This is a genomic window from Caballeronia sp. AZ7_KS35 (assembly GCF_023631045.1).
GTDB lineage: Bacteria > Pseudomonadota > Gammaproteobacteria > Burkholderiales > Burkholderiaceae > Caballeronia > Caballeronia zhejiangensis.
Genome location: NZ_JALQDV010000033.1, coordinates 1 through 56,827, shown reverse-complemented (window position 1 = coordinate 56,827; position 56,827 = coordinate 1). Strand labels below are relative to the sequence as shown.

Annotated in this window: 54 protein-coding genes (1 of these 54 cut by a window edge); 42 read left to right on the top strand and 12 right to left on the bottom strand. The window is 63.9% G+C overall.

Going from position 1 to position 56,827, the window contains the following annotated elements:
* The 8 genes from NCT05_RS21710 to NCT05_RS21670 form a co-directional block, all read left to right on the top strand.
* Positions 1-266, top strand: the 3' end of a protein-coding gene (locus NCT05_RS21710) for a carbon-phosphorus lyase complex subunit (RefSeq protein ID WP_250503142.1). The gene continues 835 nt to the left of window position 1, outside the view; only the last 266 of its 1,101 coding nucleotides appear in the window; its start codon lies beyond the left edge, outside the window; the stop codon is at positions 264-266.
* Positions 263-1,117, top strand: a complete 855-nt coding sequence (locus NCT05_RS21705; RefSeq protein WP_250503141.1) for an alpha-D-ribose 1-methylphosphonate 5-phosphate C-P-lyase PhnJ — start codon at positions 263-265, stop codon at positions 1,115-1,117. Before NCT05_RS21710 ends, NCT05_RS21705 begins: the two co-directional genes overlap by 4 nt.
* Positions 1,114-1,884, top strand: a complete 771-nt coding sequence (gene phnK, locus NCT05_RS21700; protein WP_008354386.1) for a phosphonate C-P lyase system protein PhnK — start codon at positions 1,114-1,116, stop codon at positions 1,882-1,884. Before NCT05_RS21705 ends, phnK begins: the two co-directional genes overlap by 4 nt.
* 10 nt (positions 1,885-1,894) lie before the next feature.
* A complete protein-coding gene (gene phnL, locus NCT05_RS21695; protein WP_008354388.1) occupies positions 1,895-2,662 on the top strand; it encodes a phosphonate C-P lyase system protein PhnL in 768 nt (255 codons plus the stop codon).
* On the top strand, positions 2,656-3,789 hold the full coding sequence (locus tag NCT05_RS21690; RefSeq protein WP_008354389.1) for an alpha-D-ribose 1-methylphosphonate 5-triphosphate diphosphatase: 1,134 nt from the start codon (positions 2,656-2,658) through the stop codon (positions 3,787-3,789). The genes phnL and NCT05_RS21690 overlap by 7 nt, the downstream gene beginning before the upstream one ends.
* Positions 3,790-4,064: 275 nt before the next feature.
* Complete coding sequence (locus NCT05_RS21685; protein ID WP_250436130.1) at positions 4,065-5,429, top strand: MFS transporter; 1,365 nt, start codon at positions 4,065-4,067, stop codon at positions 5,427-5,429.
* 226 nt (positions 5,430-5,655) lie between these two features.
* On the top strand, positions 5,656-7,194 hold the full coding sequence (locus NCT05_RS36820) for a methyl-accepting chemotaxis protein (protein WP_175982858.1): 1,539 nt from the start codon (positions 5,656-5,658) through the stop codon (positions 7,192-7,194).
* A gap of 155 nt (positions 7,195-7,349) precedes the next feature.
* Complete coding sequence (locus NCT05_RS21670; protein ID WP_008354392.1) at positions 7,350-7,634, top strand: hypothetical protein; 285 nt, start codon at positions 7,350-7,352, stop codon at positions 7,632-7,634.
* A 45-nt stretch (positions 7,635-7,679) separates the two neighbouring features.
* Here the strand turns inward: NCT05_RS21670 and NCT05_RS21665 are convergent, their stop codons facing one another.
* Positions 7,680-8,114 (bottom strand): VOC family protein, encoded by a 435-nt coding sequence (locus NCT05_RS21665; protein WP_250503140.1) that lies wholly within the window; start codon positions 8,112-8,114, stop codon positions 7,680-7,682.
* Positions 8,115-8,230: 116 nt separating this feature from the next.
* Between NCT05_RS21665 and NCT05_RS21660 the strand changes: the two genes are divergently transcribed.
* Together NCT05_RS21660 and NCT05_RS21655 are read left to right on the top strand one after the other, a co-directional pair.
* Complete coding sequence (locus tag NCT05_RS21660; RefSeq protein ID WP_250503139.1) at positions 8,231-9,157, top strand: LysR family transcriptional regulator; 927 nt, start codon at positions 8,231-8,233, stop codon at positions 9,155-9,157.
* A gap of 35 nt (positions 9,158-9,192) precedes the next feature.
* A complete protein-coding gene (locus tag NCT05_RS21655; protein WP_250436129.1) occupies positions 9,193-10,323 on the top strand; it encodes an FUSC family protein in 1,131 nt (376 codons plus the stop codon).
* Positions 10,324-10,329: 6 nt separating this feature from the next.
* Here NCT05_RS21655 and NCT05_RS21650 read toward each other — a convergent pair whose 3' ends face one another.
* On the bottom strand, positions 10,330-12,213 hold the full coding sequence (locus NCT05_RS21650; RefSeq protein WP_175982860.1) for a PAS domain-containing hybrid sensor histidine kinase/response regulator: 1,884 nt from the start codon (positions 12,211-12,213) through the stop codon (positions 10,330-10,332).
* A gap of 357 nt (positions 12,214-12,570) precedes the next feature.
* Between NCT05_RS21650 and NCT05_RS21645 the strand changes: the two genes are divergently transcribed.
* Positions 12,571-12,798, top strand: coding sequence for a hypothetical protein (locus tag NCT05_RS21645; RefSeq protein ID WP_008354398.1), 228 nt, complete (start codon positions 12,571-12,573; stop codon positions 12,796-12,798).
* 55 nt (positions 12,799-12,853) lie between these two features.
* Here NCT05_RS21645 and NCT05_RS21640 read toward each other — a convergent pair whose 3' ends face one another.
* Complete coding sequence (locus NCT05_RS21640; protein ID WP_175982861.1) at positions 12,854-14,371, bottom strand: MDR family MFS transporter; 1,518 nt, start codon at positions 14,369-14,371, stop codon at positions 12,854-12,856.
* Positions 14,372-14,826: 455 nt separating this feature from the next.
* On the opposite strand from NCT05_RS21640, the gene NCT05_RS21635 reads away from it, so the two are divergent.
* Together NCT05_RS21635 and NCT05_RS21630 are read left to right on the top strand one after the other, a co-directional pair.
* Positions 14,827-16,176 (top strand): sensor histidine kinase, encoded by a 1,350-nt coding sequence (locus NCT05_RS21635; RefSeq protein WP_250440770.1) that lies wholly within the window; start codon positions 14,827-14,829, stop codon positions 16,174-16,176.
* A 177-nt stretch (positions 16,177-16,353) separates the two neighbouring features.
* Complete coding sequence (locus NCT05_RS21630) at positions 16,354-17,037, top strand: response regulator transcription factor (RefSeq protein WP_033536934.1); 684 nt, start codon at positions 16,354-16,356, stop codon at positions 17,035-17,037.
* A gap of 24 nt (positions 17,038-17,061) precedes the next feature.
* On the opposite strand, the gene NCT05_RS21625 is transcribed toward NCT05_RS21630, so the two are convergent.
* Entirely contained in the window at positions 17,062-17,256 is a 195-nt protein-coding gene (locus NCT05_RS21625) for a DUF3563 family protein (protein ID WP_008354402.1), read from the bottom strand.
* Between the two features lie 279 nt (positions 17,257-17,535).
* Here NCT05_RS21625 and NCT05_RS21620 point away from each other — a divergent pair, with 279 nt between their 5' ends.
* The 6 genes from NCT05_RS21620 to NCT05_RS21595 all read left to right on the top strand — a co-directional run bounded on the left by NCT05_RS21620 (position 17,536) and on the right by NCT05_RS21595 (position 23,023).
* Positions 17,536-17,901 carry a hypothetical protein gene (locus NCT05_RS21620; RefSeq protein ID WP_008354403.1) on the top strand — a complete coding sequence of 122 codons (366 nt, stop codon included), beginning with the start codon at positions 17,536-17,538 and terminating at the stop codon, positions 17,899-17,901.
* 82 nt (positions 17,902-17,983) lie between these two features.
* Entirely contained in the window at positions 17,984-19,162 is a 1,179-nt protein-coding gene (gene dinB / locus NCT05_RS21615; protein ID WP_250503138.1) for a DNA polymerase IV, read from the top strand.
* Between the two features lie 113 nt (positions 19,163-19,275).
* On the top strand, positions 19,276-20,172 hold the full coding sequence (locus NCT05_RS21610) for a TauD/TfdA dioxygenase family protein (RefSeq protein WP_250436125.1): 897 nt from the start codon (positions 19,276-19,278) through the stop codon (positions 20,170-20,172).
* A gap of 29 nt (positions 20,173-20,201) precedes the next feature.
* Positions 20,202-21,224: an ABC transporter substrate-binding protein gene (locus NCT05_RS21605; protein WP_250503137.1), complete on the top strand. Its 1,023-nt coding sequence runs from the start codon at positions 20,202-20,204 to the stop codon at positions 21,222-21,224.
* A 99-nt stretch (positions 21,225-21,323) separates the two neighbouring features.
* Positions 21,324-22,148 carry an ABC transporter ATP-binding protein gene (locus NCT05_RS21600; RefSeq protein WP_008354408.1) on the top strand — a complete coding sequence of 275 codons (825 nt, stop codon included), beginning with the start codon at positions 21,324-21,326 and terminating at the stop codon, positions 22,146-22,148.
* Complete coding sequence (locus NCT05_RS21595) at positions 22,145-23,023, top strand: ABC transporter permease (RefSeq protein WP_250459724.1); 879 nt, start codon at positions 22,145-22,147, stop codon at positions 23,021-23,023. Before NCT05_RS21600 ends, NCT05_RS21595 begins: the two co-directional genes overlap by 4 nt.
* Before the next feature lie 6 nt (positions 23,024-23,029).
* Here NCT05_RS21595 and NCT05_RS21590 read toward each other — a convergent pair whose 3' ends face one another.
* A complete protein-coding gene (locus NCT05_RS21590) occupies positions 23,030-23,923 on the bottom strand; it encodes a LysR family transcriptional regulator (protein WP_250503136.1) in 894 nt (297 codons plus the stop codon).
* A gap of 108 nt (positions 23,924-24,031) precedes the next feature.
* Here NCT05_RS21590 and NCT05_RS21585 point away from each other — a divergent pair, with 108 nt between their 5' ends.
* On the top strand, positions 24,032-25,036 hold the full coding sequence (locus NCT05_RS21585) for an aldo/keto reductase (RefSeq protein WP_250503135.1): 1,005 nt from the start codon (positions 24,032-24,034) through the stop codon (positions 25,034-25,036).
* Positions 25,037-25,104: 68 nt separating this feature from the next.
* Complete coding sequence (locus NCT05_RS21580) at positions 25,105-25,917, top strand: exodeoxyribonuclease III (RefSeq protein WP_250503134.1); 813 nt, start codon at positions 25,105-25,107, stop codon at positions 25,915-25,917.
* Here the strand turns inward: NCT05_RS21580 and NCT05_RS21575 are convergent.
* Together NCT05_RS21575 and NCT05_RS21570 are read right to left on the bottom strand one after the other, a co-directional pair.
* The gene (locus NCT05_RS21575) at positions 25,914-26,738 is read right to left on the bottom strand and encodes an alpha/beta hydrolase (RefSeq protein WP_250436122.1); all 825 of its coding nucleotides are present in this window, start codon (positions 26,736-26,738) and stop codon (positions 25,914-25,916) included. The genes NCT05_RS21580 and NCT05_RS21575 overlap by 4 nt on opposite strands.
* Positions 26,739-27,277: 539 nt before the next feature.
* Complete coding sequence (locus NCT05_RS21570) at positions 27,278-28,648, bottom strand: nucleobase:cation symporter-2 family protein (protein WP_250503133.1); 1,371 nt, start codon at positions 28,646-28,648, stop codon at positions 27,278-27,280.
* 131 nt (positions 28,649-28,779) lie between these two features.
* On the opposite strand from NCT05_RS21570, the gene NCT05_RS21565 reads away from it, so the two are divergent.
* The 18 genes from NCT05_RS21565 (at position 28,780) to NCT05_RS21480 (ending at position 48,332) form a co-directional block, all read left to right on the top strand.
* Complete coding sequence (locus tag NCT05_RS21565) at positions 28,780-29,007, top strand: hypothetical protein (RefSeq protein ID WP_250503132.1); 228 nt, start codon at positions 28,780-28,782, stop codon at positions 29,005-29,007.
* A 24-nt stretch (positions 29,008-29,031) separates the two neighbouring features.
* Complete coding sequence (locus tag NCT05_RS21560; protein WP_008354416.1) at positions 29,032-29,949, top strand: STAS domain-containing protein; 918 nt, start codon at positions 29,032-29,034, stop codon at positions 29,947-29,949.
* Between the two features lie 62 nt (positions 29,950-30,011).
* On the top strand, positions 30,012-30,371 hold the full coding sequence (locus tag NCT05_RS21555) for an STAS domain-containing protein (RefSeq protein WP_008354417.1): 360 nt from the start codon (positions 30,012-30,014) through the stop codon (positions 30,369-30,371).
* 21 nt (positions 30,372-30,392) lie between these two features.
* The gene (locus NCT05_RS21550; protein ID WP_008354418.1) at positions 30,393-30,833 is read left to right on the top strand and encodes an anti-sigma regulatory factor; all 441 of its coding nucleotides are present in this window, start codon (positions 30,393-30,395) and stop codon (positions 30,831-30,833) included.
* Complete coding sequence (locus tag NCT05_RS21545) at positions 30,818-31,885, top strand: ATP-binding SpoIIE family protein phosphatase (RefSeq protein ID WP_008354419.1); 1,068 nt, start codon at positions 30,818-30,820, stop codon at positions 31,883-31,885. The genes NCT05_RS21550 and NCT05_RS21545 overlap by 16 nt, the downstream gene beginning before the upstream one ends.
* Positions 31,882-33,606 (top strand): ATP-binding response regulator, encoded by a 1,725-nt coding sequence (locus NCT05_RS21540; RefSeq protein ID WP_250459732.1) that lies wholly within the window; start codon positions 31,882-31,884, stop codon positions 33,604-33,606. The genes NCT05_RS21545 and NCT05_RS21540 overlap by 4 nt, the downstream gene beginning before the upstream one ends.
* Positions 33,603-35,522: a hybrid sensor histidine kinase/response regulator gene (locus NCT05_RS21535; RefSeq protein ID WP_250503131.1), complete on the top strand. Its 1,920-nt coding sequence runs from the start codon at positions 33,603-33,605 to the stop codon at positions 35,520-35,522. Before NCT05_RS21540 ends, NCT05_RS21535 begins: the two co-directional genes overlap by 4 nt.
* Positions 35,523-35,623: 101 nt before the next feature.
* Positions 35,624-36,640: a glycosyltransferase family 2 protein gene (locus NCT05_RS21530; protein ID WP_175982871.1), complete on the top strand. Its 1,017-nt coding sequence runs from the start codon at positions 35,624-35,626 to the stop codon at positions 36,638-36,640.
* A 198-nt stretch (positions 36,641-36,838) separates the two neighbouring features.
* Positions 36,839-37,492, top strand: coding sequence for a GntR family transcriptional regulator (locus tag NCT05_RS21525; protein ID WP_175982872.1), 654 nt, complete (start codon positions 36,839-36,841; stop codon positions 37,490-37,492).
* Positions 37,493-37,518: 26 nt separating this feature from the next.
* Positions 37,519-38,325 carry an SDR family oxidoreductase gene (locus NCT05_RS21520; RefSeq protein ID WP_250440763.1) on the top strand — a complete coding sequence of 269 codons (807 nt, stop codon included), beginning with the start codon at positions 37,519-37,521 and terminating at the stop codon, positions 38,323-38,325.
* A gap of 15 nt (positions 38,326-38,340) precedes the next feature.
* Positions 38,341-39,273, top strand: coding sequence for a 3,5-dioxohexanoate:acetyl-CoA acetone transferase (gene kce / locus NCT05_RS21515; protein ID WP_008354425.1), 933 nt, complete (start codon positions 38,341-38,343; stop codon positions 39,271-39,273).
* Between the two features lie 14 nt (positions 39,274-39,287).
* Positions 39,288-40,061 carry an N-acyl homoserine lactonase family protein gene (locus NCT05_RS21510; protein WP_008354426.1) on the top strand — a complete coding sequence of 258 codons (774 nt, stop codon included), beginning with the start codon at positions 39,288-39,290 and terminating at the stop codon, positions 40,059-40,061.
* A 40-nt stretch (positions 40,062-40,101) separates the two neighbouring features.
* Complete coding sequence (locus NCT05_RS21505; protein WP_008354427.1) at positions 40,102-41,229, top strand: sugar ABC transporter substrate-binding protein; 1,128 nt, start codon at positions 40,102-40,104, stop codon at positions 41,227-41,229.
* A 9-nt stretch (positions 41,230-41,238) separates the two neighbouring features.
* On the top strand, positions 41,239-42,750 hold the full coding sequence (locus NCT05_RS21500) for a sugar ABC transporter ATP-binding protein (protein ID WP_250440762.1): 1,512 nt from the start codon (positions 41,239-41,241) through the stop codon (positions 42,748-42,750).
* 10 nt (positions 42,751-42,760) lie between these two features.
* Positions 42,761-44,860 carry an ABC transporter permease subunit gene (locus NCT05_RS21495; RefSeq protein ID WP_008354431.1) on the top strand — a complete coding sequence of 700 codons (2,100 nt, stop codon included), beginning with the start codon at positions 42,761-42,763 and terminating at the stop codon, positions 44,858-44,860.
* 27 nt (positions 44,861-44,887) lie between these two features.
* Positions 44,888-45,832, top strand: coding sequence for a 3-hydroxyacyl-CoA dehydrogenase (locus tag NCT05_RS21490; protein ID WP_250503156.1), 945 nt, complete (start codon positions 44,888-44,890; stop codon positions 45,830-45,832).
* Positions 45,833-45,847: 15 nt separating this feature from the next.
* Positions 45,848-46,750 (top strand): SMP-30/gluconolactonase/LRE family protein, encoded by a 903-nt coding sequence (locus NCT05_RS21485; RefSeq protein ID WP_250503130.1) that lies wholly within the window; start codon positions 45,848-45,850, stop codon positions 46,748-46,750.
* A gap of 52 nt (positions 46,751-46,802) precedes the next feature.
* The gene (locus tag NCT05_RS21480; protein WP_250503129.1) at positions 46,803-48,332 is read left to right on the top strand and encodes a class I adenylate-forming enzyme family protein; all 1,530 of its coding nucleotides are present in this window, start codon (positions 46,803-46,805) and stop codon (positions 48,330-48,332) included.
* On the opposite strand, the gene NCT05_RS21475 is transcribed toward NCT05_RS21480, so the two are convergent.
* Genes NCT05_RS21475 through NCT05_RS21460 form a run of 4 tightly spaced genes read right to left on the bottom strand, consistent with a single transcriptional unit; the run spans position 48,325 to position 52,838 of the window.
* Entirely contained in the window at positions 48,325-49,764 is a 1,440-nt protein-coding gene (locus tag NCT05_RS21475; protein ID WP_250503128.1) for an efflux transporter outer membrane subunit, read from the bottom strand. The genes NCT05_RS21480 and NCT05_RS21475 overlap by 8 nt on opposite strands.
* 10 nt (positions 49,765-49,774) lie before the next feature.
* The gene (locus NCT05_RS21470; protein ID WP_250436103.1) at positions 49,775-50,935 is read right to left on the bottom strand and encodes an ABC transporter permease; all 1,161 of its coding nucleotides are present in this window, start codon (positions 50,933-50,935) and stop codon (positions 49,775-49,777) included.
* On the bottom strand, positions 50,932-51,885 hold the full coding sequence (locus NCT05_RS21465) for an ABC transporter ATP-binding protein (protein ID WP_404989950.1): 954 nt from the start codon (positions 51,883-51,885) through the stop codon (positions 50,932-50,934). The genes NCT05_RS21470 and NCT05_RS21465 overlap by 4 nt, the downstream gene beginning before the upstream one ends.
* On the bottom strand, positions 51,882-52,838 hold the full coding sequence (locus NCT05_RS21460) for an HlyD family secretion protein (protein WP_250503127.1): 957 nt from the start codon (positions 52,836-52,838) through the stop codon (positions 51,882-51,884). The genes NCT05_RS21465 and NCT05_RS21460 overlap by 4 nt, the downstream gene beginning before the upstream one ends.
* A 247-nt stretch (positions 52,839-53,085) precedes the next feature.
* On the opposite strand from NCT05_RS21460, the gene NCT05_RS21455 reads away from it, so the two are divergent.
* The 3 genes from NCT05_RS21455 (at position 53,086) to NCT05_RS21445 (ending at position 56,538) form a co-directional block, all read left to right on the top strand.
* A complete protein-coding gene (locus tag NCT05_RS21455) occupies positions 53,086-53,256 on the top strand; it encodes a hypothetical protein (protein ID WP_008354446.1) in 171 nt (56 codons plus the stop codon).
* Positions 53,257-53,425: 169 nt separating this feature from the next.
* Positions 53,426-55,849 (top strand): penicillin acylase family protein, encoded by a 2,424-nt coding sequence (locus NCT05_RS21450; protein WP_250503126.1) that lies wholly within the window; start codon positions 53,426-53,428, stop codon positions 55,847-55,849.
* A gap of 308 nt (positions 55,850-56,157) precedes the next feature.
* On the top strand, positions 56,158-56,538 hold the full coding sequence (locus NCT05_RS21445) for a DUF4148 domain-containing protein (protein ID WP_250440757.1): 381 nt from the start codon (positions 56,158-56,160) through the stop codon (positions 56,536-56,538).
* A gap of 61 nt (positions 56,539-56,599) precedes the next feature.
* On the opposite strand, the gene NCT05_RS21440 is transcribed toward NCT05_RS21445, so the two are convergent.
* A partial coding sequence (locus tag NCT05_RS21440; protein WP_250503125.1) for a hypothetical protein occupies positions 56,600-56,827 on the bottom strand: 228 nt, incomplete at its 5' end.

Genomic DNA, 56,827 nt, shown 5'->3' with positions numbered 1-56,827 from the left:
GTCTCGCGTTTGGCCACTCCGAGCGCAAGGCGATGGCGATGGCGCTCGTGGATCGCGCGTTGCGTGCCGAAGAACTCGGCGAATCCGTCGGTTCACCGACGCAGGATCCCGAGTTCGTGCTGTATCACAGCGATAACGTGGAAGCAGCCGGTTTCGTGCAGCATCTGAAGTTGCCGCACTACGTCGATTTTCAATCCGAGCTGGAACTGCTGCGCCGTTTGCGCGCCGCGCACGGTTCGGACGACAACAAGGAGAATGCGGCATGAACGCACTCACCGAAGGGCATAACTTCGCGTACCTCGACGAGCAGACCAAGCGCATGATTCGCCGCGCGTTGCTCAAGGCGGTCGCGGTGCCGGGTTATCAGGTGCCGTTCGCATCGCGCGAAATGCCGCTGCCGTATGGATGGGGCACGGGCGGCCTGCAGGTCACGTCCGCGATCATCGGTGCAAGCGATACGCTGAAGGTCATCGATCAAGGCTCCGACGAAACGACGAACGCGGTGAACATTCGCCGCTTCTTCGCGCGCACGGCGGGCGTCGCGACCACCACGCGCACCGCCGATGCGAGCATCGTGCAGACGCGTCACCGCATTCCCGAGACGCCGCTCACGGACAAGCAGATCATCGTGTATCAGGTGCCGATGCCCGAGCCGCTGTTCCGCCTCGAACCGCGCGTGACCGAGTGCAAGAAGCTGCACGCGCTCGCGGACTATGGCCTCATCAACGTCAAATACTATGAGGATATCGTGCAGCACGGCAGCATCGCGACGACCTACGATTACCCGGTGCTCGTGAACGGCCGCTATCTGACGTCGCCTTCGCCGATCCCGAAGTTCGACAATCCGAAGATGCACATGAATCCCGCATTGCAGCTTTTCGGCGCGGGCCGCGAGCGGCGCATCTATGCCATTCCGCCATATACGAAAGTGAAGAGCCTCGATTTCGAGGATCATCCCTTCAGCGTGCAGAAGTGGGAGCACGCGTGCGCGCTGTGCGGCTCGCACGATAGCTTTCTCGACGAGATGATCGTCGACGATCAGGGCACGCGCATGTTCGTCTGCTCCGACAGCGATTACTGCCATAGCCGTCGCGACGACGAAGAGGTGACGCGATGAACGCACTCCTGAAAGCGACGCGCCTCACGAAGCGTTATGAAGGACGCGGCGGGTGCGTCGATGTCGATCTCGATGTTCATCCGGGCGAAGTGCTGTGCATCGTCGGCGAATCGGGATCGGGCAAATCGACGTTGCTGAATGCGCTCGCGTTGCGCAGCGACATCGACGGCGGTGCGCTCACCTACACGACGCGCGAAGGCGAAGCGCTCGACCTGCTGACGCTCGCCGAGCCGCGCAAGCGTCTTTTGTCGCGCACCGAATGGGGCTTCGTGCATCAGAACGCGCGCGACGGATTGCGTCGCAACGTATCGGCGGGCGCGAACATCGGCGAGCCGCTGATGGCGATCGGCGCGCGTCACTATGGCCGTCTGCGCGAGACGGCCGCCGACTGGATGAGCCGCGTCGAACTCGATGCCGCGCGCATCGACGAATTGCCTTCGGCATTTTCGGGCGGCATGCAACAACGTCTGCAGATCGCGCGTAATCTGGTGACGGGACCGCGCCTCGTGTTCATGGACGAACCCACCGCCGGCCTCGACGTATCGGTGCAGGCGCGTCTGCTCGACTTGCTGCGCACGCTCACGAGCAAGCTGCATCTCGCGGCCGTGATCGTCACGCACGATATCGGCGTTGCGCGTCTGCTCGCGCATCGGCTGATGGTGATGAAGGACGGGCGCGTCGTCGAAAGCGGGCTGACGGACCAGGTGCTCGACGATCCGCAACATCCTTATACGCAGACGCTCGTCGCGTCCGTGCTGCCTGTTTGAGGTTCGACCGATGACACACGATTCCTTCATCACCAACGACAAGCTGATGCTGCGCGCAATCGGCATCGAAAAGACTTTCACACTGCATCAGCAGGGCGGCGCGCGTATCGCCGCGCTGTCGGGCGTATCGCTCGATGTGGAACGCGGCGAATGCGTCGTGCTCGCGGGCGCGTCGGGCGCGGGCAAGAGCACGTTCCTGCGCTGCATGTACGGCAACTATCTCGCGACGCGCGGCACGATCGCGATTCGCGACGACAGCAAGCCCTCGCGTCATACGATGCTGACCGACGCCGCGCCGCACGAGATCATCCGGCTGCGCAACACGACGATGGGTTACGTGAGCCAGTTCCTGCGCGCGATTCCGCGTGTGTCGTCGCTCGATCTCGTCGCGGAGCCGCTCGTGTCGCGCGGCGTCGATGAAGACGAAGCACGTAAGCGTGCGAGCGCGTTGCTCGAACGCCTCAACGTGCCGCGCCGTTTGTGGACGCTCGCGCCCGCGACGTTCTCGGGCGGCGAGCAGCAGCGCGTGAACATCGCGCGCGGACTGATCGCGGCGCATCCGCTGCTGTTGCTCGATGAACCCACTGCGTCGCTCGATGCCGAAAACCGCGACGTGGTCGCCAATCTGATCGTCGAGGCGCGCGAGCAGGGCGCGGCGATCGTCGGCATCTTTCACGACGAAGACACGCGCGAGCGCGTCGCGACCCGCATCGTGCGGCTCGCGTCGAGCGCGGCCATCGCTCATCAAACCGATTCCGGAGTGTTGCAGACATGCTGATAACAAATGCGCGCATCGTGACGCGCGACGAGGATTTCGTGGGCACCTTGCGCGTCGAGGACGGATGCATCGCCGACATTGCGCCGGGCAATACGGCGGCGCGCGAGGCGCACGACTGGGACGGGGATTATCTGTTGCCCGGCTTCGTCGAGCTGCATACGGACAACATCGAGAAGCATCTCGCGCCGCGCCCCGGCGTGCTGTGGAATCACGAAGCGGCGATCATCGTGCATGACGCGCAAGTGGCGTCGGCGGGCATCACGACCGTGTTCGATGCGCTCGGCGTCGGTTCGCGTCCCGAAGACGGCGTGCGCGGCCGCGAGCTTCAGGTGCAATGCGCGAAGTCGATCGGCAAGTTCGTCGCGCGCGATCTCTTGCGCGCCGATCACTTCCTGCATCTGCGATGCGAAGTCGGCACGACGGATGTCGTCGAAGTGTTCGACCTGCTTTCGTCCGATCCGCTTTTCCGGCTTGCATCCGTGATGGATCACACGCCCGGCCAGCGTCAGTGGCAGGATCACGAGAAGTGGCGCAAGTATCAGGAACGTCATGGCAAATGGAGCGACGAGCACGCGAAGAAAATCCTCGCCGAACTCGCGGATCATCAGGCGCGTTACGCGGCGAAGCATCGCGCGGAAATCGTCGCGCGCTGCAAGAGCCTGAACATCTCGCTTGCGAGCCACGACGACACGCTCGTCGAGCATGTCGAGGAAGCGGCGCGCGACGGCATCGCGCTCGCCGAATTCCCGACGACGCTCGAAGCCGCGCGCGCCGCGCGCGAACACGGCATCGCGACGATCATGGGCGCGCCGAACGTCGTGCGCGGCGGCTCGCATTCGGGCAACGTGTCGGCGCTTGAACTGGCGCACGAAGGGCTGCTCGATATCCTGTCGTCGGATTACGTGCCGTCGAGTCTGCTGATCGCGGTGTTCGATCTCGTCGCCAAGGCGGGCTGGTCGCTGCCGCGCGCCGTCGCGACCGTTTCGTGGGCGCCCGCGCACGCGGCGGGTCTCGCGGACCGCGGCGCGATCGCGACGGGCCTGCGCGCGGACTTCGTGCGCGTCGCCTCGGTGGACGGCCTGCAGGTGCCGCGCGAAACGTATCGCGCGGGGCGGCGCGTCTCCTGACTGTCCGCAGATTCGCTGCCTTTTGACAGCCACACGTCAGCGCTTCGTCATACGCGGGAAAGCCCGCGTTGACGAAGCGCAAACTTCTTCAGTACCCTCACTCGCGAGTTCGCTATGTGAATCGGTGTTCGTCTAACGAACTTTTCTCCGATTTCCATGCGGTTTGACCGGGGTTCGCTGCTCGCACGACAACAACAAGAACGGCGGCGGGAAGCGGTTTCAGTTCCGGGACGCGGCCTTGCGAGGCGCGCGCCCATCACCGAAAAGGGAATGAAGTGAGTAGAAGTCCTGCCGTGAACGTACAGACGTTCATCAACGAGCATCCGTTCTCGCCGTTTCAGTGGCTCATCTTCGTGATGTGCTTCGTGATCGTGCTGCTGGACGGTTTCGATACCGCCGCGATCGGCTTTATCGCGCCGTCGCTCGTCGCCGAATGGCATATCAGCCGTCCGGCGCTCGCGCCCGTCTTGAGCGCCGCGCTGTTCGGCCTCGCCGCGGGCGCGCTGTTGTCCGGGCCGCTGTCCGACAAGCTCGGCCGCCGCGCGATGTTGCTTTCGTCGGTGCTGATCTTCGGCGTCGCGTGTCTCGCGTCGGCGTTCTCGGCCGACCTCACGCAATTGACGACGCTGCGCTTCATCACCGGCCTGGGGCTGGGCGCCGCGATGCCGAACGCCGTCACGATGATGAGCGAGTTCTGTCCGGACAGCCGCCGCGCGACGCTCATCAATCTGATGTTCTGCGGCTTTCCGCTCGGCGCGGCGTTCGGCGGCTTTCTCGCCGCGTGGATGATTCCGCAGTTCGGCTGGCGCAGCGTGCTGATGCTCGGCGGCATCGCGCCGCTCGTGCTGTCGGTGCTGTTGATCGTCACGTTGCCGGAATCGGTGCGCTACATGGTGGCGAAGTCGAAGCCCGTCGAGAAGATTCGCGCGACGCTCGCCCGCATTTCGTCCGACGCGATGAACGCCGGCTCGTTCTTCATGACCGAGGCCGCGCCCGCCGCGACGGGACAGAGCGGCATCAGCGTGGTGCTGTCGCGCTCGTATCTCGTCGGCTCGATCATGCTGTGGCTCACGTATTTCATGGGCCTCGTGATCTTCTACGCGTCGATCAACTGGATGCCGATTCTGCTGAAGGAATCGGGCCTGCCGCCGCAAAAGGCGACGCTCATTTCCGCATTGTTCCCGCTCGGCGGCGTCGGCGCGGTGCTGTGCGGCGTGCTGATGGACAAGTTCAACGCTAACCGCATCATCGCGGCGTGCTACGCGCTGACCGCCGTGAGCGTGTATCTGATCGGCCAGGCGGCGGGCAATGTCGGCATGCTCGTGCTCGTCGTGTTTGTCGCGGGCGTGCTGATGAACACCGCGCAATCGTCGATGCCCGCGCTCGCCGCGGCGTTCTATCCGACGCAAGGGCGCGGAACGGGCGTCGCGTGGATGCTCGGCATCGGGCGCTTCGGCGGCATCGCGGGATCGTTCCTCGTCGCCGAGCTGACGCGTCTGCATTTCACGTTCGGCGGCATCTTCGCGACGATCGCGGTGGCGGGCATCGTTTCGGCGGTCGCGCTGCTCATCAAGCAGGCCGCGCATCCGCAAACGGCGATGGCGAGCGACCTGAAATCGACAGAGCCGGTCGGGCACTGAAGCAGCATGGACCGACGCCCCGCATGACTTCGGTCATGCGGGGCGTTTTGCTTTGTGCGCCGCGTTCCGCGCCTCAAGATTCGACGCGCCTTGCCGTTAAATTGCACGCAGCTTTCGATAACGACGCGGCGTCGCACCCGCTCACGCAAACGTAAAATCGCCCGCGATCGGAAGCCGCAAAGCGAGCGCCTGCCCCGGCGCGTCCATCGGCTATTACAACCAGATCGTGAAAAAACTTTCTTTCAAGACCAAGCTCATGAGCATCGTGGGCTTCGTATGGCTCAGTCTGATTCTTCTGTGCGCGCTCAACGCGATCTCCACGAAACATTCGCTGATGAACAACCGCGAAGGCGCGCTCGCCGAACAGGTTCAGTCGGCGGCGAGCGTCGTCAGGTTCTATGTGAAGCAGGCGCAAAGCGGCGCGCTGCCCGAAGACGAAGCGAAGAAACGCGCGATCGCGAGCGTGCGCGCGATCCGCTACGGCACGAGCGGCTATGTCGGCATCATCGATTCGAAGATGTGGCAGGTGCTCGATCCGCCGCGTCCGCACTCCGAGGGCAAGATCAACGATTTCGTCGATAGCACGGGCAAGCACTTCACCGCTGAGATCGTCAAGCACGGTCTCGACGGCTCGCATATCACGACGTATTCGTATCCCAAACCGGGCGAGCAGGAACCGCTGCCCAAGGTCACGTACGGTGATTACGTGCGCGAATGGGACTGGCACGTCTACACGGGCGCGTGGATCGACGACATCGATCGCGCCTTCCATGCCATCGTGCTCAAGTCGCTCCTGCTGATCGGCGTGATCGGCGCGGCGCTGACGGTCGCGATGACGCTCATCATCCGCGGCGTGCTGAAGAGCATCGGCGGCGACCCGCGCGATGCGGCCGTCGTCTGCCAGCGCATCGCGGCCGGCGATCTCGCGCAGACCGTGCAAGTGCAGCGCGGCGACGATTCGAGCCTCATGCATTCGATGCACACGATGCAATCGCGCCTCACGCAGACGATCGCGCAGATCAAGCTCGTCGCTGACGGCATCACGGCGGCGTCGCGCGAAATCGCGGACGGCCATCACGATCTTTCGTCGCGCACGGAAGAGCAGGCCGCGTCGCTCGCGCAAACGGCGTCGAGCATGGAAGAGCTCACGTCGACCGTGCGTCTGAACTCCGATAACGCCGGCGAAGCGTGCCAGCTCGCGGCGAGCGCATCGTCGACGGTGGAAAGCGGCAGCGGCGTCGTGCTCGGCGTCGTCGCGACGATGGACAAGATCGCGGGCAGCTCGGAGAAGATCGTCGACATCATCGGCGTGATCGAAGGCATCGCGTTTCAGACCAACATCCTCGCGTTGAACGCGGCCGTCGAAGCGGCGCGTGCGGGCGAGCACGGGCGCGGCTTCGCGGTGGTCGCATCGGAAGTGCGGGCGCTCGCGCAGCGCTGCGCGGCGGCCGCGAAGGATGTGAAGACGCTCATCGACGAATCGGTGACGAACGTCACGGCGGGGCAAGACCTCGCGCAGCAATCCGGCGACACGATGAAGCAGATTCTCACGTCCGTTTCGCGCGTGACCGACATCATGAACGAGATCTCGTCGGCGTCCACGCAGCAGACGCAGGGCATCGAGCAGGTCGGCGTCGCGATCGTGCAGATGGACGCGGTCACGCAGCAGAACGCCGCGCTCGTCGAACAGGCGACGGCCGCCGCCGCCGCGCTCGCGACGCAGGCCGAAGAGCTGAAGCGCGCCATCGCGGTCTTCAAAACCTGACACGAAGACGCGAAGACGTTGGCGAATCGTCAGACCGTGGCATGTCGCGTGCTGACTCCTGACGTGCGAACGGCCGCTCGCGTGAAGCGCGGCGGCCAGCAGGCAGAACAAGCCGTGAGCATCGCATTTCGCAACCGCCAACAGGAGTCTTCGATATGAAACGTTTCGCCCTTTCCGCCGCTGCCGGCGCTTTCGCGCTGGTGTGCGCGTCCGCTTTCGCGCAGGACAATCCGCCGAGCTCGAACACGGGCCTGCAGGCCGGCGACAACGCGCAGACCACGACGCAGCCCGCGCAGCCGAACGCGCACGCGCACAAATCGACGCATTCGAAGAAGACGCACAAGAGCACGATGAACTCGGGTCCGTCCACGCAACCGGGCGGCACCGCGACGCCGAGCGGTCCGGGCGCGCCGGTCAGCGCGAGCGGCTCCGGCCAGTAAAGCGCGCTGCAATGACGAACGGGACGCCGCGCGGCGTCCCGTTTTTTATTTCGCGAAGAGCGACGACATATCGGCGAACGCTTTGATCTCGACGGCATTGCCCGACGGATCGAGGAAGAACATCGTCGCCTGTTCGCCGACTTCGCCCTTGAAGCGCACATGCGGCTCGATGATGAAGCGCGTGTCCGCCGCGCGCAGCTTGTCCGCGAGCTCGTTCCACTGCGGTATGGGCAGCACCACGCCGAAGTGGCGCACCGGCACGGCGTCGCCATCGACCGCGCTCGTCGTGCGATGTCCGCATTCCTCCGGCGCGAGATGCGCGACGATCTGATGGCCGTAGAAATCGAAATCCACCCATGCGTCGGAGCTGCGGCCTTCCGGGCAGCCGAGCAGTTCGCCGTAGAACTCGCGCGCGGCCGCGAGGCTATGAACGGGAAACGCGAGATGGAACGGCGGCATGGCGTGCTGGGTCGTGCTCATGGAGTTGAGTCCTTCAATCGACGTTCATGGGAACTGGAACCAAGTTTATTAATAAATATTTGTGTTGAAAAACGATATATTTCTGGAGTCAGCCCAAATATTTTCGATGAATCGACATGCTGCGCGAACTCCGGACTTTCATCGCGGTGGCGCGCCACGGCACTTTCGCGGGCGCAGGCGCGCAGATCGGCCTCACGCAATCGGCCGTGAGCGCGCAGATGCAGCGCCTCGAAGCGCATCTCGGCGCGAAGCTGTTCGACAGGACGGGCCGCTCCGCGACGCTCAACAAGGCCGGCAAGCGCACGCTCGAACTCGCCGATGAACTGATCGCGCTGTACGCGCGCCTCGCTGAGCCGGAAGGCGAGGACGGGCGCCGCGGCTCGCTTTCGGTGGGCGCGATCGCGTCGGCGCATGCGGCGCTTTTGCCCGATGCCATCGGCGCGTTCCGGCGCATGCTGCCGGCGTGGCGCATCCGGCTCGTGCCGGGCGTGTCGCTCAATCTGCTCGCAAGCGTCGATGCAGGCGAGATGGACATGGCCGTGATGATCCGCCCGCCGTTTTCGCTGCCCGCGGAACTGCAATGGCGCACGCTCGCCGTCGAGCCGTTCGTGCTGCTCGTGCCTGCCGCGAAGAAGGGCGCCGACTGGCGCGCGCTGATCGAATCGGAGCCGTTCATCCGATACGACCGGCGCTCGTTCGGCGGCCGGCAAGTCGACATGTTTCTGACGAAGCGCCGCATCGCCGTGCGCGATTCGATCGAGGTCGACGAGCTGCCGGGCATCGCGCAACTGGTGGCGCGCGGGCTGGGCGTGGCGCTCGTGCCGGTATCGGACGGCATCGGCGCGTGGCCGCGCGGCGCGGTCGCGCTCGATCTCGGCGGCGACACGTTTCATCGCGAGATCGGGCTTGTGGAGCGCGCGCGGCGCGTGCGCGCGGACGAGCCGGATGCGGCGGCGCGCCTCGCGGGCTGCATCGTCGAAGCGGCGCAGCGCGGCGGGCCGATTGCGGCCGTCAAACGCGCGCGCAGGCGCAACGCGTCCTAGAATGCGTGGCAGGTGCGTTACCTGTGGGGAAGCCAATGGATGACGAGCAGCCCATCGGCGACGCGAAAGCGCGTCTCGCGGATTCGTCGCTGACGATCGTGCAAGCGCTCGTGCAGCGCGTGCAGGCCGTGCTCGCGTGGCTCGATCGCGTCGATCCGGGCACGCATCGGCGCATCAAGGGATTGCGGCTCGTGACCGCGTACGGGCTGGCGGCGGCGCTCGGCGCGCTGCAGGACGTGACGCAAAGCGTGCCGGCGGGTGTGTCGGTGGGCGCGCTCGCGGGCGGCTTCGCGCTGTGGGCGAGCGTGTCCGAGGCGCGCACGACGCGTTTGGAGTCGAGCCGCGATCTCGTCATTCTGTGCGTCGCGGCTGCGTTCGGCGCGTTCACCTTCACGTTTTTTGCGCCGATGCTTCGTGAAACCGGACGCGGCGGCGCCGAGCTGATTCTCGTGACGGGCGCGTTCCTCGCGGGCTATCTGAAGCGCTTCGGGATGACGGGCGCGGGCGTCGGCTCGCAGCTCTATATCGGCCAGCTCCTCGCTTACGGGATGGATCTGCGCCCCGGCGATTCCTGGGCGATCCTGCTCGCGTTACTGATCGGCATGCTCGCGGCGATCGTGCCGCGCGTGCTGAGCGGACCGGCCGAGCATCCGGTCGTGCTGCCCGCGCTGGCGTCGGAGCCCGCTTACGGTCGGGACGCGATCTCGCCCGCCTTCGCGATGGGTCTGCAGGCGGCGTGCGGCGCGCTCGTCGTCGTGGCGTTGAATCGCCTGTTCGGGCTCGCGGAATCGGCGTGGGCGATCACGGCTTGCGTGTATGTCGTCGCGACGTCGGCGGTCGGGACGGCGGAGCGCGTACGGCGGCGCATCTACGGGACGCTTGTCGGCGTGCCGATCGGCATCGTGTGTCTGCCGCTCGCGGAACATTGGCCGCTCGTCGTGTGGATTCTGTCCGCGTTCGCGATGATCGCCTATGCGATGGCGCTGCCGGAGCGATACGACATCGCGTGCGGCGCGTTCGCGTTCGTGCTCATCGTGACGCTCGCGGCGAGCGGCGTGCATTCGCTCGAACTGCTGACGGCGCGCGCGTGGGAAACGCTGCTCGGCGGCGCGCTGGGGCTGATCGCGTCGCGGGTGATTTTTCCGTTGCGGGTGGTGAGGGCGTGATCGCCCTCACCGCTTCGCCACCTCCTCCAGCAACCGGTCCAGCACGTCGAAATCCACCGGCTTCACCAGATGCGCGTCGAAGCCCGCCTGCGCGGAGCGTTCCTTGTCGCTGTCCTGTCCGAAGCCCGTCATCGCGACCACCGTCGCACGCCCGATGAGCCGCTGCGAGCGCAGCGCGCGCAGCACCGCGTGACCGTCCATGTCGGGCAAGGCGAGATCGAGCAGAATCAGTTGCGGCGGGAAATGGCGGATCACGTCGAGTCCTTCCTTGCCGTGATACGCGGTACGCACGTCGTGGCCTTTCATCTGCAAGAGCAGCGCGAGGCTGTCGGCGGAATCCTGGTTGTCGTCGATCACGACGATGCGCAGGCCGCCGCCCGTGCCTAGCGTCGCAGTCTGCGCGAGCACGCGATGCGGCCGCGGCGCATCGTGGTCGGACGCGTAAGGCAGGCGCACGACGAACGTGCTGCCCTGATTCGGTCCGGCGCTCGCCGCGCTGATCGACCCCCCGTGCATCTCGACGATCGACCGGCACAGCGTCAGCCCGATGCCGAGGCCCGCCTCGCCGGGATTGAGATAGTGATCCTCCTGCACGAACAGATCGAAGATGGACGTGAGACCCTTCTGCGAGATGCCGCGCCCCTTGTCGATCACTTTCAGCAGCAGCGCTGTCGCCTCGCGCTCGACTTCGACGCGGATCGTGCTGGCGCGCGGCGAGAACTTCGACGCGTTGTTCAACAGGTTCTGCACGACCTGCACGAGCCGCGTGATGTCGCCCATCACATGAACGGGCTCGGACGGCAGCTTGCTGACGACGTTCTGCGCGCGTTCGTCGGTGAACGGATGCACGAGCTCGATGCTGCGCGCGACGATCTCGCTCACGTCCACGCGCGTCATGCGCAGATCGATCTTGCCGGTCGTGATGCGGCCCATGTCGAGCAGATCGTCGACGAGCCGGCCGAGATGCGAAGTCTGTCTGTCGATGATGTCGCGGCATGCGGCGATGCGTTCCGGCACGTCGCTTTCCATCTGCATCACGCCGATCGCATTGCGCACCGGCGCGAGCGGATTGCGCAACTCGTGCGCGAGCGTTGCGAGAAACTCGCTGATGCGCCGCGACGACACTTCGAGCTGATCGAGGCGCTTTCTGTCGCTCATGTCGCGCGTGACCTTCGCGAAGCCGCGCAGCACGCGATGCTCGTCGTACACCGCGTTGATCACCACGTTCGCCCAGAAGAGCGAGCCGTCCTTGCGCACGCGCCAGCCTTCGCTCTCCACGCGGCCCGTGCGGATCGCGGTCTGCAGTTCGATCTCGGGGAGGTTGGCTTCGAGATCCTCGGGGCAATAGAACATCGAAAAGTGCTTGCCCAGGATCTCCGACGGCTGATAACCCTTGATTCGCATCGCGCCCGTATTCCAGCTTGCGATATGGCCGGCCGGATCGAGCATGAAGATCGCGTAATCGCTGACGCTTTCCACGAGCAGACGAAAGCGCTCTTCCGAGAGCCGCAGCTTCTCTTCCTCGGCGCGCTTCGCGGTGAGATCGCGCGTGTACTTCGCGTAGCCGATGATCTCGCCCTGCGTATTGCGCGCCGCCGTGATGACGACATTCGCCCAGAACAGCGTGCCGTCCTTGCGCACGCGCCAGCCTTCGTCCTCGAAGCGCCCGGTCGCGTAGGCCTGCTTCAGCTCGTACTCGGGCCAGCCGCGCGCCACCGATTCCGCCGTGTAAAAGCGCGACAGATGCTGTCCGATGATTTCGTGCGCCTCATAGCCCTTGATCTTGCGCGCGCCCTTGTTCCAGCTCGTGATGCGGCCGCTCAGGTCGAGCATGAAGATCGCGCAGTCTTCGATCGCATCGACGAGCGCGTGATACTGCGGCTCGCTCATGGCGGGCTCGGATGGCGCGTGGCGGGCGAGGTCGAGGGGCGAGTCGGCTTTAGGTCTGGTCATGGTTCGGGTGGTCGGCGCAGCGGCGGACGTTTCCTGGACAAAAGGTCCGCCGACGCCACAGTCTACCCGGAGCCCCGGCATCGCTGCCATGCCTTTAGTGAGCGTAGCTATCGGCGTGCCGGGCCGCGAAACGGCGCGCGGCGATCGCACCACCCGTTTTCAGCCGTGCTTTTGGAGGGATTTCAACGCCGATGCACGCACGTAGACTGCGTTCACATTTCAGAAGGTCGGTGCTGGGCAGGCAGTGCGACGAGGCCGATGAAGTGGATTCGTGAAACCCTCAGGAGCACTACCATGACCGGCAATCTCAAAGGCATCATCTTCGTCGCGGCGCTCGCATGCGCTTCCTACGCGCTCGCAAGCGGATACGGCCCCGCGCCGCACTATTCGCCAATGGAAGGCGCGCCCGTCTCGCAGCAAGGCATGAACATGCAGACGATCGCGCAGGACGCTCAGCCAGGCAACGATGCAGGCGCCGGGAAGGCGAAGCAGGACAGCCCGCTCATTCAGGCGCAGGATTGAGCGCTTTTTGCATGAGACCGCGTTCCGCCGGTCGTCTCGGCGGGACGCGGCGCGTTCAATGAAACGCCTGATTTGCGGCGTTTTTCGCATCGGCCGCGCCGACCGTCTCGACCGTGCCCTTCGCGCGCCCGATGTCGATCTTCGGCATGAACAGCATCGAAATCACGGTGCCGAGCGCGATCACGAACATCGCCGTGAAGGTCAGATGCAGCGAATGGTGCAGCACGAGGCGAATCTCGTTGTTCATCGCGAAGTCGCCGGGCACCGACGACAGCAGTTGCTTCAGCTGATCCGCATGAACGGGCGGCAGGCCGGCCGTGTGCGTGAGGCCGTAGTTCTGCACCGCGCCGAACACGGCTGCACCGAGCGTATTGCCGAGGTTGCGCGAGAAGAGGTTCGATGCCGTCGCGCTGCCGCGTTCCATCGGCTGCACGATTTCCTGTATCAGGATGAGGCAGGACACGCTTGTGATGCCCATGCCAAAGCCCAGCACCGCCGAACCGACGCCCGCCCAGACCGGGCTCGATTGCGGACCGAGCAGCACGAACGGCAACGCGCCCAGCGGAATGAAGACCGGGCCGATCATCAACAGACGCCTCAGGCCGATGCGGCTGAACGCGCGCGACGTGAAAGTGGCGCCGCTCGGCCAGCCGATCATCATCATCGTGAGCGCGAGGCCCGCTTCCACCGGCGTGCGATGCATCACGCCCTGCACGTACATCGGCAGGAAAGTCGTGAGGCCCATCATCGCCATGCCGGCGAGGACCGTCGCGACGTTGCTCGCGGCAATCGGCCGATGCGACCACAGCTTGAACGAGATCATCGGATCGGCGGCGCGGCGCTCCTGAATCACGAAGCACACGATCGCGAGCACGAACACGCCGATCTCCACGCCGACGCGCGCATTGCTCGCGTGGCCGGCGTCGGTGAGCGCCATCATCAGCGCGGCGACGGCGGCGGTGAAGAAGAACGCGCCCGCAAGATCGATCGCCGGACGGTCGTGGCGCTTTTCCTCGTGCAGAAAGAGCGTGAAAAGCAGCGCGGCCAGTATGCCGATCGGCACGTTGATCCAGAAGATCCACGCCCACGAGAACTGGCGAATCAGCAGGCCGCCCACCATCGGCCCGAGCACGGCGGACACGGCCCACACGCTCGCGAGATAGCCCTGCACCTTGCCGCGCTCGCGCGCCGGATAGAGATCGCCGACGACCGTCAGCGCGACCGGCAGGATCGCGCCCGCGCCGACGCCCTGAATCAGCCGGAAGACGATCATCGCGGGCATCGACCACGCGAAGCCCGCGAGCACCGAGCCGATCAGAAAGATCGCGATGCCCGCGAGGATCGCCGGCTTGCGGCCGTAGAGATCGGCGAGCTTGCCGAACACGACCGTGAGCGCCGTCTGCGTGAGCAGGAACGACGAGAACACCCAGCTATACAGATTGAGGCCCCCGAGCTGCGTCGCGATTTGCGGCATCGCGGTGGAGACGATGGTGGCTTCGATCGCGACCATGGCCATCGAGGCCATCACCGCGCCGATGACGAGGGGACGGACGGTTTTGCTGTTCTGTGACATGCGGGCAGGAAGGCATATCGCCCGCCGCGCGTACGAGACAACGATGCGCGCAGACGGGCCATGCTCGAAAAATGAAGATGCGGCGGCGACGCCCCGGCTTGCGGATTCCTTGCAGCCGAAGCAATGTCGCCGATGAGAAAGCGCCGGATGCAATGTTATCCCGCCGCGCGAATCGCTGCTCGATGCGCATTTGCGCGCTCATTCAACGCTAATTCTTCGGGCCTACCTTCTGTACGTGGACGGGCAGCATGCTTCCCCGAGCAATCCGGCGGCCCGTTTCACGTATTCTCCTCAGCCCTTGGCGCCGGCCGTGATTCGGACCGGCGCATTTTTTTCCGCGCTTACGCGCATCTGCCACGCACATGTCGTCTTTCAGACCTAAATCCCCGGGAATGTCGCCTAAAATCGAACGGGCTGCAGCTTTGCCCCGTTCCCTTCCGAAGCGGCGGACTCGCATGATCAAATCACTGAAGAATCAGCTGGTGCTCGCGCTCGGGCTGCTCGTCAGCGTGATCGGCGTCGTGCAGGGCGTGAGTTCGTATCAGTTGAGCAAGACCGGCATGAGCGCGCTGCTCGACATGCGGCTCGAACAAGTGGCGGCGCGTCTGCGCGACGGACTCGCCGACAGCCTGCCGAAAAATCCCGCACGCGGCACGCAGGACGAGCGCGACGTCGTCGCCGTGGTGTGGAAGCCGGGCGAGGCGCTGCCTTTCCGCACGACTGACCCGTCGCTGCACTTTCCGCGCGACGCGCAGCCGGGTTTTTCCGGCGTCGACGTCAACGGCGAGCATTGGCGCATGTTCACGCGCCAGGAGCCGACGATGACGATCCAGGTCGCGCAGCGCTCGTCGATCCGGCGCGAAATCACGCAGGAAGCCGCGACGCAAACGCTCTGGCCGATCGCGGTGCTTTTGCCGCTCGTGTGGATCGCGGTCGCGCTCGTCGTGCGGCGCTCGCTGCGTCAGTTGAACGAGCTGGGCGAGGAAGTCCGCGCCATCGACATGGGTCATCTGCAGCCGCTGCCGACCGTCGGCGTGCCCACGGAAATCGCGCCCTTCATCCATTCGATCAACACGATGATCGAGCGCCTCGCGACATCGATCGAGAAGGAGCGCAAGTTCATCGCCGATGCCGCGCACGAATTGCGCACGCCGCTCACCGCGCTGCAGCTACAGGCCGACAATCTCGCGCCGCATATCTATCCCGGCAATCAGGAGCGCTTTCAGGAGTTGCGCAAGGGCATCGCGCGCAGCGGCAAGCTGATTACGCAACTCTTGCGGATGGCGCGCGCCGATGCGCCGATGAACGGCGCGCCGCTCGCGCGCGTGAACATCGCGGACGTGGTCACGGCCGCCGTCGCCGACGTGCTGCCGATCGCCTTGTCGCGCGGCATGGATATCGGCGCGGAGGAAATGGTGAACGCGCACGTGCGCGCGGTGGAAACCGACATCGGCATGGCGGTGAAGAATCTCGTGTCGAACGCGGTGCGCTATACGCCCGATGGCGGCACCATCGACCTGCGCACGCGGCGCGATGGCGACATGGTCTGGATCGATGTCGTCGACACGGGGCCGGGCATCGACGAAGCCTTGCTGCCGCGCGTGTTCGACCGCTTTTTCCGCGCGAATCCGGACATCGAGGGCAGCGGGCTGGGGCTGTCGATCGTGAAGGCGATTGCCGCGCGTTACGGCGGCGACGTGACGCTCGAAAATCGCAGCGACGGGCGCTCGGGCATCGTCGCTTCGATCGGTTTTCCGGTCGAGGAAGTGAGCGAAAGCGTGCCATCGCCCGCGTTGAACCTTTAGTGTTTTGCGCGCTGTTTTCCGCCGATTACAATGCATTCGCTGCGTGGCGCGAAGCGATCGTCGCCGGTCAGTAGAACACTCAAAATGACCGGTCGTGCGTTTTCCGTTTTCCCAGATCCTTCGGGCCGCATTCCGGGCGCGTGGCGCGCGCCATTCTCGCGGGACGCGGGGTGGAACATGCGAATTCTTCTGATCGAAGACGACGTGCAGATCGGCACGAGCCTGATGCGTGCGCTCAAGGACGCCGATTACGCCGTCGATTGGGTCCGCGACGGCAACGCGGGCCGCGAGGCGATCAACGCCGCCGAGTACACCGTCGTGCTGCTCGATCTCGGCTTGCCGGGCATGACGGGCATCGAACTCTTGCGGCAGGCGCGCACGTCCGGCAACGCGACGCCGGTGCTGATCCTCACCGCGCGCGACGATCTCGACACACGCGTCCAGGGCCTCGATCTCGGCGCCGACGACTATCTGCTCAAGCCCTTCGACATGCCCGAACTGCTGGCGCGCATCCGCGCGGTGCTGCGCCGCAAGGCGGGCTACGCGGTCTCGCGCCTCGGCGACGATTCGCTCTGCCTCAATCTCGATCAGCGTACGCTTACGTGCGGAGAGACGTCGGGCGTGCTGTCCGCGCGTGAATTCGCGCTGATGCACGCGCTGCTCGAACGTCCCGGCACGATCTTCTCGCGCGATCAACTCGAAGACCGTCTCTACGGCTGGGGCAAGGAAGTGGAGAGCAACGCGGTCGACGTGCTGATCCATTCGGTGCGCAAGAAATTCGGCGCGGGCGTGATCCGCAACGTGCGCGGCCTCGGCTGGACGGTGATGCTCGGCCAGGCCGGCCGCGAGGAAACGAAATAGCGCGCGCGACATCGGCGGCGCGGGTCAATGCTCGTCGTATCGACGGCCGAGCGCGCCGCAAAAATACATGCTGTAGTCGTGATCCTGCGTTTCGATCTGACGCATGCGCCGTTCGAGATCCGCGAGATCGCTCGACGATGCGAGATAGTCGTCGCGGGCTTCCTGCGCGGTGCGGATCGAAAAGAGATGGTCGATGGAGTGAGTGAGACGTTCAAACATGATGTGCTCCCGTCGTTAGATGCAGGCCGATGAGTGGGGCCGACGAAAGCAGGTTATGCGCGCTGAATTAGCAGCGAATGAGAGCGCGAAGCAGCGACTCGCGGCATGCGCGATGCTGCTCTTCGCATGACGAAGCGTTCGCCAACGCACCGTGACGCGGATCACGCTGCGGGGAGGCACTGCCGCGCCGCACCATCCCGTGCTATCTTGTTTTAATAGGGGTTTCATACGGAACTGTGCGCTGTTCGCATTCGTCGATCGTCTCTCGTGAAGGCCGCCATGAACGATGTGTCTCGTACCCTCAGTGCCCGCGACCGCGTCGAGTTGCTTTGCTGGCTCACATGCGGCAGTCTCGGCGCGTATTACCTCAATGGCGACTGGCCGGCGGCCTCGTTTCACGTACAGGCCGCGCACAAGTGGCTCGACCGTCATCAGCGGCTCGCGGACTGGCTGACGGTCGCGAAGCTCGCGGCCATCGCCCGCGACATCGCCACGCAGCATTGCGCGATGCTCGAAGCCGACTGGGCCCGCGACGCCGTCGAGGAAATTCTCGATAGCGAAGACCTCAACTATCAATCGGATGTCGTGCGGCAGGTTTTCGACGATTGCCGCCGCGCGCTCGCGGAAAAGCGCACGCCGGAATGAGCCGGCCATCGCGACGGGCGGCCTCTAGCGCGAACACCTGTATGGATGTACAGTAAGCCATTTTTCTGCTCTCGTCGCCGCGATGGACGCGCTGTCCTCCACATCCGCACCGCGCCGCATCGCGCATCTCGACATGGACGCCTTCTTCGCGTCGGTCGAACTTCTGCGTTATCCGGAATTGCGCGGCATGCCCGTCGTGGTCGGCGGCGGGCGCAGCGCCACGCCTGAAACGTTGCCCGACGGCACGCGCCGCTTCAAGCGTCTGCGCGATTACGCGGGTCGCGGCGTCGTCACCACGTCTACCTACGAGGCGCGCAAGTTCGGCGTCTTTTCCGCGATGGGCATGATGAAAGCCGCCCAGCTCGCGCCCGACGCAATTCTTCTGCCGACCGATTTCGAGTCCTATCGCCATTATTCGCGGCTTTTCAAGGCGGCCGTCGCGACGTTCACCACGCAGATCGAGAATCGCGGCATCGACGAAATTTATATCGATGTCAGCGATCTACCCGGCGAATCCCCGGAGATCGGCCAGCGCATGAAGGACGCCGTGCACGACGCGACGGGCCTCACCTGCTCGATCTGCATCGCGCCGAACAAGCTGCTCGCGAAGATCGGCTCCGAGCTCGACAAGCCCGACGGTCTCACCATCCTCACGATGGACGATCTGCCAACGCGCATCTGGCCGCTCGCCGCGCGCAAGGTGAACGGCATCGGACCGAAGGCGAACGAGAAGCTCGCGGCGCTCGGCATCGTGACCGTGGGCGATATTGCCGCCGCCGATCCCGGTTTCCTGCAGACGCATTTCGGCCACACGTACGCCGCCTGGCTCGCGCGCATCGCGCAGGGGCAGGACGAGCGGCCTGTCGTCGTCACTTCGACGCCCAAGTCGATGAGCCGCGAGACGACCTTCGAGCGGGACTTTCATCCGAAGCAGGATCGCGCGACGCTTTCCGCCGAGTTCACGGGGCTGTGCACGCGCGTCGCCGAAGACTTGCAGCGCAAGGGCTACGTCGGGCGCACGGTCGGCATCAAGCTGCGCTTCGACGACTTCCGCACCGTGACGCGCGATCTGACCGTGCCCGTCGCGACCGCCGATCCCGTCGAGATTCGCCGCGCCGCGACCGAATGCCTGAAGCGCATCGTGCTCGATCGCCGCATCCGTCTGCTCGGCGTACGCGTCAGCGCGCTCGCCGGGCGCGACGAAAGCGGCTTCGTCGAGCCGGTGCAGGTCGAATTGCCGTTCGATATCGCCGGCGACTGAAGCGCGCCTTATTTCATAGGCGCATAACGTAATCGCAGATGCTTCGTTGCCGCGCGAATCGCCGCGCGTTAGATTGATCGCTTCCCCAAGCTATCGATTGCCACTAGTTCGACGTGACGATTCTCACTGCCCCCATTGCCGAGCACGCTGCCGCCGATCAATCCATCGAGATTCGCCCGTTCGATGCGCCGCTCGGCGCGGAAGTCATCGGGCTCGATCTGTCGAAGCCATTGTCACAAGCCGATTTCGCGCGCATCCATCGCGCGCATCTGGATCATCACGTTCTCGTGTTTCGCGATCAGCGCATCACGCCCGACGAACAGGTCGCGTTCAGCAAGCGCTTCGGTCCGCTGCAGATTCACGTGCTGCATCAGTTCGGGCTCGGGGGGCATCCGGAAGTGCTGATCGTGTCGAACATCGTCGAGAACGGCAAGCCGATCGGTCTCGGCGATGCGGGTCATTTCTGGCATTCCGATCTTTCGTACAAAGACAAGCCGAGTCTCGGCTCGATGCTGCACGCGCAGGAATTGCCCGCGACCGGCGGCGACACGCTGTTCGCGAATCAGCATCTCGCGTGGGACACGCTGCCCGCGCATCTGCGCGATGCAGTCGAAGGCCGCGTCGCCGAACACACCTATCTCGCCAAATACGGCGAGCTGCAAAAGCGCAGTCCGTGGCGTCCGAATCTGTCGGCGGAGCAGATCGCGCAAGTCAAGCCGGTGACGCATCCGATCGTGCGGACGCATCCGGAAACCAAGCGTCGCGCGCTCTTCGTGAGCGAGCATTTCACGACGCGCATCATCGGTCTGCCGGAAGACGAAAGCCGCGCCTTGCTCGCGGAACTCTTCGCGCATAGCACGCAAAGCGAGTTCGTCTATCGCCATCAATGGCGCGAACGCGACATGGTCTTCTGGGACAACCGCTCGGTGATGCATCTCGCCGCCGGCACGCCCGACGATCAGCGCCGCAAGCTCTATCGCACGACCATCGAAGGCGACGCGCCTTTCTAAAAAGCCACTATTTTTACGGGGTTTCATCGATGCATTCTCGAACCGGGAAGGGCGGCGCACGCGCGCTCGTCGCGGCGCTTTCGCTCGCGATCGGCGTCACGTCGGCGAGCGCGCATGCCGAAGGCACGTTGCGCATCGCCGAGCAATTCGGCGTCGTGTATCTGCTGCTCAATGTCGCGCGCGACCAGAAGTTCATCGAGCAGGAAGGCAAGAAGGAAGGGCTCGATATCAAGGTCGACTGGGCGAAGCTGTCGGGCGGATCGAGCGTCAACGATGCGCTGTTGTCCGGCTCGGTCGATATCGCCGCGGCGGGCGTCGGCCCGTTGCTGACGATCTGGGACCGCACGCACGGACGGCAAAACGTGAAGGGCGTCGCGTCGCTCGGCAACTTCCCGTATTACCTCGTATCGAACGATCCGCGCGTAAAAACCATCGCCGATTTCACCGACAAGGATCGCATCGCGGTGCCGGCAGTCGGCGTGTCGGTGCAATCGCGCGTCCTGCAATACGCGGCGGCGAAGCAATGGGGCGACAAGGAATACAACCGCCTCGACAAGCTCACGCAAGCGGTGCCGCATCCGGACGCAGCCGCGGCGCTCATCGCGGGCGGCACGGAGATCAACGCGCACTTCGGCAATCCGCCGTTCCAGCAGCAGGAACTCGCGGGCAATCCAAAAGCGCATATCGTGCTCAATTCATACGATGTGCTCGGCGGCCCCAGTTCCGCGACGGTGCTCTACGCGACCGAGAAATTCCGCAACGAGAATCCGAAGACGTATCGCGCGTTTGTCGCCGGTCTTGCCGATGCCGCGCGCTATATCACGCAACATCCGGAACAAGCCGCCGATATCTACCTGCGCGTGAACAACGCGAAGATCGACCGCGATTTGCTTATCAACGTGATCAAGGATCCGTCGGTGCAATTCAAGGTCGCGCCGCAAAACACGTTCGGGCTCGCGCAGTTCATGCATCGCGTCGGCGTCATCAAGAACGAGCCGAAGTCGTGGCAGGATTACTTCTTCACCGATCCCGCGACGAAAGACGGAAGCTGACGCCGCTTATCGGCGATTGCGGATTCGATATGCGCAATGATTGGTTCGCTCGAGCGCAGCGCGCCGGTATCGTGATCGTTTGCAATCGGGCAGATGAACATGGCCGCCAATCCCCAAGCGCTTTATTCGCACGAAGCCGATCGTGAGGCTGCGACGAGCGGCAAGCTTCTCAGCGCGAAGAACGTCACGCTCGAATACCGCACGCCGGAGCGGCTCGTTCGCGCGACGCACGATGTCAGCTTCGATGTCTACGGCGCCGACCGCTTCGTGCTGCTCGGGCCTTCGGGCTGCGGCAAGTCGACCTTGCTCAAGGCCGTTGCCGGCTTCATCGAGCCGGTTGGAGGCAGCATCGAAATCGGCGGTGAACGTGTGCGCGGGCCGGGCGCGGATCGCATCGTCGTGTTTCAGGAGTTCGATCAGTTGCCGCCGTGGAAGACCGTCGTGCAGAACGTCGCCTTTCCGCTGCGCGTCGCGCGCAAGCTCGGCCGCGCCGAAGCTCGCGAACGCGCGCTGCATTATCTCGACAAGGTCGGTCTCGCCAAATTCGCCGATGCGTATCCGCATACGCTGTCGGGCGGCATGAAGCAGCGCGTCGCCATTGCACGCGCCCTCGCGATGCAGCCGCGCGTGCTGCTGATGGACGAGCCCTTCGCCGCACTCGATGCGCTCACGCGACGCCGCATGCAGGAAGAGCTCTTGCGCCTCTGGAGCGACGAGCGATTCACGCTGTTGTTCGTCACGCACTCGATCGAGGAAGCGCTGATCGTCGGCAATCGCATTCTGCTGCTGACGCCGCATCCGGGACGCGTGCGCGCCGAGCTCAACAGTCATCAATACACGCAGGACAGCCTGGGTCGCGGCGAGTTTCAGCAGAGCGTCGCGCGCATTCATCGTCTGTTGTTCGAAGAGGAGCGCGCGCAATGAGCACGCCGCATCTGATCGTGCCGCCCGTGCGGCCCGAGTATGAAATCGCGCCTGCCGCGAGCGTCGCCGTCGAACATGAAGCGCCGTTGCCGCTGTCGAAGCGGCTAGCGGATCGTGCGTGGCTGCGCAAGTCGATCATCGCGCTCGTGCTGATCGCGTTGTGGGAAATCGCCGCACGCGCCGTCGATAACGATCTGCTGTTGCCCACTTTCAGCGCGACCTTCGTCGCATTCGTGCAGGGCATCGCGTCGGGCGAACTCATCGAGAAGATCGGCATTTCGATGTCGGTACTGCTGCGCGGCTATGCGCTCGGCGCGGCGCTCGCGTTCGCGCTGACATCGCTTGCGGTCTCGACGCGCATCGGCCGCGACATCCTTTCGATGCTCACCGCGATGTTCAATCCGCTGCCTTCCATCGCGCTGTTGCCGCTCGCGTTGCTGTGGTTCGGCCTCGGCACCGGAAGCCTGCTTTTCGTGCTCGTGCATTCGGTGTTGTGGCCGCTCGCGCTCAACACGTATGCGGGCTTTCAGGCCGTGCCGACGACCTTGCGCATGACGGGCCGCAACTACGGTCTCGACGGCATGCGCCATGTGATGCTGATTCTGGTGCCCGCCGCGTTGCCTTCGATTCTCGCGGGCTTGCGCGTGGGCTGGGCCTTCGCGTGGCGCACGCTGATTGCGGCGGAGCTCGTGTTCGGCGCGAGCTCGGGCAAGGGCGGGCTCGGCTGGTACATCTTCCAGAACCGCAACGAGCTTTACACGGACCGCGTGTTCGCGGGACTGGCTGCGGTCATCGTGATCGGCCTTGCTGTGGAGCATCTCGTCTTCGATACGATCGAGCGCGTGACCGTGCGCCGCTGGGGCGTGCAGCAATGAGCGCGCTCAATTCCCCGCGCGAATGAAGTCGATGAACGCGCGCAACGGCCCCGGCATGTGCGCGCGGCTCGGATAATAGAGACGCGGCCCGGTGAAACTCTGCCACCACGGTTTGAGCACGGGCACGAGCGCGCCATCGTCGATGGCCGCGCGCACGAACTCGTCGAACGTATAGACGAGGCCCAATCCCGCGATGGCCGCGCTTCGGCTGATCTCGATCGACGACGTGACGAGCGGTCCTTCCGGCGCGATGCGTATCGTTTCCTTGCCGCGCATGAATTCCCACACGGCCAGCACGCCGCTATCGAAACGATGCCCGATGCACGCGTGATTCACGAGTTCGCGCGGATGCTTCGGGTCGCCGTGCGCCGCGAGATAAGCCGGCGACGCCACCGCGACGAAGCGTTGCGTGCGCGGCCCGATCGGCACGGCGATCATGTCGCGCTCGATGCGCTCGTCATAACGGATGCCCGCATCGAAACCGGCGGCGAGCACGTCGATGAAGGTATCGGTTGCGCTGATCTCCAGCTTGATGCCCGGATGCGCCGTCAGAAAACGCGCGACGATTGGCGGCAGGATCTCGCGTGACACGATGCGCGGGACGTTCAGGCGCAACGTGCCGGTCGGGCTGTCGCGAAAGCCGTTGACGGCATCGAGCGCGCCCGCGATTTCCGCGAACGCGGGCCCGAGGCGTTCGATGAGCCGCTCGCCCGCTTCGGTCGGCGTGACGCTGCGCGTCGTGCGATTCAAAAGCCGCACGCCCAGACGCGTTTCGAGCCTGCGTATGGCCTCGCTCAGCGACGACGCCGACACGCCGCGCAACAGCGCCGCCTGCCTGAAGCCACGCGACCGCGCGACGGCCAGAAACGCGTGAAGATCCGACAAATCCGGTTCGCTCATCTCTCACCCATTGTTCGCTGGGGCGCACAGCCCATTCGGATTGAGGCGGATTATCGCACGCGAGGTTTGCTCCCATAATCGTCTCCATTCTTCAAGGAGAGAACGAACATGGAACAACGCAAGCTCGGAAAGAACGGACCGCAATCGTCGGCGATCGGCCTCGGATGCATGGGCATGTCGGGCATGTACGGGCCGTCGGATCGCGCGGAGAGCATCGCGACGATACACGCGGCCCTCGAAGCGGGCGTGACGCTGCTCGACACCGGCGACTTCTACGGCATGGGGCACAACGAAATGCTGATCGGCGAAGCGTTGAGAAGCGCGCCGCCTTCACGCCGCGATGCGGCGATTCTCAGCGTGAAATTCGGCGGCATGCGCGATCCGGCCGGCCGGTTCATCGCGTTCGATGGACGGCCCGTCGCCGTGAAGAATTCGCTCGCGTATACATTGCAGCGGCTCGGCGTCGAACATATCGACATTTATCGGCCCGCGCGCCTCGATGCGAAGGTGCCGGTCGAAGACACCGTCGGCGCGATCGCCGAGATGATCGACGCGGGCTATGTGCGCCACGTCGGATTGTCGGAAGTCGGCGCGGACACGATTCGCCGTGCCGCCGCCGTGCATGCGGTGTGCGATCTGCAGATCGAATACTCGCTGATTTCGCGCGGCCTCGAGGAATCGATTCTTCCGGCATGCCGCGAACTCGGCATCGGCATCACGGCGTACGGCGTGCTGTCGCGCGGACTCATCAGCGGACACTGGAGCCGCGACGCCGCGCAATCCGGCGACTGGCGCGCGAACAGTCCGCGCTTTCAGCAAGGCAACGTCGAACGCAATCTCGCGCTCGTCGATGCGTTGCGCAAGATCGCCGATGCAAAAGGCGTGAGCGTCGCGCAGATCGCGATCGCGTGGGTGCTCGCGCAGGGCGATGACATCGTGCCTGTCGTCGGCGCGCGCCGTCGCGACCGTCTGACGGAATCGCTCGGGGCGCTCGATGTCGCGCTCACGAAGGATGACCTCGCCGCGATCGAAGCGGCGGTACCGAAGGGCGCGGCGGCGGGCGATCGCTACGAGGCCGTGCAGATGGCGCATCTCGACAGCGAGAAGCGCTGAATCTCCCGGCGTGGTTCGCGACGCGGCACGCAAACTGCGACGCGTGTAGCATCGATCCCGATCCACCGATGGAGAGACGCCGAGTGAAAATCGCGACCTTCAACATCAACGGCATCCGTCCGCGGCTCGACGCCTTGCTGACATGGCTCGAACGCGAATCGCCCGATATCGTCTGCCTGCAGGAACTGAAAGCGACCGACGCGCAGTTTCCCGCCGACGCGATCGCGAACGCGGGCTACGGCGCGCTATGGCATGGGCAGCAATCGTGGAACGGCGTGGCGATTCTCGCGAAAGACGCGGAGCCGGTGCTGAGCCGGCGCGGGCTGCCGGGTTACGAAGACGATACGCATAGCCGTTATATCGAGGCGGCCGTGGGCGGCTTGCTGATCGGCTGTCTTTATCTTCCGAACGGCAATCCGCAGCCCGGCCCGAAGTTCGATTACAAGCTCGAATGGTTCGCGCGCTTCAACGCACATGCGAAGATGTTGCTCGATAGCGGACATCCCGTTGTGCTCGCGGGCGATTACAACGTCGTGCCGACCGATGACGACATCTACAACACGCGCTCGTGGCTGAAGGACGCGCTGTTGCAGCCGGAGAGCCGCGCGGCCTACGCGGATTTGCTCGCGCAAGGCTGGACCGATGCGCTGAAGCAGAAGTTTCCCGATGAGCGCATCTATACGTTCTGGGATTACTTCCGCAATCATTGGCAGACGAATTCGGGCTTGCGCATCGATCACATCCTTCTTAGCAAGGATCTCGCGAAGAAGCTGGAGGCGGCGGGCGTCGACAAATGGGTGCGCGGCGAGCCGCATGCGAGCGATCATGCGCCGGCGTGGGTCACGCTCAAGCTCGGGCGCACGCGCAGGAAATCGGCTTAGGCTTGCAGCGTGTCGCGCGTCGGTTGCAGTGACGCGAGGAATTGCATCGCGTGTTCGCGGCCGCCCATCGTCCAAACGTCGAGATGATCGGCGTCTTCGATGAGCGCGAGACGCTTGTCGCCGCGTGCTGCATCGAAGAGACGCTGGAAGTGTTCGGGCGGAATCACGCCGTCTTTCGTGCCGCCGTAGATCAAGAGCGGCGCATCGATCGATGCGATTTTCGCGAGGCTTTCGTAGCGATCGCGTGCGAGCAGCCGCACGGGAAAGAGCCGGAAGCGTTTCGCGGCGACATCGACGATGCTCGTGAACGGCGCTTCGAGCATCAGCGCATGGATCTTCGCGACGCTTGCAAGCTGCACGGCGACACCCGAGCCGAGCGAATAACCGTGCAGCACGATGTTGCGTGAACGCGCCGCGGCGTAGGCGTAGGCGGCGCGCGCATCGGCGTAAAGGCCGGCTTCGTGCGGCCTGCCGGGATTGCCGCCGTAGCCGCGATATTCGGCGAGCAGCACGCCATAGCCCGCTTCGATCATCTCCAATGCAACATGACCGCGCTGGAAAAGGTCTTCGCCATTGCCGTGAAAGAGGATGACCGTGGGCGCGTCGTCGTCGGGCGGCGCTTTGTAGCGCATGGTCAGGTCGAGGCCGTCATCGGTTCTGATGACGACTGCTTCGGTGCGCGCTTCCACATCGGCGTTCTTGAAGGCTTCGATCTGTTCCAGCGGATAGACGAGCCTTCCTTGCAGCCAATACAGGCCCGCGAGCGCGATCGTGTAGACCAGCGCTATGGCGAGCAGGGCGATCCAGAGGACTTCGCGCATCGGTGTCGGCGGCGGGTTGGCGTTCCTCGTATGGTAGTGGAGTTGCGGCGTGTGGATGCGTGCGCTTGCGCCTGCATTTCATGTACGGGCGGTGAATCGTTACCGACAGAAAAATGACCCAGATGAATTCCGCGGGATCCAATCGATCCAATTCGACGCGGACAACTTGTCGCTGTCAAATCGCCATCGAGTTGATCTGGCGCGCACGCTCATCGACGCTAACAACAGCGTCGCGCGGACTGACATTGCTGTTCTCCTATGGCTATTTTGAAAAGGGCGACGAGACGGAACGGCGGTCACAAAAAAGCGCGTTGAATCCGTCGTTAGCTATCTTCGTGCGCTCGGCGTCGAAGAGAGGCGTATCGAGGTCGACTATGAGATTTGGCCTACCGTTCCAAATGTCCCCGATTCGGAGCGCTTCCAGGTTCTGTTCGAATTCATCCCGGCCAAAAGCCCTTGCGGTTAGGTAGGGCGCGGTTGCGCGCGAGCGATTGCAGGCCGCTTGCGTGGCGCCATCGGCCGGATCTCCGGCAACTCGCTCACTCCCGCACATCCACATCCCCCTGCCGCAAGCTCAAAGGCATCTCCGCAGCGATCTCCTTCTCCACGTCCTCCGCTTCCCGCTCGCGATTGAACAGCGCGTTGAGCAGAATCGCGAACGCCGCGGCGAGCGTGATTCCGCTATGCGTCAGCGGCCCCGCCCACGCCGGCATGTGCGCGAAGAACGCCGGCGCGGCAAGCGGAATCACGCCCACGCCCAGACTGATCGCGATGATGAGCAAGTTGTTCTTGCTATCGAAATCGACCTTGCTCAGGATCTTCACGCCGGTCGCCGCGACCATGCCGAACATCGCGATGCCCGCGCCGCCGAGCACGACCACCGGTATCGAAGCAATCAGATTCGAGAGCTTCGGCAGCAGCCCGAGCAGGATCAGGATCACGCCCGACACCGCGACCACCCAGCGGCTTTTGACGCCCGTAATGCCCACGAGCCCGATGTTCTGCGAAAACGAGGAATGCGGAAACGTATTGAAGATGCCGCCGATCACCGTGCCGAGACCATCGGTGCGCAGTCCGCGCGTCGCATCGATGCGCGAAACGGGGCGCATCGCGAGATCGCCGAGCGCGAGGAACATGCCGAGCGATTCCACCATGATGACGACCATCACGAGACACAGCGAGGCGATCGCCGCGACATCGAAGACCGGCATGCCGAACGCGAACGGCCGCACCGGCGCGAACCACGCGGCTTGACCGACGCCCGCGAAATCGACGAAGCCGAGCGGCAACGCGATCACGAAGCCGATCGCCATGCCGAGCAACACCGAAATATTCGCGACGAAGCCCTTCAGATACTTGTTGATGAGCAGAATCGCGAGCAGCACGATGCCCGCGATCATCAGATTGCGCGGCTCGCCGAAATTCGGTGCGCCGCGTCCGCCGCCCGCCCAGTTGATCGCGACGGGAAAGAGCGTCATGCCGATCGTCAGAATGATCGTGCCCGTGACGATCGGCGGAAAGAAGCGCATCAGCCGTCCGAAGAACGGCGCGATCAGGACCGCGAACACGCCCGCCGCGATGGTCGCGCCGAAGATCGCCGGCAGGCCCGCACCGGATGATGCCATCGCGACCATCGGCCCGACCGGCGCGAAGCTCACGCCCATGATGACCGGCAGGCGGATGCCGAATTTCCATACGCCGATGCACTGCACCAGCGTGACGACTCCGCACGCGAAGAGGTCCGAGCTGATCAGAAACGCGACCTGCTCCTTCGGCAGCTTCAGCGCCGCGCCGATGATGAGCGGCACCGCGATCGCGCCCGCGTACATCACGAGTACGTGCTGAATGCCGACCGCGAGCATCTGACCGATGGGCAGCACTTCGTCGACGGGATGAATCGTTTGGGCCATGTGCGCTCCGGCAAGCTCGAATGTCTATGACGTTGAGTGGGTCGCCCGAGTATTGCACCGCGCGACGGCCGAAAAAATATTCGGGCCGCTATACATGGCATCGGACGCGCGCTTGACTTTGTTCAGGATATTTGACCGATATTGTCCATGCGATCGCGCGCGCACGGCAGCATTTGCCGATTCGGCGCAGCGCGCATCGCGACAAACGGAAGAAATCCTCGAATCCCTTGTGCCGCAAGGCTTGTCGCACTGTCGATTTTTGGGATGGCGTGCTACATTCCGAGCGCTTCGCGTTGCTTTATTTCGATAGCTTTCGCGGCGATGCAACAATCCAGCTTCCAGGGCTTGGCGCCCAATAACATCATTCGCACGGGGATCTCGGCATGGAAATGGTCGGCGGAACGCGGCTTGCCCAACTGTTCACCAGCAACCAGGAGCAATTGCTCGCGGAATGGTTCGCGCAGCAGCACGCCATCGCGGCGCGGCGCGGCCTCGTCGGCGAGGCGGAACTGCGCAATCAGTTCAGCCAGTTCACGTCGCTTCTCGTGACGGCGCTCGGCGCCTCCGAACGCGTCGATTTCAAATCGTCCGCATGGCAGGAAGTGCGCGCGTTTCTCGCGGAAATGTCGGCGCAGCGTGCGCGTCAGGGCTTCACGCCCGTCGAGACCGCGATGTTCGTGTTCTCGCTCAAGCAGCCGCTCTTCGCGCGTTTGCGCGACACGCTCGTCAACGATGCCCCCGCGCTCGCCGATCTCACCTGGACGATCAGCACGCTCTTCGACGAGCTCGGGCTCTTCACGACCGAAGTGTTCCAGGCGAGCCGCGAGCAGGTCATCGTGCGCCAGCAGCAGGAACTGCTCGAACTGTCGACGCCCGTCGTGCAGTTGTGGGACGGCATTCTCGCGCTGCCGCTCATCGGCACGCTCGATTCGGCGCGCACGCAAGTCGTGATGGAAAACCTGCTGCAGAAGATCGTCGAGACGGGCGCGGCCATTTCGATCATCGACATCACCGGCGTGCCGACCGTCGATACGCTCGTCGCGCAGCACTTGCTGAAGACGGTCGCGGCGGCGCGTCTGATGGGCGCGGACTGCATCATCAGCGGTATTCGTCCGCAGATCGCGCAGACCATCGTTCATCTCGGCGTGAATCTCACGAACGTCACGACCAAGGCGACGCTCGCGTCGGCGTTCGTCGTCGCGCTGCAGCGCACGGGCAAGTCGGTGACGGCCGGATCCGCGCAGGACGCCTCGCGCGGCAGCCGCGCAAGCGACGGCTTCGATTCGCTGCAAGCGGAATGACGCAGCCTTTCGCCATTCGAAGCACGCATCGAACGCAACGCGACTGAACGGGGTTTCAAGCGATGGAACGCATTCCGATTCTCACGATGGGCAGGCTCCTGCTCGTCACCATTCAGGTCGACATGCACGACCGGCTCGCGCTCGCGCTGCAGGACGATCTGACGAGCCGCATTGTGAAAGACGGCGCGCGCGGCGTCCTGATCGACATTTCCTCGCTCGACGTGGTCGATTCGTTCATCGGACGCATGATCGGCAACACGGCCGCCATGGCGCGCGTGCTCGATGCCGAGACGGTCGTCGTCGGCATGCAGCCTTCGGTCGCGATCACGCTCGTCGAACTCGGCCTCACGCTTTCGGGCGTACGCACGGCGCTGAACGTGGAGAAGGGCATGGCGCTCCTTTCGAAGGGCGGCACGGCCTGACGGCCGCATGCACACGACTCCATGACGATCTTCAATTCCACAGCCGCGCCGACGTCCTCGTCGCCGCCCGACACGCTGCCGATCCGCAACGACGAGCAGATCGTGCGGCTGCGCCAGTTCGTGCGCGAGAAGGCGGTCTCGCAGGGCCTGTCTCTCATCGACCAGACGAAGTTCGTGACGGCGGCGAGCGAGCTGGCACGCAACACGCTCATCTACGGCGGCGGCGGCGACGTGCATTGCTATCTCGTCGAGCGTAACGGCCGCCGTGGCCTCAAGCTCGAATTCGTCGACAATGGTCCGGGCATTCCGGATATCCCGCGCGCGCTCTCCGACGGATTCACGTCGGGCAGCGGCCTCGGGCTCGGGCTTGGCGGCGCCAAGCGCCTGTGCGACGAATTCGACATCCGCTCCGCGCCGGGCGAAGGCACGCACGTCTCGATCACAAAATGGAAACCGTTCTGAAGGAATCGATGGCCGCGCAGCAGCGCTACGAGATCGCCGAGGCGAGCCAGATCGCCTATGCGCGGCGTTCTATCGGCGAACTCGCGCGGGGGCTCGGTTTCAACGAGACGGCCGCGGGCGAGCTCGCGATCGTCGTCACCGAATGCGGCACGAATCTGCTGAAGCATGCACAGCGCGGCGAATTGCTCGTGCGTCCGCTCGTCGACAGGGGCGCCGGCGCGACTTTGCGCTACGGCATCGAAGTGCTGTGCATCGACAACGGGCCGGGCATTTACGATCTGCATCGCTGTTTCGAGGACGGCTACACGACGGCGGGCAGTCCCGGCAACGGCATGGGCGCGATCGAGCGTCTTTCCGACGAACTCGACATCTGGAGCGCGCCGCAACGCGGCACGGTGTTGCGCGCCGTGTTCTGGAACGCGCCGGGCGCGGCGAACACGCGTGCGCCGCAACTGACATACGGCGTCGTGAACCTGCCGCTGCAAACCGAAACCGTATCCGGCGATGCATGGTCCGTCTACGCGCATGACGGCGAATTCACCGTGCTCGTCGCCGATGGCCTCGGTCACGGACCGCTCGCCAATGTCGCGGCGATCGAGGCGGCCAAAGCGCTCGCCGCGAACGGCGACCAGGCGCTCGATCGCATCATGGAGGCCGCCAACGAGGCGCTGCGCCCGACGCGCGGCGCGGCGGTCGGCATCGCGCGCATGCCGGCTTTCGCGTCGATGCCGGGCATGGCGGTGAGCTTCGCGGGCATCGGCAATATTTCGGCGAGCGTGTGGACCGAAGGCACGCACAAGCATCTCGTGTCGCACAGCGGCATCGTCGGGCATGCGGCGCGGCGCGCGCAGATCTTCGACGTGCCGTATCCGCCGAACGCGCTCGTCGTGCTGCATTCGGACGGGCTCACGTCGCGCTGGGATCTCGCGCGCTATCCGGGCCTCGCGATGCGGCACCCGGCGCTCGTCGCGGCGGTGCTGTATCGCGACTTCGCGCGCGGCCGCGACGACATCACCGTGTTCGTGGCCCGCGCGGCCGGGAGCGCAGGATGACGCAACCGCTCTACACGATGCGGATCGATCACGAGCGCGATATCGTCGCGGTCCGCGTGAAGGCGCGCGATGCGAGCGCGGCGCTCGGCTTCTCGCCGCAGGATCAGACGCGCATTTCCACGTCCGTGCTCGAAGCCGCGCGCACCGTGCTGATCGCGGGGCAGGCGGCGCGCGCGGAATTTCTCGTCGATAACGCCGCGCGCCCGCCGCGCTTCGTCGTGCGTTTTCTGGCGGGCGGCGGTGCGGGCGAGCGTCTGCGCGCCATGCGCCACGACGACTCGCAAGCCGCGCTGGGCCTGCTCGCGGCGCAACGTCTGATGGATCAATGCGCGATCGCCGACGAAGCCGATGGCGACACCTCGATCTCGCTCGCGAAGGCTTTACCCGATGGCGTGCCGTGCGATGCGCAGGCGGTGAAGAACGCACTCGAGCGTCAGCCGAGCGAAGACACGGCCGCGGAATTGCAGCGCCAGAATCGCGAACTGATCGCCGCGCTCGCGGATCTGCGCGAACGTCAGGAGGAGCTCACGCGTCTTACGCGCGAACTCGAGGACACCAATCGCGGTGTCGTCGCGCTTTATGCGGAGCTGGATGCGCGCGCCGATCATCTGCGCCGCGCGGACGAATCGAAATCGCGCTTTCTGTCGAACATGAGCCACGAGTTCCGCACGCCGCTGTCGTCGATCCGCGCGCTCTCGAAACTCTTGCTCGAACGTATCGACGGCGATCTGACGGAAGAGCAGGAAAAGCAGGTGCGCTTCATCCGCAAGGCGGCGGAGGATTTGTCGGAAACGGTCGACGATCTGCTCGATCTCGCGAAGATCGAAGCGGGCAAGATCGAAGTGCGTCCCGCTGAATTTGAAGTTGATACCCTGTTTTCGGCGCTGCGCGGCATGTTGCGGCCGCTGTCGCCGGGCGGCGCGGTGGAACTCGTGTTCGAATCGTGCGAAGGCCTGCCGCCCATTCATACCGATGAAGCCAAGGTCGCGCAGGTGCTGCGCAACTTCGTATCGAATGCGCTCAAGTTCACCGAGCGCGGCGAAGTGCGCGTCGCGGCGAGCTATGACGACGCGCGCCGGCTCATCACGTTTTCCGTCAGCGATACGGGCATCGGCATCGCGCCGGAGCATCAGCAGGTCGTCTTCGAAGAGTTCGGGCAAGTCGAAAACCGCCTTCAGCAATACGTGAAGGGTACGGGCCTCGGCCTGCCGCTGTGCCGCAAGCTGTGCAAGCTGCTCGGCGGCGATGTGTCGCTCGCGAGCGAACCCGGGCGCGGCTCGACTTTCAGCGCGACGATTCCCGCGCATTACGGCGCGGACGTCGACGCCGCGCATCACGCCGCGAGCGATACGCGGCCCGCCGTGCTGATCGTCGCGAGCAATCCGATCGAGCGGCTCGACTGCGAGGCCGCGCTGCGCGCTTCGCCGTATCGCCCGATGAGCGCCGCGACGCTCGACGAAGCGAGCCGCCTGCTCGCGCGCACGCAGCCCGCCGCGTTGCTGCTCGCCGTGCGGCCCGCGCCGTCGGAAGCGTGGATCTGGCTCGCCGCGTTGCGCGCGCAGGCCGCGACGCGCAGCATTCCGATCGTGGTGCTCGGCGAGGACGAGGATCGCAATGAAGCGCGGGCGCTGGGCGCGACCGCGTTCGTTGAAAAGCCGGCGGGCGGTGGCGAGCTGCCGGGCGTGCTGGATGCGGTGACGGGCGAGGGACGAGCATCATGAGAAGCGACTGGAACGAGGTGCTGATCCTCAACGTCGACGACAACGACGGCGCGCGCTATGCGAAAACGCGCATCCTGTCGCGCGCGGGCTTCAACGTGATCGAAGCGCCGACGGGCACGGCCGCGCTCGAACGCGTGCGCGCCGAAGCGCCCGATCTCGTGCTGCTCGACGTGAAGCTGCCCGACATCAACGGGCTCGAAGTGTGCAGGCAGATCAAGGCATCGCCGGAGACGTCGGGCACGCTCGTGCTGCAGACATCGGCGGCGGCGGTGCATAGTCTCGATCGCATTCGCGGTCTCGAAGGCGGCGCGGATAGCTATTTGACCGAGCCTGTCGAACCCGCGGAACTGATCGCGCATGTGCGCGCGTTGCTGCGCGTGCGGCTCGCGGAAAATGCGCTGCGCGAGAGCGAGGAGCGCTTTCGCCAGCTTGCCGGGAATATCGACGACGTGTTCTGGATGCTCGATCCGGCATCCAACGAACTGCTCTATGTGAGCCCCGCTTACGCGCATCTCTTCGATACCGGCGGCGGCGCGCCCGCGCCCCTGCCTGGCCCCGATCACTGGTCCGGCGACATTCTTCCCCTCGATCGCGATCATGTCGCCGAGGCGTATCGGCAACTGCTCGCGAACGGCACGCCGTATCAGGTCGAATATCGCATCGTGCGCGCGAACGGCGGGCCGCGCTGGGTCGCGGAGCGCGCGTTTCCGGTTCACGGCGCGGCGGGTCATCCGGCGCGGCCGTATCGCATTGCGGGCATCGTCAACGATATCTCCGAGCGCAAGGCCGCCGAACTGCTGTTGCGCGAAGCGGACCGCCGCAAGGACGAGTTTCTCGCGATGCTCGCGCATGAATTGCGCAATCCGCTCGCGCCGATCCGCAATGCGGTCGATCTGCTCGATCCGGATCGCGAGCCGTCCGTGCAGCACTTCGCGACGGTGCGCGCGATCATCGACAGACAGGTGCGGCATTTGAGCCGGCTCGTCGACGATCTGCTCGACGTTGCGCGCATCACGCAGGGAAAGATCACGCTGCGCCAGGAGACGGTCGATCTCGCGGCGGCGCTCGCGGCGGCCATCGAGACCGTGCAGCCCGCGCTCGAACGAAAGCGGCACGCGTTGACGGTGAAGCTGCCGGATGCGCCGCTCTACATCGTCGGCGACAGCGTGCGGCTCGCGCAGGTGTTCGGCAATCTGCTGTCGAATGCGTCGAAGTACAGCGTCGAGGAAGGCGAGATCGCCATCGAAACGGAACAGTTCGGCGATGAGGTGCGTATCGTCGTGCGCGACAAGGGCATCGGCATCGCGTCCGACATGCTGCCGCACATCTTCGATCTGTTCGTGCAATCGGAGACATCGCTCGAACGATCGGAGGGCGGGCTCGGCATCGGCTTGCCGCTGGCGAAGACGCTCGTCGAATTGCAGGGCGGACGCATCGAAGCATTCTCGGCGGGGGCGCAGGCGGGCAGCGAGTTCGTCGTGTGGCTGCCGCTCGCGAAGGATGCGCAAGTGGCCACGCAAGGCGCGCCGGCAACGCCCGCGACCGTCAACGCGGGCAAGCGCGTGCTGCTCGTCGATGACAGCGTCGACGCGGCCACCGCGATGGCGCTGCTGCTCGAGGCCGACGGCTTCGACGTTCGCACGGCGCACGATGCAACCGAAGCGCTCGCGGTCTCCGACACCTTCATGCCGCAGATCGTGCTGCTCGATATCGGCTTGCCGGGCATGGACGGATACCGGCTCGCGGCCGAGATGCGCGCGCGTCCCGCAACCGCCGATGCCTTGCTGATCGCCGTGACGGGATACGGGCAGGCGCATGATCGTCAGCGCTCGAAGGAAGCGGGCTTCGATCATCATCTCGTGAAGCCGGTGGCGTTCGCGGAGATTCAAAGGGCGGTGTCGGGAAAGTTCGCCTGAGGGCGGAGCCGAAAAATCTGAATTGCCGATGGAAATGGCGTAATCGCGCGCCGATTGCGGCACACTCCGCCGGGAACAAATCAGAACGGATTCCGGTTCCCATGACATCCTCACCGCTCGTCACCGTCGTCATGCCCGCGTTCAACGCGCAGGCCTTCATCGGCGAAGCAATCGCTTCGATTCGCGCTCAAACGCTCGAAGACTGGGAGCTCATCGTCGTGGACGATGGCTCGATCGATCAGACGTTCGCCGTCGCGCAGCAGGCAGCGGGCGACGACAGCCGCGTGCGCCTCATACGCTTCGGCCGGAACGAGGGCATCAGCGCCGCTTCGAATGCGGGTTTCGACGCGGCGCGCGGCGAGTTCATCGCGCGCATCGACTCGGACGACCGGGCGCTGCCGACGAGGCTCGCCGCGCAAGTCGCCGCTTTCCGCGAGTGCGCGCGCCTTGCCGCTTGCGGCGGCCATGCGCGCTTGTTCGGCGATGGTATTGCCAACGACACTTATGGGCTTTGCACGCTCGGCGACGGCGCTCTGAAGGCCCGGCTTTTCGAAGGCTTCAACACCATCGGCGGCGCAATGCTCATGGTGCGCCGTTCGTTCGTCCGCGAGCATCGCATCCGGTTCGACATGCAGATGGCGAGCGCCGAAGACCTGAACTATCTCGTCGCGATCATGGTGGCCGGCGGCGAGATCGGCAATGTCGATGAAGTCCTCGTCGAGGTCAGGTCGCACCGCACCAGTTTCACCAGAAGCCGGGAAGATCTGGCGGGCCCGGCGATGAAAGGCCTCCGCAAACGTCTTCTGGCGCTCTGGTACCCGAGCCTCGATCCGCGCGACATCGATCTCATCGTTGGCATGTGGTTCGGCCTGGAAGTCGGCACCGACGAATTGCTCGCCGTCGTGCGCGCGGTCGACAGACTCATTGCTGCCGACGCGAAGGACTTCGGGCAAGACGTGTCCGTCCTTCATGATCTCATCGTCAGGCGCTTGGTCGCGGTGGTCGACTTCTTTCGAGGCGCATTCGATGCGTCCCATTTTCAGGCAATCCGCGTGTTGGCCGCTCCGGCCATCGGCGTCGCGCTCGATGCGGCCCGTCTTTCGCACGAAGCGGTCTGAGGCGTCGCTCCGCGTTTTCACCTAGCAATTCAAGGTTGACTCGCGTGCTCGCGCGTCCGACACTTTAGCCATGCAAGTGTGATCACAGGTCACACCAATCGAAAGCATCGCAGCAGCCGAACGAAAGAACGGAGGCAAAAGTTGGCGACACGCTCGACGACGGACTTACCCGCGCTCGAATTAGTTGCACGCGAAACCATGGCCGGTCGCGTTTATGCGCAATTGAGGCAGGCGATCATGACGGGCCGCTTCGCGCCTGGGCAGTTGCTCAGCTTGCGCAGCGTCGCGGAAGCGGTCGGCTCGTCGACCATGCCCGTGCGCGCCGCGCTCACGCGCTTGCAGGCGGAAGGCGCATTGATCGACGGTCCCGGCCGCGCGCTGATGGTTCCGCCGATGACGCTCGAACTCCTCGATGAGTTGCGGGACGTTCGCATCGCACTGGAAGGCGCGGTCGCCAAACGCGCGGCGTCGCGCATGACACGCGCGCATCTCGACGCGCTGCAGGCCATCTTCGACACGATGGACGCACACGTCGAAGCGGGCGACGTGCCCGCGTATCTGCGCAGCAACTTCGAATTTCATATCGCCATTTACACGCACGGCGCGAGCGATCTCACGCTCGCGACCATCCAGAACCTCTGGATGCGCATCGGCCCGTTCCTGAATCTCGTCGCGCCCGACATTCCGCATATGCGCCGTTCGATGGCGGCGCATCGTCATATCGTCGAAGCGCTCTGGCGCGGCGATGGCGAAGGCGCGCGCGCCGGCATCGAGGAAGACATCGGCGATGCGGCCGCCGATCTGCAAGAGCGTTTGCAAAGCGGCGAACTAAGCAACAAGGCAAGCGCCTGACACGCATAACAACAACGGAGACATGGATGACGGTTCTTCAGATGCTGAAACCGCACGCGGGATTGCGCGTGCTCATCACGGGCGGCGCATCGGGCATCGGGCTCGTGATAGCGCGCGCGTTCATCGATGCAGGCGCGCGCGTGCACGTCTGCGATGCGAGTCCCGAAGCAATCGACGCATTGGCGAAAGCCGAAGCGAGCGCGGAGTGCAATGCGATCACGTCGACGCTCGCGGACGTAGCGGACAAGGAAGCGGTCGAGCGCGTATTCGTCGATGTGGAACGCGAGCTCGGCGGACTCGATGTGCTCGTGAACAACGCGGGCATCGCGGGGCCGACGGGCGGCATCGACGAGCTCGATGCGAACGAATGGGAACAGACCGTCGATGTGAATCTGAACGCGCAGTTCTACTTCGCGCGCCGCGCGGTGCCGCTCTTGCGCAAGGCGAATGGCGGCGGGGCGATCATCGCGCTGTCGTCGGTGGCGGGACGGCTCGGCTACGCGTTTCGCACGCCTTATGCCGCGACGAAGTGGGCCGTCGTCGGCATGACGAAGAGCCTGGCTATCGAGCTCGGGCCGTCGAACATTCGCGTCAATGCGATCCAGCCGGGCATCGTGAAAGGGCCGCGCATCGAGCGCGTGATCGCGGCGCGCGCGAAGCAACTGAACGTCTCCTATGAAGAGATGGAGAAGCAATATCTCGCGAAGATTTCGCTGCGCCGCATGACGACGCCCGAGGAAGTCGCGGCCACGGCGCTCTTCCTGTGCTCGCCCGCGGGCAGCGGCATCTCGGGACAGGCGATCTCCGTCTGCGGCAACGTCGAAGTCCTTTAATAGAACGAGGAGCACATGGCAACGAAACGCAAGGTCATCATCACCTGCGCGCCGACGGGCGCGATCCATACGCCTTCGATGTCGCCGTATCTTCCGCTCACGCCGCAGCAGATCGGCGATGCCGCGCTCGCGGCTGCAAAGGAAGGCGCCGCCATTCTGCACCTGCATGCACGCGACCCGAACGATGGTCATCCGACGCAGGATCCCGCCGTGTTTCAGGAGTTTCTGCCGCGCATCAAGGCGGAAACCGATGCGGTCATCAACATCACGACGGGCGGCAGCCCGCACATGACCGTCGCGGAGCGATTGAAGCCCGCGCATCACTTCAAGCCGGAAGTGGCGTCGCTCAACATGGGATCGATGAACTTCGGCCTGTACCCGATGCTCGATCGCTTCAAGGAATTCAAGTACGAGTGGGAGCGCAAGCATCTGGAAAACAGCCGCGATCTCGTGTTCAAGAACACGTTCGCGGATATCGAATACATCCTCACGTCGTGCAGCGATAACGGTACGCGCTTCGAGCATGAGTGCTACGACATCTCGCACCTGTACAACCTCGCGCACTTCGTCGATCGCGGGCTCGTCAAGCCGCCGTTCTTCGTGCAGAGCGTTTTTGGCTTGCTCGGTGGCATCGGGCCGCATCCCGAAGATCTGGCGCATATGAAGCGCACGGCGGATCGTCTCTTCGGCGACGACTATGTATGGTCGATTCTCGGCGCGGGACGTCATCAGATTCCGCTCGGCTCGATGGGCGTCGCGCAGGGATCGAACGTGCGTGTCGGCCTCGAAGACTCGTTGTGGATCGAGCCGGGCAAGCTCGCCGAATCGAGCGCGGCGCAGGTGAAGAAGATTCGCCAGGTGATCGAAGGACTGTCCCTCGATATCGCGACGCCCGCCGAAGCACGCGAGATGCTCAAGCTCAAAGGCGCGAGCGATACCAACTTCTGATAGCGGAGGGCATCGTGAGCACGAAGCTGAAGGTAGTCGCGATGCCGACGGGCTGGCTCACCGTCGATCGCTCATCGCAAGTGTATGGCCGCTACTTCGGCCAGCAGATGAAGGTGCCCGTATGGTCGACGGCGATTGTCGGCGCGCAGAAGAAGATCGTCGTCGATACGGGCATACACGATCCAGGCTGGGTGTCGAACTTCGTGTGCCCATGCGATCAGGCGCCGGAGGAAAAGCTCGAACGCGCGTTGAAGGAGTATGTCGGCTGGAGCGCGGACGAGGTCGATATCGTCATCAACACGCATCTGCATTACGACCATTCCGGCGGCAACACGCTTTTCAAGAATGCGCGCTTCATCGTGCAGGCGGCCGAGTGGGAATACGCGGGTCATCCGCTGCCGACGCAGGCCACGTATTACCAGGAGTTTCTGATCGGCCGCGAGCCGCTCGCGTATTTTCGCTGGCAGTTCGTGAACGGCGTGACCGATATCGTGCCCGGCGTGCGCGTCGTGCCGACGCCGGGTCATACGCCGGGGCATCAGTCCGTCGCGGTCGACACGGAAGAAGGTGTCGTGCTGATCGCCGGCGATTGCGCGAACTGCATGGAGAACATCGTCGATCTCGTTCCAGTGGGCATCGTGCATGAAACGCTGGCGGAGATCGGCTCGTTGTCGCGCATCCGTCAGATCGCCGATTTCGTCATACCCGGACACGACCCGAATGTCGTGCCCGGCAGCGCGGGCATCGCTCTGCCCGCGAGCGCTCGTCTGCCGCACATCCGAAGTTAGAAGCGCCCGCTTCATAACCATACGAATACCGGAGGAAGACATGAAAGCATTGACGCAGTCGATTCGTCATGCGGGACGGGCAGCGCTCGGCCTCGCGTTCGCGGCGGCGCTCGCCGTATCGGGCACGGCGCACGCGGCCGGCAAATACAAGATCTTTTTGTCGATGAGCTATGTCGGCAACGACTGGCAAACCGAAGCCGCGAACATGGTCAAGGCGATGGCCAATACGCCGGGGCTGAAAGACAAGGTCGATCTCGAAGTGCAGGTCGCGGGCACCGATGCGCAGAAGCAGATTCAGCAGATCAACTCGATGGTGCAGGCAGGCGCGAAGGCCATCGTCATCTATCCGATCTCGCCGACGGCGCTCAATCGCGCGATCAAGAACGCGTGCTCGAAGGGCGTCGTCGTCGCGGCGTATGACGGAGAAGTCACCGAGCCGTGCGCGCATAACGTGACGATCGATCAGCATCAGGCGGGCACCGTCACCGCGGAATGGCTCGCGAAGACCATCAACGGCAAGGGCAATGTCGTGATGATCACGGGCGTGCCGGGCACGTCGGTCGATCGCGCACGCACCGAGGCGGCGAAGGCCGTGTTCGCGAAGTATCCGGACATCAAGATCGTCGCGGAAGGAACGGGCATGTGGAGTCAGGCGACCGCGAAGACCGAGCTTTCGAAGATTCTCGCGACGAACAGCTGGGACAAGATCGACGGCCTGTGGATGCAGGTCGGCTGCTTCACGGCGGCGTCGATGCAGCTCGAAGCGGGCATTGCCGACGACAAGATCAAGCCGTGCGCGGGCGAATCGTCTAACGGCCATCGCGTGCAGATGCTGCCGCCGGGCGAAGTGAAGGGACAGGGCGGTTATCGCTCAATCGGCTATCGCTCGATCTCTTACGGCGCGCCTCCGTACTCGGGCGCGATGGCGCTCAAGATGGCCGTGAAGAAGCTCGACGGCGGCGACTTTCCGGCGCGCGTGACGCTCAAGCTGCCGCTTGTGCTGACCTCGGAATCGAAGCTGTGCAAGACGGGCAGCATCGACGAACTGAAGGCGGGCTGCACCGCGTTCCCGCCGGACAAGGTGCCGCCGGGCTGGTTCGCGGACATCTACTCCGAAGAGACGAAGGAAGTCGGCTTCAATGCGGCCTTGACGGGCAATCAGGACTGAGGCGGCGCGATGAACGACGCATCATTGGCGATCGATCTGTCGAAGGTGACGAAGCGCTTCGGCGCGACCGTCGCGCTCGATGGCGCGTCGTTCTCGGTGAAGCGCGGCGCGGTGCATGCGCTGCTCGGCGAGAACGGCGCGGGAAAGTCCACCACGGTCAAGCTGCTGTCCGGATTGATGCAGCCGGATGCCGGCAGCATCCGCGTAATGGGCAGCGACGTGACGATGAAGAGCCCGAAGGACGCGCATCGCGCGGGCGTGCAGACGGCGTTTCAGGAGATGACGCTCGTGCGCGATCTCACGGTCGCGCAGAACCTATTGATGTCGTACGAGCCGACGGGTTTTCTCGGGCGCATCAGAAAGCGCGACGCGCAGCGGCAAGCAGCGGAATGGCTCGACAGGCTCGAACTGTCCGATGTGCGTCCCGGCGCTTATATTCGCGATCTTTCGTTGCCGGTGCGGCAGAAGATCGAGATTGCGAAGGCCATCGTGCGCAAGCCGAAAGTGCTGTTGCTCGACGAACCGACGTCCGCGCTGTCGGGACGCGATGTCGCGTGGCTCTCACGGCGCATCGACGAACTGAAGGCGAGCGGCGTGACTTTCGTGTTCATCTCGCATCGCATGCAGGAAGTGCGCGAGTTCTGCGACAGCCTCACGGTGTATCGCAATGGCCGAGATGTGGGCGCGTTCGACGCTGCGGATATATCGGATGACGAAGTAATTCGACTCGTCATCGGGCGTTCGATGGAGGCGAAGTATCCGCCCAAGATCACGACGGTACAAAGCGACGCGACGCCGGCGATCGAGACGCGCAACGTTCGCGTCGATGGCGTCGTCGCCGATTTCGATCTCGCCGTGAAGCCGGGCGAAGTGCACGGCATCGCAGCGCTGCAGGGCATGGGGCAACGCGAGCTGTTCGAGGCGCTGTTCGGTGCCACTTACATCGACGATGGCGAGATTCGCATCGACGGCAAACCGGTGACGCTGACATCGACGGCGGATTCGCTGAAGGCCGGCGTATCGACGAGCTTTCTGCCCGAAGACCGCAAGACCGAAGGCCTGTTCCTGCGTTTGCCCGGCGGCGAGAATGTGTCGCTTCCCGTGATCGGCCGCTATGCGCGCTTCGGCCTCATCGATCGCAAGCGCGAGCAGGCCGCGATTCGTCGCTCGCTTGCGCAGATGGAGGTGAATCCGCGCGCGCTGTACAAGCCGTGTCTGTCGTTCTCCGGCGGCAATCAGCAGAAGATCGCGATGGCCAAGTGGCTGCTCACGCAAAGCCGCGTGTGGCTCATGTTCGATCCGACGCGCGGCATCGACGTCGGCACCAAGCATCAGATCTTCGTGCTGATGCGTGCATTCGCCGCGGCGGGTGGCTCCGTGCTCTTCTATTCGACGGACGTGCCCGAGCTCGTCAACGTGTGCGACCGCGTGTCGGTGATGTATCGCGGACGCAACGCCGGCGAGTTGAGCGGCGACGCGCTGACCGAAGAAAACGTGATGCGCAAGATGCTTTCCAGTTGAGAGGTTGCTCATGAAGATAGCCGTTGCGTCGCCCGAAAGCGAGGTCGTGCGGCCGGGCGCACGCGTGGGATTTGGCGCGCGCATCGATCATCATCGCGGGCTCATCATCGCGATCAGTGCGTTGCTTGCGATGCTCGCCGGATGGGTTTCGCTGTCCGCGACACCTGTCGGGCTCTACGACATCGGATCGGTAATTTCGAGCGCAACTACACTCGCGCTCGCGGCGATCGGGCAGACCATCGTCGTGCTGTCGGGCGGATTCGATCTGTCGGCCTCGGCGGTCGTGTCGCTCGCGAACGTGCTTGCCGTGCGCTTCGTGCAAGGATCGCCCGTCGAACAATGGGGCGGCGCCGCGCTGATTCTGGCGATCGGCGGCGGCATCGGCCTCGTCAACGGCGCGCTGATCGCATGGTTTCGCTTGCAATCGATCGTCGTCACGCTCGCGACGATGTTCATGGTGCAAGGCTTGACGCTGCTGATTCAGAACAAGCCGGGCGGCAGCGTCGGCGATCAGTTCGGCGCGGTGCTCACCGCCGATCTCATCCCCGACAAGATGCCGATGTCGGCGGGCTTGCTGATTCTTGCGCTGTTGATCTGGTCGTTCATCAAGCGCACGCGTTACGGCGTGGGTCTGTACGCGTTAGGCAGCGATGCCGACGGCGCGTATGCGAACGGCATGCCGGTCACGCGCTACCGCATCGCGACGTATGCGCTCGCTGGCATGTTCTACGCGGCGGCGGGTCTGTATGTATCGGCACAGACGGGCTCGGCCGATCCGCTCGTCGGCCGTCCGCTGCTGCTCTCGATGTTCACGGCCGTCGTGCTCGGCGGCACGTTGCTCGGCGGCGGACGTGGCGGCTGCGTCGGCACCGTGTTCGCAGCAATGACGCTGATGATCACCGTGAACATTCTGCTCGTGCTGAACGTATCGGCGTTCTTCACGACGATAGCCGAAGCGGTGATCCTGATTCTCGCGGTGCTCGGTTCGTCGATCGGCAAGCAATCGGCGGCGCATGAATGCGCGCGTCACGCGGCGCAGTGGCTCAAGGCGGTGCGAACGGGCACGCGCGCACGCGACGACAAGCATGCGCGGCGCGTTGCGTTCGAAGTCGACGATTATCGTCCGGTTGAAAACACGGAGCTGAAGGGACGACCGATCGCCGACTGGATCGAGCGCAATCGCGAATGGGTCAAGTATGTGGTGCCGGCTTATCTGCTGTTCTTCGCGGTGGTCGTCATCACGGGCTTTGTCTATGGGCCGGGCGTGCTCGTCAGCGCGAACTTCTATAGCAGCCTGCTCACGCTGACCTTGTTTCTCGCGATACTCGGCCTCGGCCAGGGCGCGGTGATCCTGACGGGCGGACTCGACTTGTCGATGCCCTGGCTCATCACGCTGTCGGGCGTGTTGCTGACCGGACTCACGCACGGCGTGAACGGCGCGGCCGCGTGGGCGGTGCCGATGGTGCTGCTGGTCGGCCTGCTCGTCGGCGTGTTCAATGGCGTGGGCGTCGTGATGCTCGGCTTGCCGCCGATCGTCGTCACGCTTGCGGCGAACGGTTTGCTGCAAGGCCTCACGCTGATCTATTGCAATGGCTCGCCACAAGGATGGTCGCCGTCGACGATCAGCGAATTCACCAACGGACGCTTCGGTCCGCTGTCGATCGCGGCGTGGAGCGTGCCGGTGTTTCTCGTCATCGCGTTGCTGCTCCTGCATCGCACGCCGTTTGGGCGGCGCGTGTATGCGGTCGGCAATTCGCCGGTCGCGGCGAAGCTGTCGGGCGTGCGCGTGGGCACGACGCTCATCGCCGTGTATTGCCTTTCGGGTTTGTGCTCCGCGATCGTCGGCCTGTTGCTCGCGGGGTTCAGCTCGCAAGCTTTTCTCGGCATGGGCGATCCGTATCTGTTGCCGTCGATTGCAGTGGTTGTCGTCGGCGGCGCATTGATTACCGGTGGACGCGGGCACTATCTCGGCGTGTTCGGCGGCGCGCTGCTGCTTACGGCGCTCGGGACGTTGCTTGCGGGAACCACGGTGCCGCCCGCGGTGCGCGACATCATCAACGGACTCGTCGTGCTGGCGGCTGTCATCACGCTGCGGGACAAGAAGGGCTAAACCAACTCGAACGAGGACCAGATGCAGATGCAAGCGAACAACATTGCGGTGATCGGTTCGGGCCGTATCGGCCGCGCGTGGGCGATCGTCTTTGCGAAGAGCGGCTTCAACGTCACGATCCACGATGCATCGAAGGACATGCTCGGCGGCGCGATTCCCGCGATCCGCGAAAGCGTCGAGGATCTGGCGTCGTTCGATCTGATCGATGAAGCCGTCGATGCGATCGTGGCCCGCATCACCGCATGCGAACATCTCGCCGATGCTGTCGCCGACGCGGATCTCGTGCAGGAGAACATCGCGGAAGTGGTGGAAGCGAAGCGTGCGTTGTTCATCGAACTGGACCGCCTCACGAAGCCTGACGCGATTCTGGCGAGTTCGACATCGGGATTGCCTGCATCGACCTTCACGGAAGGCATCGCAGGCCGCGCACGCTGTCTCGTCGCGCATCCGGTGAATCCGCCGTCGCTGGTGCCGCTCGTCGAGTTGTGCGGCGCGCCGTGGACCTCGCAGGACACGATGGAACGCGCACGCGCCATCTACGAAGGAGCGAAGCAAAAGCCCGTCACCGTGAATCGCGAGATCTCGGGCTTTCTGCTCAATCGTCTGCAAGGCGCGTTGCTCGACGAAGCGTTGAGTCTCTATGAACAAGGTTATGCGAGCGCCGCCGATCTCGACACCGTGATACGCGATGGACTCGCGATGCGCTGGTCGTTCATGGGCCCGTTCGAAACGATCGACCTCAACGCGCCCGGTGGCGTGGCCGATTACGCTGCGCGCTACGGCGGCACATACAAGAGCATCGCTGCGGGACGCAAGCCGTTCGACTGGTCGGCCGAGACGCTCGGCAAGCTCGATGCCGAACGGCGCGCGGTGCTGCCCGGCGAGAAGATCGAAGAACGCAGCCGCTGGCGCGATCGGCGTTTGATGGCGCTGCTCGCGCATCGGCGCGATATCGAGGACGGTGAAGCCTGAACAAAGGAGACGACGATGCCCGAAGTACGCTTGCTGGTCGATGCGAACAATCATCTCGGCGAAGGACCGCTATGGGATGTGAAGGAGGAACGGCTCTACTGGATCGACAGCACGGCCGCGGAAATCTATAGCTGCCGTGCTGACGGCGGCGACGTGAAGCGCTATTTCGTGCCGCGTCACATCGGTTCGATGGCGTTGCGCGAGCAGGGCGGCGCGGTGGTCGCGCTCGCGAACGGCCTGTATTTCTACGACTTCGATGCGCAGACCGTGCAGTTCATCGCCGATCCCGAAAGCGACGATCCCGAGACGCGGTTCAATGACGGAAAGGTGGATCGCCGTGGACGCTTCATCGCGGGCACCATGTCCTACGACTTCGACCGCTACGATGCCGATCGCGGCCAGCGCTCGACGCGCAGCGGCGGGCTGTATCGGCTCGATACGAATGGCCAGGTCACGCGGCTCGACAGCGGCATCAGTTGTTCGAACGGCCCATGCTGGAGCCCCGACAACAAGACCTTCTACTTCACCGACACATACAGCAAGGAGATGTACGCCTACGACTACGACATCGAAACGGGCGCGGCGACGAACAAGCGCCTGTTCGCATCGGCGCACGACATGGCCGGCACGTTCGATGGCGCAACCGTCGATGAAGAAGGCTATGTCTGGTCTGCTCTCGTCTTCGGCGGACGCATTCTGCGCTTCGCTCCCGATGGCAAACTCGATCGCGTCGTGCCGTTTCCCGTGCGCAATCTGACGAGCGTGATGTTCGGCGGACCGAGTCTCGACATCCTCTACGTATCGACGATGGGCCGCCCGATGTGGGGCATTCCGCAGAAAGAGCGCGACAAGGGCGGCCTTTTCGCGGTGACGGGCCTCGGCGTGCGCGGCATTCCCGAGCCGCGTTTCGCGGGATAGAGCATGAGCGTTTATCATTCGGGCCTCAGGGTCTCGAACGATATCGCTCGACATGGATACGAACAAGCTCATTGCGTCGCTGCCCGCGCGCATCGACGCGATCATCTCGCGCGGTGCGAAGGCGCATCCCGATCACATCGCGTTGCATGAGGACGCGCGCGCGTTGACTTATGCGCAACTCGACGATGCAATCGATGCGCTGGCCGCGCGTCTCGGTGCGGCGGGCGTGCGCGCCGGCGATCGCGTCATGCTGATCGGCGAGAACAGCGTCCTGCTCGTCGCATCGCTTTTTGCCGTGAGCCGTCTCGATGCGTGGGCGCTGATCGTGAATGCGCGATTGTCCGCAGTCGAGCTCGATGTGATCCGCGCGCATGCGAAGCCACGCATCGCGCTCTATACCGTCGATGTTTCCGACGACGCCGCGCATCACGCGCAACGTGACGGCGCTTCGGTCGAATCGCTCGATGCGACGCCGATCGGCGCGTTTGCGTTAAGCGATATCGATGCCGCGTCTGAGCAGGAGCCGCACGGACTGTCATCGGACAGGCAATGCGCGGCGCTCATCTACACGACGGGAACGACCGGCGCGCCGAAGGGCGTGATGCTGTCGCATCGTAATCTGCTGTTCGTCGCGGCAGTATCCAGCACGCTGCGTCGTGTCGGTACCAGCGATCGCGTCTATGCCGTACTGCCGGTATCGCATGTGTTCGGTCTTGCGTCCATGTGCCTCGGTTCGCTGTATGCGGGCGCGACGTTGCGTCTTGCGGCGCGTTTCGATCCCGCGCGCGCGGGACGCGTTCTCAGCGATGAACGCATGACGATCTTTCAAGGCGTTCCCGCGATGCATGCGAAGCTGATCGATCATTTCACGCCGCGCGGCGGCCTGAATGCGCCATCGTTGCGCTTCGTCTATTGCGGCGGCTCGCCTCTCGACATGACGCTCAAGGCCGCTGCCGAAGCGTTCTACGGTGTGCCCTTGCATAACGGCTATGGCATGACGGAGAGCAGTCCGACCGTATCGAACACGCTGCTCGATGCACCGGCGCCCGATTCGTCCGTCGGGCCGCTGATTCCAGGCGTCGAGGCGCGCATCGTGCCGCTCGCGCATCAAAGCGACGCCGACGATACCGGCGAACTATGGGTGCGCGGGCCGAACGTGATGCTCGGCTATTACCGCGATGCGGCGCAGACGGCGGCCACGGTGACGGAGGACGGCTGGCTCAAGACGGGCGATCTCGCGCGCTTCGAGAGGGGCAACCTGTATATCGTCGGGCGCAGCAAGGAGTTGATCATCCGCTCGGGTTTCAACGTGTATCCCGCGGAAGTGGAGCAGGCGTTCAACAGTCATCCCGCCGTGCTGCATTCCGCCGTGGTCGGACGGAGCGTGCAGGGCAATGAAGACGTGCTTGCGTTCGTCGAATTGAGGCCCGGCTGCACGGCGAGCGAAAGCGAACTCGCGGAGTGGGTCGGCGAGCGGCTCGCGCCCTACAAGCGGCCTTCTTCTATCCGCATACTCGATGCATTGCCCGTGTCCGCGAGCGGCAAGGTGCTCAAGCATCGGCTCGGAAAGCTCGCTAATTAGTTGCGGATGCAACCGGTTTGCTCGCTGCATTCGTGTCTTCGCCTGCGCCGCCCAGCGAGTGGAAAAGTGCCGCGGTGTCCGAGAGACGATTGGCGTGCGCGAGCGCGTAATCGAGTTGCGTCTGAAGCGCCTGACGTTGTGTGTCGAGCAGATCGAAGCGGCTCACGCCGCCCGCCGTAAAGCGCGCGCTGGCTGTGTCGAGATTGGCTTGCGCTTCGTTCGCCGCGATCTCGCGCGCGTGCAGGGCATCGGCATCGTTTTGAAGCGCGGTCAGGCTATCGGCGACCTGTTGCAGCGCGTCCAGCACGGTCTGTCGATAGGCTTGCATGGCTGCTTCGTAGGCCGCTTCGGACGATCGCTTCCTCGCGCGCAGCTCGCCGCCATGAAATAGCGGCTGCGTGAGATTCAGGCCGACGTTCCACACGTTGAGGCTATTGAGCATGTCGTGGATGTTCGTGCGCTGGCTTCCCACGCCCGCAGAGAGCGAGAACTTCGGATAGAGGTCGGCAGTCGCCACGCCGACGTTCGCGCTCGCCCGATGCAGCAACGCTTCCGATGCGCGGATGTCGGGTCGTTCGCGTGCGAGCGTCGAGGGCAAGGTCAGCGGAACGTTGCCCGGAACATGAAGCGAATCGAGCGTGATGGCATCGAAGTCGGCCTTGGATGGCTCGACGCCCAGCAACACTGCAAGCCGGTGATCGGCCTGATCGCGTTGCGTGACGAGCGACGGAAGGTTTGCGCGCGTCTGCTCGACGAGCGTGCGCTGGCTGCGCACGTCGAACGGCGCGACGCCGCCCGCCTTCAGGCGGCCTTCCATGATGGACAGTTGACGCATCTGTGCATCGACGAGACCTTCGGTGAGCGTGATCTGATGCTGCAACGAAGCGCGCCGGATCGCGGTGGCAACGACATTGCCCGCGATCGAAAGCCGCGCCGCATCGAGCTCGAACGACTGATAGTCCACTTGCGCACGCAATGCTTCGAGTGCGCGCCGCTCGCCGCCGAAGAAGTCGAGCGTGTAAGACACGCTCACCGAGGCATCATAAAGCGTGAACGGACCCGGACTCGGAATCGGCACGCCGAAGGCAGCAGGATCGACCTTTTGACGCGAGCCGGAGAGCGAGGCATCGACGACGGGAAAGTATGTCGCGCCCGCCTGCGCGCGATAGTCCTCGCGCGCCTGCACGAGCTTCGCCCGCGCCTCGTCGAGCGAGGGACTGTCGCTCAATGCGCGATCGACGAGACGGTTCAGCGTATCGGAGCCGAACTGCGTCCACCAGCGCGGCAGCGCATGATCGGCCGCGGGAAAGTCCTTTACCTCGACCGGCGTTTTGACATAGGTCTGCGTGTCCGGCGGCGCAGGCGCATGAAAATCGGGGCCGACAGTGCAGCCGCACAACATGAGCGCGCAGAGGGGAAGAATCTTTTTCATCGATGTTTCCCTAGTCGAGCGTGCGCCGATAGAAGCGCAACGCAATGCCCATCACGATGACGGTGAAGAGCGCCATCGGCCACACCGAGGGCCACAGGTCCGCCCAGCCGTTGCCCTTGAGAAGAATGCCGCGAATCAGGCGATTGAAGTACGTGAGCGGCAGCAAATTGCCGATGAACTGCGCCCACGCCGGCATGCCCGCGAACGGAAACATGAAGCCGGAGAGAAGGATGTTCGGCAGGAAATAGAACATGGTGAGCTGCATTGCCTGAAGTTGGTTCTGCGCGAGCGACGACAGCGTGATGCCCACTGTCAGATTCGCGGCGATGAAAAGCAGCGCGGCGAGATAGATCGCGAGCGGATTGCCGACGAGCGGCACATGGAAGACGAAACGCGTGGCCGCGAGAATGATCGACGCCTGAATGAGACCGATGAACACGTAAGGCACGATCTTGCCCGTCATCACCTCGACGGGACGCACGGGCGTGGCAAGGAGGTTTTCCATCGTGCCGCGCTCGCGTTCGCGCGTCATCGCGAGGCCGGTCATCATGACGAGCGTCATCGTGAGAATCACGCCCATCAAGCCGGGCACGACGTTGTATTGCGTGATGCCTTCGGGGTTGTAGAGGTTGTGGACCTGCACGTCGAATGGGGCGGGCGTTGCGTTCAAACGAGCAAGCGGGCCCGTGATGTCCTTGTCGGCAACGGATCGTACGAGCATGGTCAGCGCGTTGCTCGCCTTGCTCACCGCATTCGGATCGGTCGCGTCGGCCTCGACGAGCAGCGCGGGCCGCTCGCCGCGCAACAGCTTGCGCGAGAAGTCGACGGGAATGTTCAGCACGAAAAGCACGCGGCCTTGCGCAAGTGCGCGACGGCCAGCTTCGTCGTCGGGCAGCGTCTCGACGATGTCGAAATAGCCGGAGTGCTCCATTGCCGCGATGAAGCTGCGCGAAAACGGACTCTGATCGCCGACGATCACGGCCGTCGGCAGATGCTTCGGGTCGGTGTTGATTGCGTAGCCGAAGAGGGCGAGCTGCACGATAGGCAAGCCGACGATCATGCCGAACGTGATGCGGTCGCGCCGCAATTGCAGGAACTCCTTGATGACGATGCTCCACCAGCGCGTCACGGAGAAGCGCGCGAATATCGCGAGCGGGCCGCGTGCCTTCATGACGTCACCTTAAAGTTGTCGGTCGACCGGCTCATCAGATAGATGAAGACATCTTCGAGTCCGGTTTCGATCGGCTCGGCGCGCGTTGCGCCGTCTTTTGTCGCATCGCGCACGGCCGCCTCGAGCGCAGCGTGATCGCTGCCGCTCACATGCAGCGCAGAGCCGAATACGACGGTCTGATCGATGCCGGGCGTCTTGCGCAAGCGTTCGGAAAGTTCGCTCAAATGCTCGCCGTGAATGCTCCATGTCGCGAGGTTTTGCGATGCGATCACTTCGTTCGCGGTGCCTTGCGCAAGCAGCTTGCCATACGCGATATACGCGAGCTTGTGGCATCGCTCGGCTTCATCCATGTAGTGCGTGCTCACCAGCACCGAAATGCCTTTCGCGGCGAGACGATGCAACTCCTCCCAGAAGTCGCGGCGCGCGGTGGGATCCACGCCTGCGGTCGGCTCATCGAGCAGGAGCAGCTTCGGCTCGTGCAGCATGCATGCGGCGAGCGCGAGGCGTTGCTTCCATCCGCCCGAGAGCGAGCCCGTCAGCTGACTCGCGCGGCTCTGCAGACCGAGCGCTTCGAGCGCGCGATCCACGGTTTCGCGGCGATTGCTCATCTGATAGATGCGCGCGACGAAGTCGAGATTCTCGCGAATCGTCAGGTCTTCCCAGTACGAGAAGCGCTGCGTCATATAGCCGACGTTGCGCTTGATCTCTTCGCTTTCGCGCACGATGTCGTAGCCGAGGCACGTACCGCTGCCCGAATCGGGTGTGAGCAGGCCGCACATCAGGCGGATGGATGTTGTCTTGCCGCTGCCGTTCGGGCCGAGAAAGCCGAAGATCTCGCCGCGCGCGACTTGCAGCGATACATCGTTGACGACGTGTTTGTCGCCGAAGTGCTTGTTGAGATTCTGGACGTCGATGACGTATTGCGTGTCCTGCATGCTCGTTACACTCATTGCAACCTCACGCCGACGGGTTGGCCCGGATGCAGCTTCGATGCATCGGCCGGTTGAGGATGCGCTTCGACCATGAACACGAGCTTCGAGCGATTCTCGTTGCTATAGATGACCGGCGGCGTGTATTCGGCCTGATTCGAGATGTAGGTGATTTTCGCGGGCACGTCTTCCGTGCAGCCGTCGCAATGAATCGATATCGCGCGCCCCGTTGCGAGGCTACCCACCATGTTTTCCGCAACGAAGAAGCGCACTTTCACGTTCTGCGGCGGCAACATCTGCACGACCGGACTGCCCGCCTGTACCCATTCGCCGACACGATAAAGCGTGTCGTACACGAGCCCGTCCGCAGGCGCCGCAACGCGCTTTTGGTCGACCTTCCATTGCGCCTGAGCGACAAAGGCTTGCGCGGCTGCGACTTGCGCGCGTTGCGCCGCGATCTGTTGAGGACGGCCCGGCAGGCGTGCGATATCGACCTGTTCGGCGAGGTCGCGTACTTGCGCGGCGGCGGCATCCGCATTCGCGCGCGAATCGTCGAGCTGCCCATTGGCGATGCCGCCCGCGCTGAACTGCGCTTCATCGCGGCTCAGTTGCAGCGCGGCCTTGCGAGCGTTCGCGCGTGCCTGCGCGAGTTGCGCGCGCACCGATGCGACCTCCGGTGCGCGCTTTCCCGTGAGGATGTCCTCGAGTTGCGACTGCGCGGCCGTGAGTTGACGCTGTGCCTGATCGAGGGCGGCGATTTCATCGGCCGATTCGAGCATGAAGGCGCTCGTTCCCGCCTTCAACGTTTGCCCCCGCGCGACGGACAGCGCTGTGAGCTTGCCCGATTGCGACGAGCCGAGGTAGACGAATTCACCTTCCACGTAGCCCTGATAGATATCGCGGTCCTGATGCGAGCACGCCGCGAGCGCCGTGGCGAAAAGCAAGCAGGTCGGGATGGCGGTGATGCGGCTCATGGCGCGCTCCGTGGAAGTATTCGTTACTTGGTTGGTCTACCAAACAATACGTGAGGCGGCTCGTCGGTGTCAAGCAGAGCGGCGGTGAGTCGCACGCGGGTGTGCCAAATCAAGGATAGACGGCGCGAGTAAAAATTACAGGCGGGGCGGATGCGCCGGCGTAAAACGACGCCATGAGCGAAAGTAAGACGAAAGCGCGAGCAGGCATTACGTGTGCTTCGTGATAGCGACACGAGGCGACTACGACATGGACAATCTTTTGAAGATCGCGCAGGACTGCGGCTTTTCAGTGGTGCTGGAAGGCCGGATCGGCACGCAGGAATACAACAGCGTGAGTGGTCCGCTGCAGGCGTTGGAGAAGTTCGCGGAAGTCATCCGCGATACGGCTTTGCAGGAGCAGCCGCGGCAGGACGAGTGAGCTCGAGTCGCTGTTCGAGAATGGCGTCATTCGGGTGAAAGCGTTTCGCGAATAGATTCGGCGTCCGAATTAAATAACCGCCGACAACCTTTGCGTGTCTCCTGCATTCGAATTACAGTGCGATATTCGTGTGACTGGAATCGACACTGATAAGAACGGAGACGCCAAGATGAATCGAAGAAAGGGACAACGCCTGATTGTGCTGACGATCGGCGCATCTCTAATCGCACCGCTCGACGCGCGAATCGCATTCGCCGATACACCGGGCGATGAAACGATTGCCGTTGCGGGTCTTTCGCAACCGTCGGACATCCTGATCGACCGTTGGGGCGTGCCGCACATCTTCGCCGTCAACGATAGCGACGCCTTCTTCGTGCAAGGCTTCAACGCCGCGCGTGACCGCATGTTTCAGATCGATCTGTGGCGCAGACGCGGCCTCGGCGAGCTTTCGGAGGTCTTCGGTCCCGCTTATGTGGAACAGGACAAGGCCACGCGGCTCTTTCTTTACCGCGGCGACATGGCGACCGAATGGCAGCGCTATGGTCCCGATGCGAAGCCTGCCGCGACACGCTACGCAGCCGGCGTGAATGCGTATATCGACTGGCTTGCCGCGCATCCGGACCGCATGCCTTATGAGTTTCGCAAGATCGGCTATTGGCCGGCGAAATGGAGCGCCGACGATATCGTGCGTATTCGCAGCCACGGTCTCACGCGAAATCTCACAAGCGAAGTCGCGCGTGCACGCGTGACGTGCAAGAGCTCGCTCGACGCGGACACCGTGCGTTTCGGACTGCAGCCGCAGTGGAAAGCGCAGATGCCCGCGGGCCTCGATCCCTGCCTTCCCGATGATGTCCTCAAAGTCTTTACGCTCGCAACACAAGGCGTGCGCGTGACGAAGGAGTCGATGAAGAGCACGGATGCATCGACGACGATGATCGCCGCAGCCGAGAATCCCGAGGAAGTGACCGAAGGCAGCAACAACTGGGTGATCGCGCCATCGAAGTCGGCGACGGGCCGCGCGATCATGGCGAACGATCCGCATCGTGCTTATGCCGCGCCGAGCCTTCGCTACATTCAGCAGATCAGCACGCCGACGCTCGATATCATCGGCGCGGGCGAACCTTCGGCGCCAGGCATTTCGATCGGGCATAACGGCTCGATCGCTTATGGACTCACGATCTTCAACATTGATCAGGAAGATCTTTATGTATATGAGTTGAATCCGGCGAATTCGCGGCAGTATCGTTATAAGGGCAAGTGGGAGCCGATGCGCGTCGTGCGTGAACAGGTCGCCGTGCGTAATGGCGCTCCCGTCACCGCCGATCTGCTTTACACGCGACACGGTCCTGTGATCTATACGGAAGAACGCAAGCATCGCGCCTTCGCCGTGCGCACGGCGTGGCTGTCGCCCGGCATGTCGCCGTATTTCGATTCGATGCGCTATATGCGCGCGAAGAATTACGCGCAGTTCAAGGCGTCGCTTGCGACATGGGGCGCGCCGACTGTGAATCAGCTCTATGCGGACAAGGATGGAAACATCGGCTGGGTGCCGAGCGGCCTCGCGCCGAAACGCCCGAATTGGGACGGCCTCATGCCCGTGCCCGGCGATGGCCGCTATGAATGGGCGGGCTTCTGGCCGCGCGATGCAATGCCTTCGGTCTATAACCCGGCGCAAGCTTATTTCACCACGTCGAATGAAATGAATCTGCCCGCGGGTTATCCGTATGCGGAGCGCAAGCTCGGCTTCGAATGGACCAACGGGTCGCGGCATCAGCGTATCGACGAAGTGTTGAAATCGCTGCCGAGGGTGTCGATCGAAGACTCCGAGCGCTTGCAGAACGATGACGTTTCGATTCCGGCGCGCAGGCTCGTCGCATTACTCGCGCCGCTTTCGAGCGATGATGAAGACACACGCGCCGCGCTCGCGATGCTCAAGGACTGGGACGCGCACATGAGCGCGAGTTCGCCGCAAGCCGCGCTCGAAGAAGTATGGTTCTCGCGTCATCTCGGACGCACGTTCAAGGAAGCGGTGTTGCCGAAGGACGCGGCGGCGTCGTTCGGCGCACCCGATACCTCGGTGATGCTCGATTCGCTCGAACATCCCGAGACGCGCTTCGGCGACGAGGCGCCGGCCAAACGCGATGCCGTTCTGCTTTCGAGTCTGCGCGATGCCTATGCGGAGATGCGTCATCTGCAAGGCGCCGATGCAACCCAGTGGCGTTGGGGCAAGCTGCAAACGAACCTCAACGCGCATCCTCTGGCCGATGTCGTCGATGCGGACATGCGTGCGAAGCTGAACGTCGGGCCGATCGGAAAGGGAGGCAGCGCTTACACGCCGAATCAGTCGACCTATCGCGCGAGCGACTTCCGCGAGACGAACGGACCGTCGTTTCGTGTGGTCGTCGATGTCGGCAACTGGGACAACTCGCGTGCGGTGAATCTGCCTGGCGAATCGGGCGATCCGGATAGCCCGCATTATCGGGATCTCGCGCAGATGTGGCTCGACGGGCAGTACTTCCCGTTGCTGTATTCGCGCTCGGCCGTCGAAGCCGCAACGGAGAAACGCGTGCATCTCGTGCCGGACGCGCATTGAGCACGGGCTGCGTGAGCGCCGATGATCTTCACGGCGCTTTGCATCACGATTACGATGGCGGTGGACGGGTGCTGGCTGGCGCCTTGCCGGACTCCTCATCCGGTCCGTCCTCCGCGCTTCCTTCCTTTTTCTTCTTATAGAGTCTGCTCGATGCGGGAATAGATCGCTGCGTACCCGGGTTAACCAGTCGAAGCCTCTACGCTTGAAACCTAGGTCGAGTGAGTCGAAGCCGCGCAAGGGCCCTGTGCGTTCGATGAGGTCGTGGATCGCGTGCGATCCGGTCAACCTTTTCTGTCGGAGTGAACATCATGAACGCCATCGCCAAAATCGTCGTGTCCGTCGCCGTGGTCGCTGCACCCACGTTCGTTTTCGCGCAGAGCCAGAACGCCCCTCTGACGCGCGAACAAGTCAAGGCCGAGCTTGTTCAGCTCGAACAGGCGGGGTATTCGCCGGCCACGGGCGAGCAAGCCAACTATCCCTCGGATATTCAGGCGGCGGAAGCGAAGGTCGCCGCGCGGCGGAACACGAACGAAGCGAATGAAGCGTACGGCGGCACCCATGCCGGCGGCGCGGCGTCGGGTTCAGGCGCGATGCGCAAGCCGATGTCGATGAAGCATGGTTCGATGTGGATGTCTACGTCGGATTGCGTCGGGCCCGCGAGTTATTGCACGCTGTTTTTCGGAAGCTGAGTCGTCGGGCTGTTGGTGAGCGCGGGGAGTCGGTCGGGACTTCCCGCGTTTGCATGTCTGGCTATTTGTACGTCCAGCGGCGTTTGGCGGGCGCAGAAAAATAATTTGCGAAAGGGGCTTGCGGAGATGTCATCGGCTCTTCATAATCTCGTTTCTCTGCTGCTGATGCAGCGACGCAAGACGGAAGTTGAAGTAAGGCTTGTCTTGCGATGTGCTCTTTAAAAACTAACAGCCGATAAGTGTGGGCGCTTGATGGCGAGTGCGGCTGGTTCTTCGGAATCGGCAATAG

Bases quoted from the DNA above. Each gene is read 5' to 3' on its own strand.
- NCT05_RS21595 (WP_250459724.1), top strand. From the start codon at position 22,145: ATGAGCACGCCGCATCTGATCGTGCCGCCCGTGCGGCCCGAGTATGAA.
- NCT05_RS21640 (WP_175982861.1), bottom strand. From the start codon at position 14,371: ATGTCACAGAACAGCAAAACCGTCCGTCCCCTCGTCATCGGCGCGGTG.
- NCT05_RS21525 (WP_175982872.1), top strand. From the start codon at position 36,839: ATGGCCGGTCGCGTTTATGCGCAATTGAGGCAGGCGATCATGACGGGC.
- NCT05_RS21545 (WP_008354419.1), top strand. From the start codon at position 30,818: ATGGAAACCGTTCTGAAGGAATCGATGGCCGCGCAGCAGCGCTACGAG.
- NCT05_RS21505 (WP_008354427.1), top strand. From the start codon at position 40,102: ATGAAAGCATTGACGCAGTCGATTCGTCATGCGGGACGGGCAGCGCTC.
- NCT05_RS21575 (WP_250436122.1), bottom strand. From the start codon at position 26,738: ATGCGCGAAGTCCTCTGGATCGCCCTGCTCGCCATAGCGCTGGTCTAC.
- NCT05_RS21600 (WP_008354408.1), top strand. From the start codon at position 21,324: ATGGCCGCCAATCCCCAAGCGCTTTATTCGCACGAAGCCGATCGTGAG.
- NCT05_RS21490 (WP_250503156.1), top strand. From the start codon at position 44,888: ATGCAAGCGAACAACATTGCGGTGATCGGTTCGGGCCGTATCGGCCGC.
- NCT05_RS21465 (WP_404989950.1), bottom strand. From the start codon at position 51,885: ATGAGTGTAACGAGCATGCAGGACACGCAATACGTCATCGACGTCCAG.
- NCT05_RS21540 (WP_250459732.1), top strand. From the start codon at position 31,882: ATGACGCAACCGCTCTACACGATGCGGATCGATCACGAGCGCGATATC.
- NCT05_RS21705 (WP_250503141.1), top strand. From the start codon at position 263: ATGAACGCACTCACCGAAGGGCATAACTTCGCGTACCTCGACGAGCAG.
- NCT05_RS21590 (WP_250503136.1), bottom strand. From the start codon at position 23,923: ATGAGCGAACCGGATTTGTCGGATCTTCACGCGTTTCTGGCCGTCGCG.
- NCT05_RS21655 (WP_250436129.1), top strand. From the start codon at position 9,193: ATGGATGACGAGCAGCCCATCGGCGACGCGAAAGCGCGTCTCGCGGAT.
- phnK (WP_008354386.1), top strand. From the start codon at position 1,114: ATGAACGCACTCCTGAAAGCGACGCGCCTCACGAAGCGTTATGAAGGA.
- NCT05_RS21580 (WP_250503134.1), top strand. From the start codon at position 25,105: ATGGAGAGACGCCGAGTGAAAATCGCGACCTTCAACATCAACGGCATC.
- NCT05_RS21495 (WP_008354431.1), top strand. From the start codon at position 42,761: ATGAAGATAGCCGTTGCGTCGCCCGAAAGCGAGGTCGTGCGGCCGGGC.
- phnL (WP_008354388.1), top strand. From the start codon at position 1,895: ATGACACACGATTCCTTCATCACCAACGACAAGCTGATGCTGCGCGCA.
- kce (WP_008354425.1), top strand. From the start codon at position 38,341: ATGGCAACGAAACGCAAGGTCATCATCACCTGCGCGCCGACGGGCGCG.
- NCT05_RS21630 (WP_033536934.1), top strand. From the start codon at position 16,354: ATGCGAATTCTTCTGATCGAAGACGACGTGCAGATCGGCACGAGCCTG.
- NCT05_RS21570 (WP_250503133.1), bottom strand. From the start codon at position 28,648: ATGGCCCAAACGATTCATCCCGTCGACGAAGTGCTGCCCATCGGTCAG.
- NCT05_RS21445 (WP_250440757.1), top strand. From the start codon at position 56,158: ATGAACGCCATCGCCAAAATCGTCGTGTCCGTCGCCGTGGTCGCTGCA.
- NCT05_RS21585 (WP_250503135.1), top strand. From the start codon at position 24,032: ATGGAACAACGCAAGCTCGGAAAGAACGGACCGCAATCGTCGGCGATC.
- NCT05_RS21485 (WP_250503130.1), top strand. From the start codon at position 45,848: ATGCCCGAAGTACGCTTGCTGGTCGATGCGAACAATCATCTCGGCGAA.
- NCT05_RS21530 (WP_175982871.1), top strand. From the start codon at position 35,624: ATGACATCCTCACCGCTCGTCACCGTCGTCATGCCCGCGTTCAACGCG.
- NCT05_RS21670 (WP_008354392.1), top strand. From the start codon at position 7,350: ATGAAACGTTTCGCCCTTTCCGCCGCTGCCGGCGCTTTCGCGCTGGTG.
- NCT05_RS21455 (WP_008354446.1), top strand. From the start codon at position 53,086: ATGGACAATCTTTTGAAGATCGCGCAGGACTGCGGCTTTTCAGTGGTG.
- NCT05_RS21480 (WP_250503129.1), top strand. From the start codon at position 46,803: ATGGATACGAACAAGCTCATTGCGTCGCTGCCCGCGCGCATCGACGCG.
- NCT05_RS21520 (WP_250440763.1), top strand. From the start codon at position 37,519: ATGACGGTTCTTCAGATGCTGAAACCGCACGCGGGATTGCGCGTGCTC.
- NCT05_RS21560 (WP_008354416.1), top strand. From the start codon at position 29,032: ATGGAAATGGTCGGCGGAACGCGGCTTGCCCAACTGTTCACCAGCAAC.
- NCT05_RS21535 (WP_250503131.1), top strand. From the start codon at position 33,603: ATGAGAAGCGACTGGAACGAGGTGCTGATCCTCAACGTCGACGACAAC.
- NCT05_RS21635 (WP_250440770.1), top strand. From the start codon at position 14,827: ATGATCAAATCACTGAAGAATCAGCTGGTGCTCGCGCTCGGGCTGCTC.
- NCT05_RS21625 (WP_008354402.1), bottom strand. From the start codon at position 17,256: ATGTTTGAACGTCTCACTCACTCCATCGACCATCTCTTTTCGATCCGC.
- NCT05_RS21450 (WP_250503126.1), top strand. From the start codon at position 53,426: ATGAATCGAAGAAAGGGACAACGCCTGATTGTGCTGACGATCGGCGCA.
- NCT05_RS21500 (WP_250440762.1), top strand. From the start codon at position 41,239: ATGAACGACGCATCATTGGCGATCGATCTGTCGAAGGTGACGAAGCGC.
- dinB (WP_250503138.1), top strand. From the start codon at position 17,984: ATGGACGCGCTGTCCTCCACATCCGCACCGCGCCGCATCGCGCATCTC.
- NCT05_RS21550 (WP_008354418.1), top strand. From the start codon at position 30,393: ATGACGATCTTCAATTCCACAGCCGCGCCGACGTCCTCGTCGCCGCCC.
- NCT05_RS21620 (WP_008354403.1), top strand. From the start codon at position 17,536: ATGAACGATGTGTCTCGTACCCTCAGTGCCCGCGACCGCGTCGAGTTG.
- NCT05_RS21555 (WP_008354417.1), top strand. From the start codon at position 30,012: ATGGAACGCATTCCGATTCTCACGATGGGCAGGCTCCTGCTCGTCACC.
- NCT05_RS21475 (WP_250503128.1), bottom strand. From the start codon at position 49,764: ATGAAAAAGATTCTTCCCCTCTGCGCGCTCATGTTGTGCGGCTGCACT.
- NCT05_RS21460 (WP_250503127.1), bottom strand. From the start codon at position 52,838: ATGAGCCGCATCACCGCCATCCCGACCTGCTTGCTTTTCGCCACGGCG.
- NCT05_RS21470 (WP_250436103.1), bottom strand. From the start codon at position 50,935: ATGAAGGCACGCGGCCCGCTCGCGATATTCGCGCGCTTCTCCGTGACG.
- NCT05_RS21605 (WP_250503137.1), top strand. From the start codon at position 20,202: ATGCATTCTCGAACCGGGAAGGGCGGCGCACGCGCGCTCGTCGCGGCG.
- NCT05_RS21645 (WP_008354398.1), top strand. From the start codon at position 12,571: ATGACCGGCAATCTCAAAGGCATCATCTTCGTCGCGGCGCTCGCATGC.
- NCT05_RS21650 (WP_175982860.1), bottom strand. From the start codon at position 12,213: ATGAGCGAGCCGCAGTATCACGCGCTCGTCGATGCGATCGAAGACTGC.
- NCT05_RS21665 (WP_250503140.1), bottom strand. From the start codon at position 8,114: ATGAGCACGACCCAGCACGCCATGCCGCCGTTCCATCTCGCGTTTCCC.
- NCT05_RS21660 (WP_250503139.1), top strand. From the start codon at position 8,231: ATGCTGCGCGAACTCCGGACTTTCATCGCGGTGGCGCGCCACGGCACT.
- NCT05_RS21690 (WP_008354389.1), top strand. From the start codon at position 2,656: ATGCTGATAACAAATGCGCGCATCGTGACGCGCGACGAGGATTTCGTG.